This window comes from Verrucomicrobiota bacterium (genome assembly GCA_039192515.1).
In the GTDB taxonomy this organism is placed as follows: Bacteria; Verrucomicrobiota; Verrucomicrobiia; order Methylacidiphilales; family JBCCWR01; genus JBCCWR01.
Genome location: JBCCXA010000023.1, coordinates 1 through 51,817, shown reverse-complemented (window position 1 = coordinate 51,817; position 51,817 = coordinate 1). Strand labels below are relative to the sequence as shown.

48 protein-coding genes and 1 pseudogene are annotated in these 51,817 nt (G+C 42.3%); 35 read left to right on the top strand and 14 right to left on the bottom strand.

The features are described from left to right. The first annotated feature begins 505 nt into the window (after positions 1-505). Positions 506-988 carry a DUF2059 domain-containing protein gene (locus tag AAGA18_11080; protein ID MEM9445881.1) on the top strand — a complete coding sequence of 161 codons (483 nt, stop codon included), beginning with the start codon at positions 506-508 and terminating at the stop codon, positions 986-988. Positions 989-1,078: 90 nt separating this feature from the next. After that, positions 1,079-1,939, top strand: coding sequence for a tetratricopeptide repeat protein (locus AAGA18_11075; protein MEM9445880.1), 861 nt, complete (start codon positions 1,079-1,081; stop codon positions 1,937-1,939). Between the two features lie 157 nt (positions 1,940-2,096). Here AAGA18_11075 and AAGA18_11070 read toward each other — a convergent pair whose 3' ends face one another. Together AAGA18_11070 and purM are read right to left on the bottom strand one after the other, a co-directional pair. Continuing rightward, complete coding sequence (locus AAGA18_11070) at positions 2,097-2,300, bottom strand: GIY-YIG nuclease family protein (GenBank protein MEM9445879.1); 204 nt, start codon at positions 2,298-2,300, stop codon at positions 2,097-2,099. A 427-nt stretch (positions 2,301-2,727) separates the two neighbouring features. After that, positions 2,728-3,771: a phosphoribosylformylglycinamidine cyclo-ligase gene (gene purM / locus AAGA18_11065; GenBank protein MEM9445878.1), complete on the bottom strand. Its 1,044-nt coding sequence runs from the start codon at positions 3,769-3,771 to the stop codon at positions 2,728-2,730. A gap of 485 nt (positions 3,772-4,256) precedes the next feature. On the opposite strand from purM, the gene AAGA18_11060 reads away from it, so the two are divergent. The 9 genes from AAGA18_11060 (at position 4,257) to AAGA18_11020 (ending at position 13,334) form a co-directional block, all read left to right on the top strand. Then, positions 4,257-4,697 carry a 23S rRNA (pseudouridine(1915)-N(3))-methyltransferase RlmH gene (locus AAGA18_11060; GenBank protein MEM9445877.1) on the top strand — a complete coding sequence of 147 codons (441 nt, stop codon included), beginning with the start codon at positions 4,257-4,259 and terminating at the stop codon, positions 4,695-4,697. A gap of 305 nt (positions 4,698-5,002) precedes the next feature. Next, entirely contained in the window at positions 5,003-5,452 is a 450-nt protein-coding gene (locus tag AAGA18_11055; GenBank protein MEM9445876.1) for a hypothetical protein, read from the top strand. Positions 5,453-5,478: 26 nt separating this feature from the next. Next, complete coding sequence (locus AAGA18_11050) at positions 5,479-6,030, top strand: DnaJ domain-containing protein (protein ID MEM9445875.1); 552 nt, start codon at positions 5,479-5,481, stop codon at positions 6,028-6,030. A 46-nt stretch (positions 6,031-6,076) separates the two neighbouring features. Then, positions 6,077-6,769, top strand: coding sequence for a glycosyltransferase family 2 protein (locus tag AAGA18_11045; protein ID MEM9445874.1), 693 nt, complete (start codon positions 6,077-6,079; stop codon positions 6,767-6,769). Between the two features lie 83 nt (positions 6,770-6,852). Continuing rightward, complete coding sequence (locus AAGA18_11040) at positions 6,853-8,781, top strand: DUF5060 domain-containing protein (GenBank protein ID MEM9445873.1); 1,929 nt, start codon at positions 6,853-6,855, stop codon at positions 8,779-8,781. A 57-nt stretch (positions 8,782-8,838) separates the two neighbouring features. Further along, the gene (purH, locus tag AAGA18_11035; GenBank protein ID MEM9445872.1) at positions 8,839-10,380 is read left to right on the top strand and encodes a bifunctional phosphoribosylaminoimidazolecarboxamide formyltransferase/IMP cyclohydrolase; all 1,542 of its coding nucleotides are present in this window, start codon (positions 8,839-8,841) and stop codon (positions 10,378-10,380) included. A 115-nt stretch (positions 10,381-10,495) separates the two neighbouring features. Then, positions 10,496-11,101, top strand: coding sequence for an MBL fold metallo-hydrolase (locus AAGA18_11030; GenBank protein MEM9445871.1), 606 nt, complete (start codon positions 10,496-10,498; stop codon positions 11,099-11,101). Continuing rightward, on the top strand, positions 11,098-11,970 hold the full coding sequence (locus AAGA18_11025; protein MEM9445870.1) for a hypothetical protein: 873 nt from the start codon (positions 11,098-11,100) through the stop codon (positions 11,968-11,970). The genes AAGA18_11030 and AAGA18_11025 overlap by 4 nt, the downstream gene beginning before the upstream one ends. A gap of 119 nt (positions 11,971-12,089) precedes the next feature. Continuing rightward, on the top strand, positions 12,090-13,334 hold the full coding sequence (locus AAGA18_11020) for an ATP-binding protein (GenBank protein MEM9445869.1): 1,245 nt from the start codon (positions 12,090-12,092) through the stop codon (positions 13,332-13,334). On the opposite strand, the gene AAGA18_11015 is transcribed toward AAGA18_11020, so the two are convergent. Continuing rightward, positions 13,309-14,976, bottom strand: a complete 1,668-nt coding sequence (locus AAGA18_11015) for a putative manganese-dependent inorganic diphosphatase (GenBank protein ID MEM9445868.1) — start codon at positions 14,974-14,976, stop codon at positions 13,309-13,311. The genes AAGA18_11020 and AAGA18_11015 overlap by 26 nt on opposite strands. A gap of 3 nt (positions 14,977-14,979) precedes the next feature. Then, positions 14,980-16,824, bottom strand: coding sequence for a translational GTPase TypA (typA, locus tag AAGA18_11010; GenBank protein ID MEM9445867.1), 1,845 nt, complete (start codon positions 16,822-16,824; stop codon positions 14,980-14,982). Between the two features lie 149 nt (positions 16,825-16,973). On the opposite strand from typA, the gene ispF reads away from it, so the two are divergent. The 8 genes from ispF to AAGA18_10970 all read left to right on the top strand — a co-directional run bounded on the left by ispF (position 16,974) and on the right by AAGA18_10970 (position 22,655). Then, positions 16,974-17,453: a 2-C-methyl-D-erythritol 2,4-cyclodiphosphate synthase gene (ispF, locus tag AAGA18_11005; GenBank protein MEM9445866.1), complete on the top strand. Its 480-nt coding sequence runs from the start codon at positions 16,974-16,976 to the stop codon at positions 17,451-17,453. A gap of 9 nt (positions 17,454-17,462) precedes the next feature. Then, positions 17,463-18,119, top strand: coding sequence for a dTMP kinase (gene tmk, locus AAGA18_11000; protein MEM9445865.1), 657 nt, complete (start codon positions 17,463-17,465; stop codon positions 18,117-18,119). Beyond that, positions 18,094-19,041, top strand: a complete 948-nt coding sequence (locus AAGA18_10995; GenBank protein MEM9445864.1) for a hypothetical protein — start codon at positions 18,094-18,096, stop codon at positions 19,039-19,041. The genes tmk and AAGA18_10995 overlap by 26 nt, the downstream gene beginning before the upstream one ends. A 72-nt stretch (positions 19,042-19,113) precedes the next feature. Continuing rightward, the gene (gene accB / locus AAGA18_10990; protein ID MEM9445863.1) at positions 19,114-19,584 is read left to right on the top strand and encodes an acetyl-CoA carboxylase biotin carboxyl carrier protein; all 471 of its coding nucleotides are present in this window, start codon (positions 19,114-19,116) and stop codon (positions 19,582-19,584) included. A 76-nt stretch (positions 19,585-19,660) separates the two neighbouring features. Continuing rightward, a complete protein-coding gene (accC, locus tag AAGA18_10985) occupies positions 19,661-21,019 on the top strand; it encodes an acetyl-CoA carboxylase biotin carboxylase subunit (protein ID MEM9445862.1) in 1,359 nt (452 codons plus the stop codon). A 15-nt stretch (positions 21,020-21,034) separates the two neighbouring features. Then, the gene (thiE, locus tag AAGA18_10980) at positions 21,035-21,688 is read left to right on the top strand and encodes a thiamine phosphate synthase (GenBank protein ID MEM9445861.1); all 654 of its coding nucleotides are present in this window, start codon (positions 21,035-21,037) and stop codon (positions 21,686-21,688) included. After that, positions 21,685-22,260 carry a DNA-3-methyladenine glycosylase I gene (locus AAGA18_10975; protein ID MEM9445860.1) on the top strand — a complete coding sequence of 192 codons (576 nt, stop codon included), beginning with the start codon at positions 21,685-21,687 and terminating at the stop codon, positions 22,258-22,260. Before thiE ends, AAGA18_10975 begins: the two co-directional genes overlap by 4 nt. Positions 22,261-22,265: 5 nt before the next feature. Continuing rightward, positions 22,266-22,655, top strand: coding sequence for a DUF2237 domain-containing protein (locus tag AAGA18_10970; protein MEM9445859.1), 390 nt, complete (start codon positions 22,266-22,268; stop codon positions 22,653-22,655). Positions 22,656-22,824: 169 nt separating this feature from the next. Here AAGA18_10970 and AAGA18_10965 read toward each other — a convergent pair whose 3' ends face one another. Further along, positions 22,825-23,421 carry a riboflavin synthase gene (locus AAGA18_10965; GenBank protein ID MEM9445858.1) on the bottom strand — a complete coding sequence of 199 codons (597 nt, stop codon included), beginning with the start codon at positions 23,419-23,421 and terminating at the stop codon, positions 22,825-22,827. A gap of 40 nt (positions 23,422-23,461) precedes the next feature. Then, complete coding sequence (locus tag AAGA18_10960; protein MEM9445857.1) at positions 23,462-27,544, bottom strand: hypothetical protein; 4,083 nt, start codon at positions 27,542-27,544, stop codon at positions 23,462-23,464. A gap of 186 nt (positions 27,545-27,730) precedes the next feature. Between AAGA18_10960 and AAGA18_10955 the strand changes: the two genes are divergently transcribed. The 9 genes from AAGA18_10955 to AAGA18_10915 all read left to right on the top strand — a co-directional run bounded on the left by AAGA18_10955 (position 27,731) and on the right by AAGA18_10915 (position 37,649). Then, the gene (locus AAGA18_10955; protein MEM9445856.1) at positions 27,731-29,545 is read left to right on the top strand and encodes an ABC transporter substrate-binding protein; all 1,815 of its coding nucleotides are present in this window, start codon (positions 27,731-27,733) and stop codon (positions 29,543-29,545) included. 22 nt (positions 29,546-29,567) lie between these two features. Further along, a complete protein-coding gene (locus AAGA18_10950; GenBank protein MEM9445855.1) occupies positions 29,568-30,470 on the top strand; it encodes a vWA domain-containing protein in 903 nt (300 codons plus the stop codon). Positions 30,471-30,482: 12 nt separating this feature from the next. Next, the gene (locus AAGA18_10945; protein ID MEM9445854.1) at positions 30,483-32,018 is read left to right on the top strand and encodes a phosphate ABC transporter substrate-binding/OmpA family protein; all 1,536 of its coding nucleotides are present in this window, start codon (positions 30,483-30,485) and stop codon (positions 32,016-32,018) included. Beyond that, positions 32,019-32,801 (top strand): hypothetical protein, encoded by a 783-nt coding sequence (locus tag AAGA18_10940; protein ID MEM9445853.1) that lies wholly within the window; start codon positions 32,019-32,021, stop codon positions 32,799-32,801. It abuts the gene before it with no gap. A 19-nt stretch (positions 32,802-32,820) separates the two neighbouring features. Continuing rightward, on the top strand, positions 32,821-33,597 hold the full coding sequence (locus AAGA18_10935; GenBank protein ID MEM9445852.1) for a PspA/IM30 family protein: 777 nt from the start codon (positions 32,821-32,823) through the stop codon (positions 33,595-33,597). Positions 33,598-33,601: 4 nt separating this feature from the next. Further along, positions 33,602-35,284 carry an ATP-binding protein gene (locus AAGA18_10930; GenBank protein ID MEM9445851.1) on the top strand — a complete coding sequence of 561 codons (1,683 nt, stop codon included), beginning with the start codon at positions 33,602-33,604 and terminating at the stop codon, positions 35,282-35,284. Continuing rightward, positions 35,281-35,877, top strand: a complete 597-nt coding sequence (locus tag AAGA18_10925) for a hypothetical protein (protein MEM9445850.1) — start codon at positions 35,281-35,283, stop codon at positions 35,875-35,877. The genes AAGA18_10930 and AAGA18_10925 overlap by 4 nt, the downstream gene beginning before the upstream one ends. A gap of 127 nt (positions 35,878-36,004) precedes the next feature. Then, on the top strand, positions 36,005-36,850 hold the full coding sequence (gene yaeI, locus AAGA18_10920; GenBank protein ID MEM9445849.1) for a phosphodiesterase YaeI: 846 nt from the start codon (positions 36,005-36,007) through the stop codon (positions 36,848-36,850). A 394-nt stretch (positions 36,851-37,244) separates the two neighbouring features. Further along, a complete protein-coding gene (locus tag AAGA18_10915; protein ID MEM9445848.1) occupies positions 37,245-37,649 on the top strand; it encodes a hypothetical protein in 405 nt (134 codons plus the stop codon). Positions 37,650-37,700: 51 nt separating this feature from the next. Here the strand turns inward: AAGA18_10915 and AAGA18_10910 are convergent, their stop codons facing one another. Continuing rightward, the gene (locus AAGA18_10910; protein MEM9445847.1) at positions 37,701-37,952 is read right to left on the bottom strand and encodes a hypothetical protein; all 252 of its coding nucleotides are present in this window, start codon (positions 37,950-37,952) and stop codon (positions 37,701-37,703) included. Positions 37,953-38,014: 62 nt separating this feature from the next. Then, a complete protein-coding gene (locus AAGA18_10905) occupies positions 38,015-38,713 on the bottom strand; it encodes a M50 family metallopeptidase (protein ID MEM9445846.1) in 699 nt (232 codons plus the stop codon). Positions 38,714-38,865: 152 nt separating this feature from the next. Here AAGA18_10905 and AAGA18_10900 point away from each other — a divergent pair. Beyond that, positions 38,866-39,711, top strand: a pseudogene (locus AAGA18_10900) (peroxidase family protein). A gap of 95 nt (positions 39,712-39,806) precedes the next feature. On the opposite strand, the gene AAGA18_10895 reads toward AAGA18_10900, so the two are convergent. Next, positions 39,807-41,228 (bottom strand): DUF2851 family protein, encoded by a 1,422-nt coding sequence (locus AAGA18_10895; GenBank protein ID MEM9445845.1) that lies wholly within the window; start codon positions 41,226-41,228, stop codon positions 39,807-39,809. A 161-nt stretch (positions 41,229-41,389) separates the two neighbouring features. On the opposite strand from AAGA18_10895, the gene cysC reads away from it, so the two are divergent. The 3 genes from cysC to cysN are packed head-to-tail and all read left to right on the top strand — an operon-like array spanning position 41,390 to position 44,269. Beyond that, positions 41,390-42,016 carry an adenylyl-sulfate kinase gene (gene cysC / locus AAGA18_10890; protein MEM9445844.1) on the top strand — a complete coding sequence of 209 codons (627 nt, stop codon included), beginning with the start codon at positions 41,390-41,392 and terminating at the stop codon, positions 42,014-42,016. A 29-nt stretch (positions 42,017-42,045) separates the two neighbouring features. After that, on the top strand, positions 42,046-42,951 hold the full coding sequence (gene cysD / locus AAGA18_10885) for a sulfate adenylyltransferase subunit CysD (protein MEM9445843.1): 906 nt from the start codon (positions 42,046-42,048) through the stop codon (positions 42,949-42,951). Positions 42,952-42,994: 43 nt separating this feature from the next. Continuing rightward, entirely contained in the window at positions 42,995-44,269 is a 1,275-nt protein-coding gene (cysN, locus tag AAGA18_10880; protein ID MEM9445842.1) for a sulfate adenylyltransferase subunit CysN, read from the top strand. A gap of 327 nt (positions 44,270-44,596) precedes the next feature. Here the strand turns inward: cysN and AAGA18_10875 are convergent, their stop codons facing one another. Next, on the bottom strand, positions 44,597-45,178 hold the full coding sequence (locus tag AAGA18_10875; protein MEM9445841.1) for an ATP-dependent Clp protease proteolytic subunit: 582 nt from the start codon (positions 45,176-45,178) through the stop codon (positions 44,597-44,599). Between the two features lie 62 nt (positions 45,179-45,240). After that, positions 45,241-46,683 (bottom strand): UTP--glucose-1-phosphate uridylyltransferase, encoded by a 1,443-nt coding sequence (locus AAGA18_10870; protein ID MEM9445840.1) that lies wholly within the window; start codon positions 46,681-46,683, stop codon positions 45,241-45,243. A gap of 163 nt (positions 46,684-46,846) precedes the next feature. On the opposite strand from AAGA18_10870, the gene AAGA18_10865 reads away from it, so the two are divergent. After that, positions 46,847-47,227, top strand: a complete 381-nt coding sequence (locus AAGA18_10865) for an Hpt domain-containing protein (GenBank protein ID MEM9445839.1) — start codon at positions 46,847-46,849, stop codon at positions 47,225-47,227. A gap of 6 nt (positions 47,228-47,233) precedes the next feature. Then, complete coding sequence (locus AAGA18_10860) at positions 47,234-47,836, top strand: response regulator (GenBank protein ID MEM9445838.1); 603 nt, start codon at positions 47,234-47,236, stop codon at positions 47,834-47,836. Between the two features lie 25 nt (positions 47,837-47,861). Here AAGA18_10860 and AAGA18_10855 read toward each other — a convergent pair whose 3' ends face one another. The 3 genes from AAGA18_10855 to AAGA18_10845 are packed head-to-tail and all read right to left on the bottom strand — an operon-like array spanning position 47,862 to position 50,793. Next, entirely contained in the window at positions 47,862-48,920 is a 1,059-nt protein-coding gene (locus AAGA18_10855; protein ID MEM9445837.1) for a glycosyltransferase family 9 protein, read from the bottom strand. Further along, positions 48,917-49,921, bottom strand: coding sequence for a glycosyltransferase family 9 protein (locus AAGA18_10850; GenBank protein ID MEM9445836.1), 1,005 nt, complete (start codon positions 49,919-49,921; stop codon positions 48,917-48,919). Before AAGA18_10850 ends, AAGA18_10855 begins: the two co-directional genes overlap by 4 nt. Next, positions 49,921-50,793, bottom strand: coding sequence for a glycosyltransferase (locus AAGA18_10845; protein MEM9445835.1), 873 nt, complete (start codon positions 50,791-50,793; stop codon positions 49,921-49,923). Before AAGA18_10845 ends, AAGA18_10850 begins: the two co-directional genes overlap by 1 nt. Before the next feature lie 311 nt (positions 50,794-51,104). On the opposite strand from AAGA18_10845, the gene AAGA18_10840 reads away from it, so the two are divergent. Beyond that, positions 51,105-51,817 (top strand): glycosyltransferase family 2 protein (locus AAGA18_10840; GenBank protein MEM9445834.1); only part of this gene is annotated, 713 nt, incomplete at its 3' end.

Genomic DNA, 51,817 nt, shown 5'->3' with positions numbered 1-51,817 from the left:
CCTTGTTATAACCTACTACCGTAGCAGATGCGATTGAGGACATTAGCCCAAGCGCAGCAACTGCAACAGTGATTGCTTTACTTAACTTCATATCTAATATGAACTCCTAGGTTAGTTGTTTCATTTCGATCGATCAATTTCACTTGCCCAAACATATGTTTCTTTTTTGAAATAACAAGCTTATTTATAATTACTGCTACTAAATAAGACTTGCCTCTAGACAAAGTAAAATACTGGCTAGCCATATGGCCTTCAAATCTTGATTATTTTGAATTTTGAATGCAAATATTTATCAGTGCTGCAGTCAATTTGGGTATAAATGCTTATATAACATGACTAATTTATAAAATCGTGTTTATACTTTATTACACTTATGAGACCAAAAACTAAAAATCCTTAAGGTATGGTTACCATGTGCTACTCTTGATACACACGCTAAAATTAACTTGGATTTTTTATTGAGAGCGGATATCTGTTTGTGGAAATGAGGATTATTATACTATGCATGGTAGTAGCTTCTACCAGTTTCTTAGAGATAAAAGCCCAAGATGGATATGATAAGATAAATGTAGATAAATTAGATTTAATAAACAAATATTTTAAAGCGTCTGGACTAGAATACACTCTGAGAAAACAATGGGAAAAATCATTCCAGAGATTAGATGATTACAAACCTGAAGTGGATGAACTCAAGAATCTTAAAGAGCAATTTTCTCTAAACTCACTAACTCAAGAGCTAGCCCCAATTTTTGATAAAAGCTTTACCAGCAGCGAGCTTAAATCTATTATAATTTTCTATGAGAGCGAAGCAGGTCAAAAACTTGCTTTAGAGCGTCAAAGCATTTCCCTTAAGCTTAATGAGGTCGCTAACAAATGGGAAATGAATATGTCCAACAGCTTTCTCAAGAACCGACTAGAAAAAGCAGCCGAAAACAATCCAAGCTTAAGAAAAATGATCGAAAACATGGAAAATAAAAAACAAAAATAAACTCTTTCTTCTATCTAAATTTTTTATAAATTTCCGATAGCTTTAACTCAATAATTACCATCGATAGAAGTCATTTCTTATTAGAATAATATGAAAACTATAACAAGAAAAAGCCTGATAGCATTAGTGCTATTTTGGCTATTTCAGCAACACTTTCTGCCTTGTGCTCATGCTAAACAAAAAATTTCCGAGGAGTACATCAATTTGCTAAAAGAAGCTCAAGAGGCGTTCGATATTAAGGATTACGAAAAGACTGCAGCATTAGCAGATCAGGCTATATCTATAGAGCCCGAAGTTATAGATGCCTATGATTTATTAGGTTCCACCTACCTCCGCTTAGGCAAAGAGGATCCTGAGAATTATGGCAAGGCACTTGAAGCTTACGAAAAGGTTATATCCCTTGATAGAACAAAGGAGTTACTAACCGCATTCAACATTGGAGAATGTTATTTTCTTATGGGTGAATATGACCAAGCAATCAACTACTTTCAAAAGTTTCGCACTTCTCCGGTGGCAGGTCAGTTTAGTGATATTGTGGAACTCAAGCTGTTCCTTTGTCACCTTATGAATGGTAATAGCTCTTACGTGGAACAAGCGCTGAAAGGGGTTACTCCCAGTCCCAATAGCTCACTCTACTACTATGCTCATGCAGCACAGGAGTATAAAAATGGAGATCCTAGCAAAGGCAAAGAATACTTGGATTCTGCGGCGAGAATTTACCCAAGAAAGACTCATAATACCATGGCTGACGCCTTTGTCGAGCTCGGCTGGATTGCCGAAGAAAAACTAAAAGCCAAAGATCTACTGACATCTCCTGAAACCAAGGAAGCTCAGGAAACTGTTCTCACAAGAGAAAACGATGCTGAAGAGAAAAAGAAGGAACTCGAGTCTCTCAACCTGGGTGGAATGGAAGGATTATTGGGAACTGAAGAGGAAAAGGAAGAAGAGTAGGTTTTTTATAAACACTAATGAACGCAAATAGACGCTAAGGAGTAGGAGGTCTTGGACAGGATCATAAGATCTATAGGATCATTAACGAACCACAGATTTAGCTGAGGAGTTGAGCCTCCTCTCCCGTCATCCTATAACTTGATCATAGGATCTATTGCTAAATAATCTTAGCGTATAAATCTTGCCAATCGGGGTTATCTTTTTCGATGAGCTCTATTTTCCATTGTCTTCGCCAAAGCTTCAGGCGTTTTTCCCTCCTAATGGCTGTTTCTGCATTTTGGTGCAACTCATAATAGACTAGTTGGTCCACATTATATCTATCAGTAAACCCAGGCACCTCGTGATTTTTATGCTGCCAAATTCATTGCAACAGATTCGATGTCATTCCTATGTATAGAGTGCCTTTTCTCTGGTTGGCCATTATATAGACATAAAAGGTTTTCTCCATCAATTTGTTATAGTCTAATGGAGTGGCTCCCCCGATCAAGTCGTAGGATGACAGGGTTGGAGGTCGTAGGATGACAGGGTTGGAGGTCGTAGGATGACAGGGTTGGAGGTCGTAGGATGACAGGGTTAGAAGTCGGAGGATGACGATTTTAGAAAGTCGAAGGGTCATGATTTAACACAGTCCGGCGATGATTCTTTAGAAGCCCGAGGATAACATCGAGAACTAGGAGTTTTAACCACTAATCAACGCTAAAATTGATTTAACGCTATCATCTGTGAAAATCTGTGGTTCCTCTTACCCAACGCGATCACTAGCCTCTCTGCCTCTCTGCGTCAAAATCTTACTCTGATACCATTTTGACTTGCTGCCTGCCTTTGACCACTTCGCCCATGGCATAACAATTGGTTTCATTGAGAAGAGCCTCAGCATCTTTAGCGCTAACGATAGCCACCATACCTATGCCCATATTGAAGACTTGGTAAATTTCATCCTGATTTACCAAATTGGTTCCTTGCAGAAGATTGAAGATAGGGAGTTGTGGCCAGGAGCCTATTTGTATTTCAACGGCGGTCCCCGTTGGAAGTATACGAGGGATATTATCGAGAAAGCCTCCGCCAGTAATATGAGATAAGCCTTTGAAAGTAACCTTAGCACTTAGCTTTTTCAGCAAAGGTTGGTAGTTGATATGAGTTCGAAGAAGCTCTTCTCCCAGTGTCCGCTTAGCGCCCGGGACCGGCTCATCTAGGGTCATACGAAGTTGATGAAAAAGGATTTTCCGAGCCAGTGAATAGCCATTGGTATGTAGCCCAGATGAAGAAAAGCCTATGAGTTTATCACCAGGTTTGATCTTCGATCCGTCAATGACTTTTGCTTTATCAACTACCCCAACAATGGTTCCTACAAGGTCATAATCCGTCCCATGATAAAGTCCGGGCATTTGAGCTGTTTCCCCACCAATGAGAGCACAGTTTGCTTTTTTACAAGCCCGGGTCAGCCCTGCGATTATATCCGCAAAAATGCTTGTATCCAGTTCACCAGTTCCAAAATAGTCCAGGAAGAAAAGAGGTTCCGCACCGATTACGGCAATGTCATTGATGCAGTGGTTTACCAAATCCTCACCAATGGTATGGTGACTATTCATCATGGAAGCCACTTTGAGTTTGGTGCCCACGCCATCAATACTGGACACCAAAACTGGATGCTTAAAACTTTTAAACCGTCCATCGAAGAGCCCTCCAAAACCACCGATTTTACTGAGCACTTCAGGTCTCATGGTTCCCTTAATTTTACGAGCAATGTTCTTTTTAACCTTATTACCAAGGTCTACATCAACACCAGCAGCAGCGTATGCTTTCTTCTTAACGGCTTGTTTCTTCGGTGGCATAAATTTTGAAAGTTAGAGCAACAGGTTAGATGGGTACCGTTCGCTGACAAGGTCTTTTCCATACAGAAAAGAGAAGATTTTTGAACAGGAGATCGCTGAGATGCGCAGAGAATTAGAGAATTTATTAGTAACCACAAAACACACGAATAAACACCAAAGAAATAGTAAACTATACTTTAGGAGAAATTGACTGTTCTGGCGCTTACTGTCACATTTCGTGTTTATTAGAGTTCATCAGCGGTTTAACTCGAATGATGCCATAGAATCAGGAAAGTCTAGACAAGTTCTTGGCCGCATGGAGCATAATGCCGATTGGAGGTATCACCTTTTGATAGCTCTTCATCTCCTCTCTACTCCCTTCGACTCAAGCTCTTACGTATCTTTTACGCAGTCTATTGCATCATCCGGGTTTAATGAAACAATTCTTTTCGTCTCATTCGTGCTTTTGGTGGTGACCCCTTTCATTTCCTGGTATTTGTACAAGGATGGACTACTTGATATCTTGCATCGGAAAACCCTCATTGGCATATGCACAAAGTGGCATTTCTGAATACCAAAAGCGACTATCTCGCTACAGCAAGTGTTCCATTCAGTATCTTAAAAAGACGACTTCTGATAAAGAAAGTGCCGCCCTGCTCAAGGCATCAGAGGGCACTTTCCGTGTAAGCTTAGATGAACGGGGCGAATGTCTTAAAACGACTGATATTCATAAGCGGTTTACTCAATGGCAATTAAACGGCGTGTCCCGCATCTCGATTCTGATAGGTGGGGCTGACGGCCATCATTCTGAATTAAGAAAAGAAAGTGACTGGCTCTGGGCCCTAAGTCCTATGACATTACAACACGAATTAGCACTCCTAGTCCTTCTTGAGCAACTTTACCGCGTTGAGACCATTTCCACCGGTACGCCCTACCATAGGGAATAGGCAGACACCAGTAGTATTAACCTCTGAGTAACAGAGTGCGCAGAGATTTCAGCAAGATAGATAGTAGCAATGGATCCCCGGATCAAGTCCGAGGATGACAGGGTTGGGATTCCTGGGATCACAGAGGATTTAGAGAGAGCCCATTTAGATCATTATCCCTAACACTTTGAAATGCTAATATAATCTATGACATCAAGAAGAAAGAGTGAACAGCAGCTTAGAAAGCTATTTCTTCAGGAAAAAAATTTGAGTGAAGAGTAAGCCATTCTGTTTGCTCGTAGCTTAGGCGCAACACCTGATCAAAGATGGAAAATGCACGAAAACTTCCTCCGCTCGCACAACTTGTACAGATATTCAGAGAGAAAAAAATACGGTTTCAAATAGCTGGTATGTCAGCAGCAGTGCTTCAAGGTGTTCCAGCAACGACCTTAGATACAAACATCTGGATTGATTTACCCAAACGCCAGTACCTTAAACTATACATGCTCTGCAAGGAACTTGGAAGAAAGCCGTTAGCAAAGACAGTTGTTGCACTATCGGACGATTCTCTTGTTAATTTTCTATTTCATATTGATGGTCTGAACTCATTCGCGACAGAGTTCAAAAGAGCCCAAAAAGTAAAGTGGCAAGACATGTTCATACCGGTCGTTCCTTTAGAACGAATCTTAAAAAGCAAAAAGCATATCCAACGCCCCAAGGACATTGCTGATATTCCATTGATTGAACAAACTATCAAACTTAAGAAAAAATCTTAACTAATGATTAAACTTCGAGGCTAAGAGTGAAAAATTATTATGACATTTTAAAAGTCTCCGGAGATGCCAGTCCCTCAGAAATTAAGAAGTCCTTTCGCGAACTAGCGAGACTCTACCATCCTGACACCAGAGCTAATCAGGAAGTAGAATCAGCGGATGTGGCATTCAAAGAAATCAATGAAGCCTATGAAGTGCTTAGTGATTGCCAACTAAGAGAAAAATACGATGCTGAGCGCTCTCAGTACCTGTTTGAGAAAGAATTGGAACAGTTCCGAACTGCTAAGATGGAGCAAGTCCATCAAGAGCAAGCCAAGGCAGTAGATGTTTTAGAAGAGCTAGACAAATTAAAAAGCCTATGGCACAACATCCGCGGTAGTAAGATTAAATTGGCTGCTTTTGGAATAGGGTTATTCTTACTACTGACTTTTGCATTTCTTTTAATCGGATACATCTGGCAAGTCTTTTCTGAAATACACCAAGCGATTGCTGAGGCCTCTATCTTAACCCGAGCCATTGGTAGTATTTTATTTATTTTCGGATCATTGATGGCCTTTCTGTATTTTTATACGAGAGATTAATTAAATACTTGGCTACCCTGCCACTTAACGTGAAACTAATTGCATGTTGTCTGTCTCCATAGTCATGCCGGTTTACAATGAGGAAAAGACCATTGAAAAAATTGTTCATACGGTGGTAGATCAAGCTTCCGTAGATGAATTGATTATTGTAGATGATTTCTCAACTGACGATACATGGCATAAGATTCAAACTTTAAAAGAAAAGCACCCTAAAATCTCTTGTCACCGCCACAGATACAACAAAGGAAAGGGTGCTGCGCTGCAGACGGGAATTGCACATGCCACCAAGGATATCGTCATCTTCCAAGATGCTGACTTGGAATATGATCCCAGAGAGTACCCTGTGCTGCTAGCACCAATCATCGAAAATAAGGCCGACGTCGTTTTCGGCTCTCGTTTTTTAGGTGGAGGCCCACACCGTGTGCTCTATTTTTGGCATTTTGTCGGCAACACTATGTTAACACTACTATCTAACGCACTCACCAATATCAATCTAACTGATATGGAAACATGCTTTAAAGCTTTCCGAAAAGAAATTATCCAATCTATTCCCTTAAAAGAAAATCGATTCGGAATAGAACCAGAAATCACTGCTAAGGTGGCGAAAAAGAATCTAAAAATCTACGAAGTCGCTATATCCTATCATGGTAGAACCTTTGCTGAGGGGAAAAAAATTAATTGGCGAGACGGCTTTAGTGCCCTGCGTTGTATTCTACAATATAACCTGCTCGATACCTAAAGAAAGCATGAGCAGAGCGCATCTCCAACATTTGCAATAAACAAGGTAACAGTCCATAACTGAATGACGAAAGAAATACTCCAATGGCTCATCTTAAACTGATTGTTTTATTCACTATAGGATCACTGGCAATCGGTTTCCTTATTTACGGCTCCAGCTCGATTGCCGATAAGAAAGCTCAGATAGACGGAGAACTCAAACGATGGCATAAAATCACTCTCTCCTTGCGGGGACCTGATAGCAGTGAAACGGCCACTCCTAACCCCTTTCTGGACTATCGTATGCTTGTTACTTTCAAACATCCAAAAACAGGCCTAACCTATAAAGTTCCCGGATATTTCGCTGCCGATGGCAACGCCGCCCATACTTCCGCAGTTAGTGGAGACATCTGGAGAGCTCATTTATCTCCAGATGAAATCGGTCAATGGGATTATAAGATTAGCTTTCATACTGGCCCCAATATAGCCATTCATGATGACTTATCCTCCGGAGAGGAAGTGATACCTTATCATGGCATAGACGGAACATTTGAGATCTCTGAGACTGATAAATCAGGACGTGATCACCGGGCTAAAGGACGCCTCCAGTATGTGAATAAACATCACTTACGCTTTGCAGGAAATAACGAGTATTTCTTAAAAGCAGGAGCAGATGCACCGGAGAATCTTTTAGCGTATGAAGATTTTGATGACACTCCAGATACTCTGACCAATAATAAGAAATATCGAAAAAGTTGGACCGCCCATCAGAAAGACTATGTAGAAGCTGAAGCCTTAAATTATACATGGGCTGATGGCAAAGGCACAGAGCTATTAGGTGCAATTCATTATCTGGCGAGTGAAGGTTTGAATGTTTTTTCATTCCTCACGTTCAATATTGACGGGGACGATGACAATGTATTCCCTCACCTATTACGTAAAACTGTGCAGGACTACGAAAATATTGAAGATAACAAACGATGGGAAAATACTACAGATGGGATTCACCACGACCGCTTCGATGTTTCCAAGCTAGACCAATGGGAACAAATATTTTCCTACGCGGATAAAAAGGGCATGTATTTACACTTCAAAACTCAGGAAACTGAAAATGATGAGCTGATGGATAACGGCGAATTGGTTGTCATTAGGAAGCTGTATTACCGAGAATTGATCGCCCGCTTTAGCCACCACCTTGCATTAAACTGGAATCTAGGAGAGGAGAATGATATCTGGAAAAAAGATAAAGACCTCCAACAAACTCGCGTGAAGGGTTATGCTCAGTATTTTTATGAGACTGATCCTTACCATCACCATCTAGTCCTACACACTTACCCCAACCAAAAAAATAAAATTTACCCTGCTTTAGTAGGTGACGCTTCCAAATTTACAGGGGCTTCACTACAGACTAACAAGCCTAACTTTTCCATGGTTTTTAGGGACGTCAAAAAGTGGGTAAATCAATCTGCCGCATCTGGTAAACCTTGGGTAGTCGCTTGCGATGAACCCGGCGATGCCAAGCTAGCTTTACGACCGGATGCCGATAAAGCCCATTCACATACAGACGGCCGCAAAAACGCCTTGTGGGGAACGATTATGGCTGGAGGCGCTGGAGTAGAGTTTTATTTTGGCTACCAAGCCGCTCACTCAGACCTAAGTTGTCAGGACTTTCGAAGTCGTGATCGGTTTTGGGACTATTGCCGATACCTGCTGACTTTTTTCAAAGATAACCAGATCCCCTTCCAAGATATGCGTAATCAGGATAGTCTAAGCAGCAACGCAAAAAGCTGGTGTCTTGCAAAACCTGATGACAACTATGTCATCTATCTCAAAGAAGGGGGCACCACTAGTCTAGACTTGAGTGGTTGCCAAGGGACATATGATGTCAAATGGTTTGATCCCCGAAACGGAGGCTCACTTCTCGAAGGATCAGTCCCATCCATTGAAGGTGGTGATAAACGACTTCTTGGCAACCCACCCGACTCTCTGGACCAGGACTGGGCTATTCTTATTCGTAAAGCACCTAATAGCTGAGCTCCTAGATGTTTTCCTCTTCACACCTAGGATTTCTCTCGCTATTTTCTTGGCTTCATGAAAATCAAGAAAGCCCTTCTCTCCGTTTCAGATAAATCAGGCATTGTTAAACTCGCTCAGTTCCTTGTTGATCATCAAGTGCAGCTCATCTCTACAGGAGGCACTGCTCGGGCTATTCAAGAAGCTGGATTACCTGTTACTGAAATATCTGATTACACCGGATTTCCTGAAATGATGGATGGACGAGTCAAAACACTTCATCCCAAAGTTCATGGCGGTCTTCTGCATCTGCGTAATGATTCCAAACACCTTTCCGAGGCAGCCGAGCATGACATTGCTGCTATTGACTTAGTGATTGTAAATCTCTACCCCTTTGAGCAAGCGATTAGCAAGCCAGATTGTCCATTAGAACATGCCATTGAAAATATTGATATAGGAGGACCTTCTATGCTGCGTAGCGCAGCTAAAAATCATGCTTTTGTCACGGTGTTAGTAGATCCCGCTGACTACTCTGGAGTTATTGAAGAATTAGAAACAAATGGGGAAACTTCGCTCACCACACGCCAAAAGCTAGCTGCCAAAGTCTACCGCCACACTGCACACTATGACGGCGTAATCTCACGCTATCTCACACAACGTTATGAGGAGGAAAATCCTGTTCTTCAAGAGACTTGTGGCACTATTCAACGACTTGCCCAACCACTCCGCTATGGAGAAAACCCTTTCCAAAAGGCGGCACTTTATGGTCCATTCCATGAGCATTTCAAACAATTACACGGCAAAGAACTTTCTTATAATAATATCATCGATATCTCAGCGGCAGTCTCTCTGATCCGTGAATTTGACGGGCATGCGCCTACTTTAGCCATCTTAAAACATACCAATCCTTGTGGAGTAGGAACAGCTGACAACCTCAAATCCGCTTGGGAACTTGCCTTTTCCACGGATCAACAAGCTCCCTTTGGCGGAATTATCGTCATGAACACTCAGGCTGATATAGGGGTAGCAGAAAGCATTTCAGATATCTTCAGTGAAGTGATCATTGCCCCAAGCTTTACTGAAGAAGCCCTTACACTCCTACAAAAGAAAAAGAATCTGCGTCTCATCGAAAATCACTATCCTGGAGAAGCCAACCGCTACGATATGAAGACGGTTCTGGGTGGGCTACTGACTCAAGAAAGCGATGATCAATCCGATTCTCCCGCAAGTTGGAAGGTCGTCACCAAACGCCAGCCCAATGAAGAAGAGATGAGGGGCTTAACTTTTGGCTGGCACATTGTAAAACACGTCAAGTCGAATGCTATTGTATACACCAACGCAAAACAAACCTTAGGCATTGGCGCAGGCCAAATGTCGCGAGTCGATTCATCCAGAATTGCTGTTTGGAAAGCGGGCGAAGCCAAACTAAGTTTAGCAGGAAGTTGTATTGCCTCCGACGCCTTTTTCCCTTTCCCGGATGGTATTGAGGCAGCAGCCGAGGCTGGAGCAACAGCCGCCATCCAACCTGGAGGTAGTCTGCGTGATGAACAAGTCATTGAAGCTGCCAATAAAGCAAATATGGCCATGATTTTCACAGGAAAGCGGCATTTCCGGCATTGATGACATCAACCATGAAGGGCCTCGATAGTCAGGTTGGTTTTGAAAGGGATTAAGTTTAACCCGAATTATTTACTTTTAAGATTTTACTCTTCCAAAAAAAGCGGATAATTGGAACATGCTAAAGGAAGTCACCTTCTCCTATCTAAACAAGTACTTTTTTGTTTGGTCCACTTATGACCCTAGCTGCAAAACGGAAGTCTACTCATACGCACTTATTCGGGATAAAAAGCTCATTCTTATTGATCCTATAGAACCTTCAGCAGATTGCGAGGAGGAATTATTAAAGGCCGGACCTCCGGCACTCATCATACTCACCAATTCCAATCATGAACGGGCGAACACTTATTGGAAAAACAAATACAATCTCCCACTCGGCGCAAGCGCCTCTAGCGTCAAAGACCTCTCTCTGATGCCAGAAGTGATTCTAGAGGATTTAAAACAAATTCACACGCTTAAGCCCATCTACCTCCCAGGTGGTGCACCAGGGGAAACCGCTCTTTATCATGAAACCAGCAAAACGATGATTGTTGGAGATGCCTTAATTAATTTAGAGGAAACCTCATTTGATATCCTTCCTGCAAAGTATTGCTCAGACCAACAAGAGTTGATCCAATCGCTCAAAAAGCTTCTTGCGTTTCCTTTCGAAACATTACTCATGGCGCATGGTGCTCCTCTTACCGAGAATCCCATGGGTAAACTCAATAAAATTCTCTCTTCGTGAAATCCTCGCTCCACTGGTCTTGGAAGCGCTTGCTTTATCTCAGTTTGTTTCTCTTATTAACTCCACCGCTTCAAGCACAAAAGGTCCAACCCCGTCCCCCAACTCTGCCATCTGCGCCCCGTATCCAGACTACGGCAGCCCCCCGTATGCCCGAAGTTATCGAGATAAAACTTGAGGCATTGTTTACCGGCATCAGCAATGGGATAGTAGAGGGATCTTTTAGAGAGCTCTTCGCTGGAACGCCTTTCGAAAAGGACTTTGAGCTTTCAAATCGACTCATTGACACCACAAAAAACTCTCTTAAGCATTTTGGGAATATGAGAACTTATACTATTTTTGAAGTTAAAAAGTATTCATCTCATTTGATTCGCGTCACCTATTTGACCCACCATCACCACAAACATATTCGCTGGCAATTTCTATTCACCTCCAATGACTCCGACTGGCAACTCGTTAATTTCGACATCGATGATATGCGAAACTTCTTACCTAAAGACCCCATAAAAATACCTCCTCCTGGACCTACACAACTAAGGGTTGAAAAATTCTTCCTCAAGTTACAAAACGACAAAATTCGCATGGCCTTCAATGATTTCTTGAACGGAACTGGCCTGCTCCAGCAACCTCGCATGATTGAAAATTTCATCAACCAAGTAGAAGTGGCCACAAAAGAGTATGGAAAAATGAGTCGATACGAACTTTTTGATAACCGCTCTCTTAAGCTGGACACCAAGCTGCTCACCTATGTCACTTATTTAGAGAATAAACCTCTTCGCTGGCAATTATTTTATCAAGCCATCGATCACGAGAATTGGGAACTCACCAATCTACGAGTAGATGACCTCTTAGTCGTGTCATTGCTAGAATAACACCCTTTATTTCGAAGGGGTCAAAAGAATAAAAAACCGTAATAACTTTTAACTCAATCGAATCAGAGCATTGATCGTCCCTCATAATTTGAGCTAAGGAGACGATACGCTATATTACGATGCATTCAAAGGTTGACCCCGCTATCCTTGATGAGACTCGTCTCAAAGCTCTTCGCGAAACTCGTCTCCTTGATAGCCTGAATGAGGAGCAATTTGACAGGCTTACAGATCTCATATGTAAATTACTCAAGGTCCCAGTTGCTCTCGTTTCTCTAGTAGACAAAGATCGGCAATTTTTCAAAAGCCAGCAAGGTTTGCCAGAACCCTGGAAATCAAAACGAGAGACTCCATTATCTCACTCCTTTTGCCAGCATGTAGTCAGTCGGAAAAAGCCACTCATCATTTCTAATGCACCAGGGGATCCTCTGGTAAAGAACAACTTGGCCACCACTGAGCTCAATGTAACCGCCTACCTAGGCATGCCCATAAAAAGCCCTAATCATGAGATAATAGGCTCCATTTGTGCCATCAACCGTATTCCTCATGATTGGACTAAAGAGGAAATCGATATCATGATGACCCTGGCTGAGTTTACAATAACTGAGATCAGATTACGCCATGAGCTTAGAACAAAAGAAAAAACAGAGTATAAACTAAGAAAAGCTAATGAAGATCTTAAGGCTTTTAGCTATATGGCATCACATGATTTACGAGCACCTCTCAGTACTGTCATAGGCCTTATTCATATTCTGAAGGACGAGCAGAACAATGGGGTAGCCAGTGATAAAGCCCAAAATCTCATAAAGCGCATTCTTATGGCCTCTAAGCACATGAGCCAACTTATCAGCGACTCAAGTAAATACATCAATATAACAAATGAACCCGAGAGCATTAGTTTTGAGCATATCTCTCTAAAAGATCCCTTAGAAGATGCCATCAATAATCTTGACCAAGTCATTAAAGAAAATAATGCCCGTATCTCAATCCCTGAAGAACTTCCGCTAATTAGGGGAATTAGAAGCCTGATGGCTGAACTCCTACAAAACCTTATGGCCAATGCTATAAAATACTGCAGAGAGAAACCCGAAGTCGTTGTATCTACAACGGAAACAAATGGTCAAATATCAATTTTAATCAAAGATAATGGAATTGGTATTTCAGAAAATTGCAATGGGAGTATCTTCATTCCCTACAAACGACTGCATAGTGCCAAAGAATTTAACGGTAATGGATTAGGGCTGGCTATTTGTAAAAAGATTGTACAGCTTCACAGCGGCGACATTTCCTATCAATCCAGTCCTGGTAAAGGAAGTACCTTTATTGTCAAACTGCCTCAACCTAAAAACCCCGTGGACAACCGCTAAGAATTCTTAATAAGACCGGCATGAGTTGTTTTTTCCTACTCACTATGCCATCTAATTCAAATAAATTAGGCATCAACTCTGGATATTCAATACGTTCAATGACTTGTTCATTCCCGACTGTTAATAAAAGACTGTAGTGTTTAGTAATATCCGTAATCAACAAACATGCAAAATCTCGGCCACGCTGCCTGGCCATTTCTAGAAGAGCCTCTTCTAGTTCCTGTTTCTTAGGCCAAAAGTGATCGAGTTCCAGCTCTTCAACCTGAGCAACAGCAAGCTTCCAACCATCCTCATCATATTCCTTGCAATCAACTTGGACCACTTCTTTGGCAGATGAACCCTTTAAAATGGAGCCTTCCGCAAACATTTCTTCTGCAAAAGCCTTTAAATCTGCTCCACTTACTTCTTCCAACCAGGTAAGAATTTCTTTATCAGCTTCTGTGGTGGTCGGAGAAGTGAGAAATAATGTGTCTGAAATAATGCCTGAAGCCATGCATAAGGCGATTTTAGATGATGGCTCTATTCCAGCTTGTTTGAACATGTTGGCAACAATGGAGCAGGTAGAACCGATAGGTTCGATGATAAATCGAATAGGCTCACGAGAGGATAGACTGCCACCCAACTTATGGTGATCAATGACTTCTACGATATCCGCATCACTTGCTCCTGTAACGGCTTGAGCATACTCGTTGTGATCCACGAGTATTAAACGTGCTGGTTTAGGATTAATCAGGTCGGTCTTAGAAAACACTCCGACCATTTTCTTTTGTTCATTAATGACGGGAAAGAGAACTTGACCCTTTTGCAAAACCTCGTTTCGTATACTCTCTACTAAGGTATTCTCAGGAAAACTGATAAAATCAGTCCAGATTGCATCACCTATGGGCTTTGCGCACTTCATCAAAAGTGTCGTAGAGGCTGTATCGCGCGGAGAGATTAATACGGTAATATTATTTTTCCGTGCCAGCTTGAGCAACTCTTCTGACAATTCATAACCACCCGTAATGACCAACGCTCTTACACCATATTTGATTGATGATTCCTGAATAGTTGGTCTATTCCCTAAAACAACTACATGTTGTTCCGCAGGATATTCTTTCAATTTATCTTTAAAGACCTCCGCACTCATTGCTGCCACCGTTAGAACTAAATCTTCTCGAGACTCATCATCGACTGCGTGTTGAAACCGCCCTCCTAACACATGACAAATTGTGGACAGGGATGTTTTGATCTGCCTGGGTTGAATCTCTTGGTTACTTTCCGGCAAAAGGAGTTCTACCATCTTTTGCATGGAAAGCATGCCTTCCACGGATCCATCCTCTCGCAACACAGGCATACTTCGAAGCCCTTCATTGCGCATCTTATTAAAAGCTTCCTGAAAAGTGTCATCATAATGCGCGCCTACTACATGGCGCCGGGAAACACCCCCTACAGTCAATCGGGTATCGGTCACTAATCGAGGCTGAGAAACACCTGCTTTACGTAAAACAAAATCCGTTCGAGAATTTACTTCTCCACATCTTATGGCCTCAACATTCTTGTTTCCAATCGCCTGCAAATATTCTGCGTAGGCTATCGCCGAGCAGATAGCGTCTGTATCTGGGTTCTTATGACCTACTACTAAGGTCTTAACATCACTCATGGTCTATTGCGCTTTGTTTTTATTTCCTGCTCTCTTGCGAGCTGTATGATCCAGGATTTGCTTACGTATACGAAGTGCATCCGGGGTTGCCTCAACAAATTCATCACCTGCAATGTACTCAATCATACGCTCTAAACTCATTTTAACAGGAGGTTCAAGTTGTATCCCCTTTCCATCACCAGAAGAACGCATATTTGTCAACTGCTTCGTTTTACACGGATTGACTACCATATCATCAGAGCGAGAGTTCTCACCAACAACCATTCCCGAATAGACCTCCTCACTAGCATCTACAAACATCTTTGCCCTAGCTTGCAAAGTATCAAGAGAATAAGCGGCGGTTGTCCCATCCTCCATGGCCACAAGGACACCATTTTTACGACCTGCAATCTCTCCACGAAATTCTCCATACTCCTTAAACATATGACTCATGATTCCCATACCACGGGTTAAATTTTTAATATCTGTTTCCAGACCAATAACTCCGCGCGTCGGGATCTCAGCCTCCACAATAACAGATGTCGCCTGATGGCGCATGTCTTTTACTTCACCTTTTCTTCCCGCTAGATTTTGCAAGACATCACCTAAGGCATCACTCGGAACATCAATATAAAGATTCTCTATAGGCTCAAGTGTCTTACCACTCTCATCCTCCTCTAAAATCACTTGAGGACGAGAAACCATTAGTTCGTAACCTTCGCGACGCATCTGCTCAACAATCACTGCCACTTGCATTTCACCCCTTGCTCTGACATTGAAAGCACCTGCGCGTTTGGAGTCTTCCACTTGTAAACTCACATTCACTCGCGTCTCCCGGACGAGGCGATCCTTAATGTGGCGAGCGGTTAAAAATTTGCCTGCGCGTCCTGCGAATGGAGAATCATTGACGAGGAACTGCATGGCTATTGTAGGAGGATCAATGGCGACAAAAGGTAGAGCTTCACGGTCGGTCTGATCGGTAATAGTCTCTCCTATAAACACGCTTTCCAGACCAGCTAAGCCAACAATGGAACCGGCGCTAACTTCCTGCACTTCTACACGTTGCATCCCCTCATAGGAGAAAAGCTTTGTCACTTTATTTTTTTCTGAGGTGCCATCACTATGCAAACAAACAACAGAATCTCCCACCTTCACTGAACCACTGTATATCTTGCCAAAGGCAATCCTTCCGACGTAATCACTCCAATCAAGATTAGCCACAAGCATCGAGAAAAATGCCTCATCCCTAAGAATCGGTTGGGGGACAAATTTCTCAATTGCTTCATAGATACTGATCATACCCGCATTGCGACATTCATCTGTAACCTCACCCTTCCAATCCCTAACGGCATAGCCATCACGAGCAGAGGCATAAATAGCAGGAAAATCTAACTGTTCGTCTGTTGCATTGAGTGACAAGAATAGCTCAAAGACCATATCCAAGACCTCATGTGGACGAGCGTTGGGACGGTCTATCTTATTCACGACAACGATAGGACGTGCCCCGCACTCTAAAGCTTTTTGTAAAACAAATTTCGTTTGGGCCTGAGGACCTTCGAAGGCATCTACCAATAGTAGAACACCATCAATCATCTTCATCACACGCTCAACTTCACCACCAAAATCGGCATGGCCCGGCGTATCTACAATATTGATGGTGTGATCATTCCATTTGATACATGCATTTTTTGCTTTAATAGTAATGCCCTTTTCTCGCTCTAGATCCATGGAATCCATCACTCTCTCTTCAATATCCTGATTTTCTCGGAATGTTCCAGACTGCTTGAGCAACTGATCAACGAGTGTTGTTTTTCCATGATCTACGTGAGCGACGATGGCGATGTTTCTAATTTTACTGATATCGGACATTTGCTACCTCTTTTCCCTAATTTTACTTCGTTAGAGGCTTTCTCATAGTTTATGATGACCTTTAACAAAAGGGCCAAAATATCTAGCTTGAATATGCGTGTTAAGCAACTAAATCTTGAAACTTCGGAGTCCTTGCGCATCCTCCCCAAATGAACCGAGTCGGAATTGGATACGATGTGCACCAGTTTGCCGAAGATAGAGATTGCTATCTTGGTGGTGTCAAAATTGAATATGAAAAAGGGCTACTAGGCCACTCTGATGCTGATGTGCTCATCCATGCTATTGCCGATGCATTGCTTGGCAGCTTAGGCGAGGGCGATATAGGTTACCACTTTCCCAACACAGACCCCGAGTGGAAAGACGCTCGCTCCACCCTCTTCTTAGAACATATTTCCAGGATGATAGCCGAACGCAGAGCGACAATCAATAATGTGGATGCTACCGTAATCGCGGAAGCCCCTAAGGTACTTCCACACCTAAATGCGATGCGCGAAGTCCTTAGCAAATCTCTAAAGATTAAACCGTCTCAGATCACCATAAAAGCCACGACCAATGAAACCATGGGATTTGTAGGCCGCAAGGAAGGGATCGCAGCGATGGCTGTAGCAAGTATTGAAATCACCTCATAAGGTGGTATTTTGAAGCTCACAGTGCCGAACTCTGGTCAGTTTATTTCATTTGAGGGATCCGAAGGAGCCGGTAAGACCACTCAGATTGCTTTGTTGCAAGATTGGCTCAAAGCAAAAAAGTTGAAAGTCATTACCTTGAGAGAACCGGGAGCCACTAAACTTGGTGAAGCTGTCCGCAATCTTCTCAAACATGATCCAGCAGGTGAAGGCATGTGTCCTGAGTCAGAACTTCTTCTCTTTTGTGCCAGCCGTGCTCAACTTGTAAGAGAAGTCATTCAGCCAGCACTGGCCTCTGGAACCTGGGTCATTGCCGATCGGTTTCATGACTCAACCACTGTCTACCAAGGCTACGCGCGTGGCCTACCCTTAAAGCTAGTCGAGACCATCAACGATTTTGCGCTATCTAGCACGATTCCAGACCTCACTCTCTATTTGGACTTAGATACGCAAACGTCTCTTGCCCGCGCGCAACAACGCACAGGCCCCAAAGACCGTATGGAACAAGAGCCTTCAGAATTTTTCAGCAAAGTCCGGCAGGGTTATCTAAACCTCTTCAAGGAACAGGGAAATAGATTTAGAATGATCCAAGCAGTGGGCTCAAAACAAGAAATTTTCAATCTTATCCTAAAGGAAATCAAAAGTGCCTTTCCAGACATCCGTTATTAAAGAACGTATCCTGAAGGCTCAAGCTGAAGAGCGCCTGGCTCATGCCTATTTACTGACAGGGCCAAGTATGCAGGAGCTTGAGACACTTTTCTACGACCTAGCTCACAGCTTACTCAAAATAAATAAAGCATCCTCTCTACTCATAGAGGAAGAAAAAGACATAAGGCCTTTCTCTCATGCTGATTTGCACGTGATTAAACCTGAATCAAAGTCCCGCCGACTTAAAGTTGAGCAAATCCGCAAGCTAGAACATGCTCTCCAACTTCATGCCCATGATGCGCCTGTGAAAGTTGCGGGCATCTTTGCCGCTGACCGCATGTGCCTCCCTCCTGCTGAAGCAGCAAACGCTTTTCTTAAAACCTTAGAAGAGCCCCCTGACCACACTATTATCTTTCTCCTCACCGACCGTCCCACTGCTCTACTACCGACGATCATTTCACGCTGCCTCAATCTTGCTGTCATAGACACTCATGACCCACAACAGGAAGAGCTTTGGACTCCAGATTTTCTTACCTCTTGGCTACAAAATGAAAGTCATCATCCTGATACAGCTTACCGTTACGCGAGTCAGCTATCCAAACGCTGGCAGCAACTACGTGAAGATATCGCAGCGAAATTAAAACAAGCTTATGCCTCCTCATCAACAAATGACCCACTAGAAAGTGAAGATGTCCAAATCGCTCAAATCGAAAGCGATTTTCTTCTGGCCCGAGACCAAAGTATTGCCAGTCTTATACGCGGCATTTGGAAGCACGCAGAATTACTTGGGGAGTACACTGCTGCCGCACCCATTTGCGAAACTTTAGAGGACCTAAGACTTGCTTTAAACCGCAATATTGACCAAGATTTAGCCCTGGAAAGGGCTTGTTTGGTCATATTTGGGCAAATTCATGCCATTAACGATAAAGCAAAAACCAATTGACCTAACCCCTTTTTGGCTTACTCTGCACGCCTGTTGTCAGAGTTATTAATTTAAAAGTCAGCGAGGAAAATCATGGAGCTAAAAGAAATCAAATCAGTTATCGATCTCATGAACAAAAACAAACTCAGCGAGTTCGAGCTAGAGAAAAATGACTTCAAAATCCGTATCGCTCGCGAAAGTGGCGCTGCAACAGGCACCATATCCCAAGTGACGCCGCAAATTACCTATCAAACGCCAGCCCCATTACCAGCTCCAGCAGCCCCAGCTGCTGCTAGCCCTACGGTTGTTGAGACCTCAGATAGCTTACCCACGATCAACTCTCCGATGGTGGGAACCTTTTATATTTCTCCATCTCCAGAATCCGATGCCTACGTCGAAGTTGGACAAGAAGTTAACGAAAATACAATCGTTTGTATTATAGAGGCCATGAAAGTTATGAATGAAATCAAGGCCGAAATGAAGGGAACGATTGTTGAAATTATTGCTGAGAACGCTAAGCCTGTTGAATTTGGCAAACCCTTATTCAAAATCCGGCCTAAATAATCAGTCTCCCTTTCCTGGCACATTGTCAGGAGCAGTGGTGGAGCACCAGTAACTAGAAAGATAGATTAACAACACGATGTTTGATAAGATTCTCATAGCGAACCGCGGCGAAATTGCCCTGCGCATCATTCGAGCCTGCCGAGAATTCGGCATCAAAACCATGGCAGTCTATTCTGAGGCGGATATAGATTCGCTACACGTTCAACTTGCTGATGAAGCCGTATGTATAGGACCGGGTCCAAGTAGTGAAAGTTACCTCAAGATAGACCGCATTATATCCGCTGCTGAGATAGGCGATGTAGATGCCATCCACCCAGGGTATGGATTCCTTGCGGAAAGCACTCATTTCGCAGAAGTTTGTGCCTCATGTAACATTAAATTTATTGGCCCTAGCCCTGAATGTATTACTAAGATGGGTGACAAGGCCACAGCCCGTGATACAGCCTTAGAAGCGGGAGTGCCCATTACCCCAGGATCCGATGGCATTGTTGAAACTGAAAACGAAGCCCTTAAAATTGCTCAAAAGATTGGTTATCCCGTCATGATCAAAGCTGTCGCTGGCGGCGGCGGCAAAGGCATGCGCCCAGCACACAATGATATTTCGCTCGTGCAAGGTTACCACGCCGCTCAGATGGAAGCGGAAAAATCTTTTGGAAACTCTGCTATATACATCGAAAAACTCATTGAAAACCCTCACCACATTGAGTTTCAAGTGATGGGTGACAGTCATGGGAGAATCGTTCATGTTGGCGAGCGTGACTGTTCTATCCAGCGACGTAACCAAAAACTCATAGAGGAAGCTCCTTCACCTATGCTCAGTGAGGAATTACGTATAAAGATGGGTGAGGCCTCTGTAAAGCTAGCAGAGCATGTTGGTTACCAAAACGCCGGAACGATCGAATACCTCGTCGATGACAACGGGAATTTCTATTTCATGGAAATGAATACCCGCATCCAAGTCGAGCATCCTATTACAGAAGAAGTTTATTCTGTCGACTTAGTTAAGGAACAAATCCGCATTGCCGCCGGAGAACATCTTCATGAGGTTTATGATAATCTTGTTCCCATGCGCCACGCTATGGAGTTCCGAATCAATGCAGAGGATCCATTTAATAATTTCATGCCCTCGCCAGGGAAACTAGACCTATTCTATGGACCTGGCGGCAGAGGCGTCCGCATTGATACCCATGTCTATGGAGGCTATTCCATTCCTCCTTATTACGACTCTATGGTTGCTAAACTGATTGCCTACGGCAGAAACCGTAAAGACGCCATCACTCGCATGGAGAGGGCCATGCAAGAAGTCATTACCCGAGGCATCAAGACTTCTATTCCATTAGGACAGATGATTCTTAGCCATCCTGATTTCCGTCGCGGAAAATACAGCACCCACTTTGTGCAGCACCTGCTCGATCAACAAAACTACCAGAAGTAGTCCAGTGCCATTTGTATGGATCACGCTACCGCAATTAGCCAGCTCCAAAAAGCTAGACTCTATGCCATCCTGGACACCGGATATAGTGCACCCAATGACTGGCCTAAGCTCACCGAGCAACTTATAGCCGGTGGTGTAGGTGTTATTCAAATTCGAGCAAAGAAATCTTCCCATGAAGAAATCATCGCGTGGACCAAGCTTGTTCAACCCATCACCCAAGACCACCATATACCGCTTATTATCAATGATTTTCCTGAGCTTGTTTCCATAACACAGGCGGACGGCGTTCATATAGGACAGGACGACATGGCCGTGAATGCTGCACGCAAGCTCACAGGCCCTGATAAGATTATTGGGAAATCAACCCATTCGCTTCTACAAGTTCGCGAAACCGCTTCAGAAAAGCCTGATTACATAGGCTTTGGCCCATTATTTAGTACCCCTACCAAGCCGACCTACAATCCTGTTGGATTGCAAGAAATTTCTCAAGTGAGGGATCTTATTCATGCCCCAGTATTCTGCATCGGAGGGATTAAAGTAGAAAATATCTCCCAGGTGATCGAGAAGGGAGCACAACGAGTAGTTATTGTATCCGGTTTGTTAACAGCATCTTCTCCCACTCAATATGCCATGGATATCTTCAAGCACTTAAGTAGGATGCAACTATGAAAAAACGCTGCCGTTGGTGCACTTCCTCTGAAATCTACATCAAGTACCATGATGAAGAATGGGGCGTGCCAGTTTATGAAGACCAAGCACTCTTTGCCAAGCTGATGCTGGACGGAGCTCAAGCCGGACTTAGTTGGATTACAATTCTTAAAAAACGCGATAACTACTACCGTGCTTTTGATCAATTCGACCCCTACAAAATGGCTCGCTACACAGATAAAAAATTGGAACAACTACTCCAAGATTCTGGTATTATTCGCAATCGCCTCAAAATTAAATCTGCCCGACTCAATGCGTGCGGCTACCTCAAAATCATGGAAGAACATGGCAGTTTCAGTGATTTTCTTTGGCAGTTCGTTGGCGGTGAACCTATCCAGAACAGTTGGAAAACGATGGAACAAGTACCAACAAAAACTGCTGAATCCGATGCCATGAGCAAAGCTCTCAAGAAAGCTGGATTCAGTTTTGTAGGCTCCACCATCTGTTATGCTTTCATGCAGGCAGTCGGTATGGTGAATGACCATACTACAGATTGCTTTCGCCATCGCGAAGTGCTAGAACTAAGTAAGTAGGAATTATGATAGCTTTCAACGAAGACACTCATCCCAAAGAAAAGAATGTCCTTGGGGGACCACTAGAACCTTGCTGTTTTTCCCCAATGACCGGGTTTTACAGAACGGGATATTGTGAGACCGGACCAGATGATGCAGGCAGACATACTGTATGTGTGACGGCTACAGACGAGTTTCTACAGTTTTCAAAATCCGTTGGTAATGATCTCTCAACTCCCATTCCACAATACAGATTCCCAGGACTAAAAGCTGGAGATCGTTGGTGCTTATGCGCTTTGAGATGGAAAGAAGCCTTTGAAAACAACTCGGCACCCAAAGTTCACTTGGAAGCGACTCATCGCTCCGTTTTAGAGCATATCGATCTAGAAGCTCTCAAGGAATATGCCGCTGAATAGGCTTCATCGGAAGAGAAACCCTCTATGCATGGACTGATCAGAGTATTTTTAGTTCCATACCCTATACAAGCCCAACATATTCTATCTAATTACCATTCCGGTCTTTATCATCCCTAGTGTTCAACCTGAGGCAGCCAACTCAACACTAATAATGACCTGATTCTTACTGTTATTTACTAGACAACAACTTCTCCACGTATTTGGCCAACATATCGTACTCCAAATTAACTAAATCACCCGCTTTTCGCTGGTGCATAGCTGTAACTTCATAGGTGTGGGGAATAATCCATACTGAGAAAGTCCGGTCATTCACCTCACCTACAGTAAGGCTCACTCCATCTATTGCTATAGCTCCCTTTGGAACTAAATAACGCTCATCACCATCTGGAACTTCAACTTCTAAGATATAGTCGCTTCCCGATCTCTCCCACTTGACAATCTCGCCAGTGCCATCCACATGACCGGATACAAAATGACCTCCGATTCGATCTCCTACCGCTAGCGACCGCTCAAGATTAATCAAACTGCCTTGTTCTAATTGCTTTAAATTAGTCGCACGTTGAGTCTCCTCTAATAAATCAAATGTTAGAAAACCTTTTTCTAGGTCAAATGAAACGACCGTCAAACAACAACCATTATTAGAAATAGAGTCGCCAAGCTTAACATCTTTGTGAACCTTTTCTGACTGAATAGTAAATGTGCAGCCTGTTTCGGTTTTCTTTAGCTCAATCACCTGGCCAGCCTCCTCTACAATACCACTAAACATGACTAAAGATTCTCAGCTCAAAGCATTCAAAGCGCAAATATTATTTCGATGATGAGGCTATTTGATCTAACGGTGGAGGTCCAGGCTTCTTCTTATCTTTCTTACACCAAATCTGACCGTCGTTGAATTGAGTCCAAGCCCACTTCATCCATTTTCCCGTCAGGCTCGCTACCCATAATGCCCAAGCCAACATCAGAAAGCGATACCACCATATAGATACGGAAACAACACTAGGAGTTGGAAGTAAAGCATCGGATTGCGCCTGATACCATTTCATCCATGACTTAGAGGAACCATTACCAGAAATATACATTTCTGGATTACCTAAAAGACCATTGTAAACGACTGCCAAAAGGATCCCTACCACCATCACCGTGCTCAGGCCAAGTAAAACCTGAACAACATTGAACGAGCCCCCTTTAAGTTTTTGATAACCTTCACGTCCTCGCCACTCGAAGGCAAATAACCAACCGATGAGCACCACAGAAGAAATGACATGTACCTGCGTCAGTCCAAATAGCAATGGCACCCATTCCCAAGACTTAATGGGCAGAGCTTTAAAACGCATTAATAGCCATGCAATGAATAAAGCACCAATTAGCACAGCCCAAAAACGAATCGCTGGTCCTTGCAATGGTCCTTTAGCCCATAGAACCCATCGATCAAGAGGCAGCTTGATCGATGTATGAATATTAGCACAAGGAACTGGCAGCTTGACTTCCTCTGCAGCTGAAACAATGCCAATGTCTTCTGCTTCTTTCCATTCAATATTTAACATTTGCTCACCAGGGTGCACAGGGATAATCAAATTCTTTCCCTCAGTCCGAACAGGAATCTCTACACCTTTATGCTTTAATGAAGTGATCTCCGCTTGCTCGGGCAACTGCATGACGAAATCACTTCCCAAACTACACTGCAGTGACATAGAGAGTATAGAGCGTTTATGTCGACTACCCAAACGAATTTCATGATTTACGGAAGAAACAGTTGTTGTTTCTCCACTTACTGCCTCAGGTCTACTAATCTGAAATTCAACCTCTTCGCCAGGCCAAGGACTCCATACCGGCAACAAGTCTTTTTGATTCTTCTGAAAAACAGGCTTAATTCCTGAAAGCGTTACATTCCAAACTGGGGAAGTCACCAAAGTCCATTTCTCTACCCACAAATCCGTTTCCTCAGCAGCGAGATTTATTTTACTCATGCGCTCCAGCTCGCTTTTCCAAGTAAATGTTTTCTGATTTGCTCTCATTAAAACTTCCACCATCCCCTCTTTTACCTCGACACCAGAAGTCATCACTTTTTCTCCAGGTAAAAGGGGAATCTTGATAGATATCGCCTTATCTATAGAAGATAATTTGGTGATTTGATTCTGAACTTGCCAAACAAGTCCTAGTTCAAAGGATCGATTTAACGCAACAAGTGGATTGAAATCTTTCTTGTCATAGGAGGCATCTTGCGAGCCCGAGCTATCCAATTGCTGACGAACAAAAAAGACTTGTTGCTCTGGCACTCCATTATCCTTGATTCCAGTAACTGTCCAACCAGAAGCCTCTACCGTCACAAATCTAGGTTTCAAACGAAAAGTCCACTCCCACTCAGAAACATTAGGTAACAAACCTCTCACTTCAATCTGGTGAACTCCCTTGTCTAATACGATCCACAGATACTGGTCCTCTCTTCGCAAAGCCGGGGCTCCCGCATTATTTACCGTAATCTCTACAGGAGACCAGATAGGCAGCCGTCCAGGCAGAGGAAATGCTGATTCCGCAGCTACATGAACTTCCATTTTCATAAGAAGCTCTACACCGACTAACTGCAGATCGACTTTGGCAATATCTGCGGCATTTGGAAAAGCATCTGATTTCTCAGTCAATCTAGTTCGTAACTTTTCTAATGTCTGCTCGTCAGGTATTTCTGACTTTAAATCATGAAGCCCTGATAAAAAGAACGCTCCTATTGCCACCCATGTTCTTAGCCCGCTCTTCCTCACCCCAAGAATAGGAACTTTCCCTAATTGCCTAATTTGTAAGAGCAATAATAGTAACCAGCCAATAAGCACCAACCTAGCCAAGGTGAGTGCACGTTGGCCTTCTAAAGATAGTAAAATCGGGCGAATCGTTTCTTCAGCCGATACCGGCCCATTCCAACGACACGTCACCGTTCGCCACGTCCACTGAGGAACAGCAGGACCTGTTTGAATTCTCGCCTGAGCATCATATTGAAGATTCACTTTCTGTTTACCTTTCCATGTACCTTTTTTGAGGGGTTGCGATTTATTCAAAAGATTCATTCCATAGCCTTCTCTATCTGAGCGATCAACAGCTTCCTCCAACATGAATTCACTTTGCAAGGCCTCACTTGAGGGCACGGCAGAGAGCGATCGAGCCACTGTATTAAAAATTTGATTATTTACGCCTTTCTCTTCCAACTGTGGATAAATAGCAGATTGCACCTGCTTGTAGACAAAGGGAATCAATAGCACTGCCAACAATGCGAGTGCTCCATATTTCCAAACCTTCACTACCAATAAAAGCTTACCCTTCTTGATAACGCGTAAAAGTGCTAGAGGCATGAGTAAGACGAGCCATGACATGTTGGGGAAATTCACCTCATGCCAAGATACCCCCATGGCAGCAAAGGCAATAATCCCGGGTAACACTCCATACATCTTAAAAACCACAAAGGAAAAAATGAGTAACAAGAAGACATCCAGCAATGACCAAGCCGTCAGCCAATCACCTTCTACTTTCTCAGCTCCAAATAAAGCGACCAGGCGCCATCCAGGCGGAAGGTGCATGGTAACATCTAATTTTTCAACATCTGTGAGCCATCCCACTGCGGACAATTCGTTTCTGCCTCCTATCTCTCCCACAGCCGAAACATTTAAATCTCTTTTCCGTAACTCTACCCCTTCTTTATTCGTTTTAGGATTACGCGTAATTAGTTGACCTTTCCCATCAACCTTAACACTGCCTAACTTGACTCCATCTTGAACATCAAGCCGCCAGATCTCTTGCATTTTGCCATTGATCTGGTCCTGATAGACAAAACCCTGTCCATTGTCTGCGAGCCAAAGATTTCGTGAAACCTTCAAACCTTCGGGAATCCGATTTCCCATACCTCTCATCCGTTCATCTATCTTGAAGGGCTTTTTCGTATCCCAAAAATAAACGGGATAAGAGGCCCACTTCTCAGGAAATGTCGTTTGCGAGACATCTATAGAATCAACCCCTAAGATTTCTATCATACGGAAAGAGGGCTTTGCCGCAAAAGCGACTAACTCATCTTTAGCCATAGGTTTCACTTGCTCGTCAAATGCAAATTCATCACCCTTTAAATCATCCGTCCTAAAAGCTCGGCAACGAATAAACCATTTGCCAGCTCTCACCTGAGCTTTCATCTTCCCATCATCATCTATCGCCACAGGAATTGGTGCATCGATACTAGAAAGCTTCCATCCCCTTGGAAGAAACCAGCCCAACTCCTCCTCACGACTTTTCCCCGCGACACTTAATTCAATCTCTGTGTCAAGCCACATCGGAATTCCATCTTGCAATAAGCGATAGATTTTTAGTGCCAGGAAATCTCGATCTTTTGCCTCGGATCGATTTCGCTTCAACCAGACATACCCAGAATTATCCCAGTTGGGAATATCGACTTTCTTTCCATGCAAGCTCAGAGCGAGTATACCCACTTCCTTGGGAATCAATATTCGCTGAGGCATTTCCTCCCATTGAAACGCACCGGCTACCTTGTAACTACCTGTCTTTAACTCAATTGAAGGCTTACCAGAATGAAGAACAACAGGCAGGCTTTTACCATTAGCTCTAACAGCCTTAGGCCACATTTTGTTATCTCCAGGCAAGGCAACCCAGGTTTGATCATATACTTTCACATCAAATGAGAAATTCCCCTGAGATTGCTCAACATCTAGCTTGAGCTCAGAGGGCCATAAGCACATATATTTCTCTTTATTATAGTAGGGAGAAGGACAATTGAGATGATCACTCTCCCAAAGTGCCCAGTCCTTCCACTCCTCCAATACTTTTGGTAGTTCTCTACTTTCTTGAGCCCATCCGCAGCTCATTAATCCTAGCCACAACAAAACGAAGTATTTTCTCATCAAGAGGTCCTTTTGATTGAATTTGAACAAGAAGTGATGATCAATAGACCACTAGTATCTACATATTTCGCTTTTTAAAAAGCTTTTAGAAAATTCGCAGCAAACTAGAAATGCTTACCCTTATAAAAGAAATCACTAATTATAACTGCCAAAAATCCAAATTTGGCCTACATTTTCAGCACGCTTATGAAAGAAAAATTAATCACACTCTTGATTGTCGCCTTAGCACCTTATTCCCTTTTTGCTCAAAAGGTAGATTACGTGGAACCTCAAAAGCCCTACTCAAATTCACCTTTTCTACAAAAAGCAACCAAGAAAAGCGTCTCTTCCTCCTCTCCTCTTCTGGTGCCTATGATCACTTGGGCTCCGGATGGCGTAACGGTTCATGCCAACGCAGGAACTAAACCAAATCCCAACTCGAGTCTTGCACGGGCTATTGGTCGCCCCGTTGAGCTAAAGCTAATCGACGACTTTGATAAGCAGGTAGAAAACTATGTCACCGGTAAGTCAGCATTCCTGAGAGGGACTGCAGACATGATTGCCCTAGTCGCAGACGCTTTAAAACAAAAAGACCCCGGACTCGAGCCCATCGTCTTTCTACAACTTTCAACTTCAACTGGTGCTGACGGCTTCGTCGGCAAAGACATCGACAAGCTCAAAGACCTAAAAGGCAAAACCATTGTCGCGCAACTTAATGGACCGCACTTATCTCTGATAGGTAACATGCTGAGCGATGCAGGGCTTTCCAGCAAAGATGTCACTATCAAATTTGTCCCAGAAATCACTACGCCTCCTAATTGGTCTCCAGGGCAAGCAGCGCTAGACCCCGCCAACGCCTTTCGAAACGACGAATCCTTATCTGGTGCGGCTTGTATCTATCCGGATATTCTAGCACTAACTGCTGGTGGAACTGTGGGAACCGGTCTAGAGGGAACCGTTAAGGGGGCGAAGCCTCTCTTTACCACCAAGACAGCTTCCAATGTCATTTTCGATGTCTATGCCGTGCGTAAAGACTTCCTAGATAATAACAAAGAATTAGTAGAAGCCTTCCGCAGCGAACATCTCAAACAACAAGAATTCTTTTTAAAAGAACTCGCTAACATCGCCAAAAAATCGCAAGCTGACAAGAGCCGCGTCTCCTCTTTCAAAAAACTCAGCAAACCTCTAGCTGGTATTTTTTTACAAGATGAGTCAGCAGTCAGTGACTTTATTTTATGGGTTGGTGTCGATGCACAGCTAGCAGGCGTTACGGGAAATGAACGCTTCTTCGACACAAAGAACCCAGTTAGTTTCACGGCCACAACCAACCGGATCCAAGACTTCTTCTTAGATCTGGGCCTTATTGGTAACAAAAGCATCTTAAGCTATCACCTTCCTTCGAAAGAAACTGCTGTGGCCAGCACTGAACTTGCAAAGCCCAAGCAGGCTTTTGCCAGCACCCAAGCAGTTCGACAAGCAGCTGAAAGTGCTGGCGCCAATACCCTCTACACCTATACCTTTACTTTCCCAGCTCAGATAGCAGAAATCGACTGGCGTGACTATGCTCAGGTCTTTGCCACTATTCATGAAACAGTAAGCCGCTATGGAGGCGCTATCGTTCAGCTAAGAGGTCACGCCGATAACTTCTTCTACAATTTTGTTAGGGCAAAGATGAAACAGAATCAAAGCACTTATGAACGACGCATTCCTGGTACAGATCAATTTCAAAAACTCCCCCTACCTAAAATCGAACAAATACTCAACGATGCTCAGACGCTATCCTACGCCCGAGCTTTTTCAGTTAAAAAAGCTTACGCCGCTTACGTCCGAGAAAACCTTAACCTCAGCCCAGAAGAAGTCGACCTCTCCCGTTTTGACGTGAAAGGAATGAGTGTGAAAGATCCACTAATCACCAGCCCGAAAACACCCCAAGAACGTGCCCAGAATATGCGTGGAGAAATGTTTATCATCTCGGCAGAAAGTGAAATCCCAGCAGAATTTGGAGCTGACGACCTACGCTAAAAACATAAACCATACGAAAGCAATGAGAAAAAATACTTTTATCCGCATCATCACTATTCCAGCCCTTATAGTTTTGAGTCTTTCTACTATACACGCGCAAGATAATGTGACGACTCAGTGGCTTAATGAGCTCGATCAAGAAAGGGTCGAACAAAGCGGCACTGCCATCACTATTATTTTTGACGACTCGGGTTCCATGAATACCGACGACAAAATTGGACAGGCCAAGAAAGCCTTTCTGGAATGGTTATCGGCTGTCCCTGAAAACTATCGTCTATCTCTTATTGGACTTAATGCGGGCTTGATTGTTCCTATGGGGCGAGATAATCGAGAAGTGCTTATGGCTAAGGTAGAATCTATTAAAGCTAGTGGAGGAACACCTTTATTTAGAACTATTGGCGAAGCTTTAAAAAATATCCAAGATCGCCGGCAAACGGTTAGCCCCTTCGAAAGGCATGTGGTGGTGGTTTTTACAGACGGCAAAGAATCTAGCAAACATGGAGCAAAAGGTGTCCAAAGGCAGATTTTGGAATTGCGAAAAAACCAAATTGAAGTGGCAGGCATTGGTTTCCATGGACAAGGAGACTATATGAAAGGTGTTTCAACTCTTTACTTTGCTGCGGAGACAAGCAAAGAGCTTAAACAGGGATTGCTAAAAGTAGATGCTGAAATCGGTGATGTCTCTGATATTAGAATCACAGATAATGACTTTAAAGTCATGGATGAAATAAGCTTGAATCCTATCCCAGAACCGTCATCTGTTATCAAAACCAAAAAGCAGACGAACGATATAGCTAAAACGACCTCAAAATCAGAACCTACAACAAAAGATCAAGGGGTCTCACTAGGCTCCGTATTTTTCCTCCTCATTTTGGGTTTTATTCTCTACAAAATTGTTAGTGCAGCAAAAAAATTCAAGAGCTAATTCAAGACCTAGATGAAAAAATGGACCAGCATTTTAATCATACTCTGCACCTTGGGAATGATCGCCTGGGGACTGTTCCGACCCACTCGCGAAGCAAGTAAGCTTAATCATCTGCTTTCCATAACTAGCGAAGCTATAGATTATGATCGTACCATCAACATTTGGGGTGATGACTGGCTTGGCTACATGGTTTTTAGATCCGCTAAGTTTCAACGATTACTAGATCCTCACAAAATTAAGGTCAACTTTGAAATCGTTGCTGATTTCTCCAAACGAATCCAGGGACTTCATTCCGGTGAATGTGAATTTGCCGTAGCCACTTTGGATAGTTATCTTGCTAATGCCAACGATAGCCACTGGCCAGCAGCGATTATCTTTGTGGTTGATGAAAGCTATGGAGGTGATGCCATTGTAGGACTCTCCCATCTCTCTAATATTGATGACCTCAATAAACCAGAAATTAAGGGCTCATTTGTTGGCTTCTCACCATCAGAATTTTTCCTCCGCTCCGAAGTCTCACACTTTAAACTCGAAAACTTAAGACCTCAGTTGGAAAGATTTCGCAGTAACGATATTAAAGAATCTTACCAGGCCCTTGCAAAAGGGAAAGTCGACTTCGCTGTCTTATGGGAACCACAAGTAACACAAGCACTGAAAAAAATACAAGGTGCAAAAGTATTGATTGATACACGACACGCTCAAGGGCTTATCATCGATATTGCCCTTGCTTCTAGAAAAGTCATCTCAGATGAACCTAAGTTGGCTGAACTCATCACTCATGCTTACTTTAAAGCATTGCATGAGTATTTAAATAATCCTAATGACTTCATTGATGCTGCGGCGCGTGATAGCGGAGAAAAAACTTCCCAAGCCCAAATAATGACAAACGGTATTAAGTTCGCCACTTTTGAAGAGAACCATACGTATTGGTTAAGCAGCGCGTCTCAAAGTGATCCTCCTATTATACAGTCCATTGCACACATTAAATCGATTCTTGATGACCACGAACTCTCTTCACCTATACCGCGAAATGACCCCTATGCTCTTATCTATCGAGGTATTTTAGATCGATTACAAAATTCACCTCACACCATTCCCCCTGCCAGCACGAGTGTTCCTGCTATCAAACGCTTGAAAAAATTCTACGACCCACTTTCCGAAGAAGCATGGAAACAACTCTCTCAAAAGGTAAGAGGCACCCTCATTGACCAACCCATCACTTTTCGTCCAGGCTCTACCGCTATACCAGAAGATTTTCAAATACTTATCCAGGAAGCCACCCCAATACTGAATCACTATCCTGACTATAGAATCATTGTCGAGGCTCATGTCTCGCCTAGCGATCAACCCGATTTAGACCAACAACTTTCAGAGCAACGAGCTCAAGCGGTGAAAAACTACCTCATTGAAGCATGTCAGATTTCTCAAAACCGTATTTATGCCTATGGGAAAGGCTCTAGTGAGTTGCCACAACGCCTTGAAGGTGAGAGTATACGCGCTTATAACAAGAAAGCACGTAGGGCAAAAATTTTACTTGTTGGAGATTAATTGAAGCGGCCGGATTACATTGATTTATCGAGTAAAACACTCGGACGCATAGTCTCTAATCCCTATACTTGGGCTCCTTATCTTCCCATTGCTGCTGCCTATGCGTTTTTCGGTGCCCCCTATTGGATATGCCTATGCTTAGCCGGCCTAGTGGGCTTTGGCACTTACCTCTTTTGGAAAAGACAATGGCCAAGGCTTTATGAGAAAACCAAGGTAGATACCTTGGAATCCTTCCTCGAGAAAGAGAACGATACACTTGAAGAGCTTATTCAAGAACTTAGGACAGCCCCACCTGGTAAAGTGAAGGATTTGCAAAATACCCTCTCATCAGTCCATCAATTGAAGAAATCGATCGAGAATAAAATTTTCAGTGATCGCATCATTACAACCGCTGAGCAAGATGTCAGTAAACTGGTTTCCCAGCTCACCCTTACCATGTGTCATGAAGTGAGACATATTCTCGCTCTGCGTCTACAGGGTAAATCTAGTTTACAACCTCAGATTGATCACGCTCTACAAGCCCTAGAAGAAGCACAATCTACTTTGAATAAAACTTACGAACAGTTAGAAACCATTATTAATCCAGTCATGCCAGAAGCCGCTAACAATTCTCGTAGCCAAATTGAGTCGGTGCAATCTAAACTACAAGATCGAATTGAACACGCCACTGCTATTAGAGATATGGTGCAATCAAGCTTAAACCATCAGCAACTGGATCAACTTGAGCGAAATGTATATGGAAATGACTCGAAAACGGACAACTCTTTAACAGAAACAAACTAAACGAAAGGAAATAACAATCATGGGAAGATTATGGAGACTCATCTACGGTAAGTTTTTAAAACTTATCGGTATCGCAGAAGCAGCCGATCCTCAAGCCATCTTGGAGACAGCTATTGAATCACGCAACAAGCTGGAAGTTCAAGGTCGAGAAGCCTTAAGCCTCAAAGCAGGCGTGCTAGAAAGATTAAAAGGCCAGATGGAGGATGAACACCGTAAATTAAGCGAACTAGAAGACCAAATCACTTCACTAATTGAAGCTGGACACGAGGACTTGGCCAAGGAACTCGCTAGCGAGTATGAGCAGGTCGAGCGCGAATTCACCAACAACCAAGAACAATTTGATTTGCTAGAATCAGATTACAAAGTAGATACCGAACGCCTCAATGAAAGCTTAAAACTTGCGGACAAAGAAATTCAGCAGGCTAAAGATAATATTCGCGACACTAAAATTCACGAATCGATTGCTAAAGCAAATGCCATTGGAGCAGGTATCCGCATGGATACAGATGGAGTAACTGATAGCATGGCACGTATCAAAGAAATTACCGAAGAGCGCAAATCAAAAGCGATGGGTAAATCTCGTGTTGCGCGCGATGCGGTTGACTTCAAACTAGAAGACATCAACCGCATGAAAAAGGTTCGCGAGGCCACTGGTGGGCAAGCTCTTGCGCGTTTTGCCGCTAAACGCAACATGACGTTAAAATCTGCCCCCGCTCCAACAGACGGTCCAGTATCTACGGACAAGCCTTTCGGCACTACCGAAACAGATCAAGATACCACAAAGTCTGAGGCATAAGGAAATGCCTAGCTCTGAAGGAAAGAACTGGTTAGATCATGTCATTGAGGCGTACCGTTCAGGGGCGAATCGGCAATTCGTTCTCTACGGGAACACTCATGACATCTTTCCCGTGCCAAATTCCTCTGAGAATGGTCTAGGTAATTTATCTGACCTATTGAGCAAGGCCTGCTTAAGCGCGTATGACCTTATTTTATCGCTAGACATCGCCACGGGCATCAAGGTCATGAAAGGCCAGGAAATTGCCCCCGAATGGCTTAATGATCGAGCACATAAAGAGCGCTTTGGTAATCCCAGGCAGCAAGTTGCTTTGCTTGATGAATTTATTCTATACTGCGTCAACTATAGTCGAGCTGAGGGCAAAAAAATCCACTTAGGCCTTCTCATTACCAATGCGCAATATGTTCTTCCGAATATTAACACCACATCAATTGATGTCTCAGCTGTTGCGCTAACCATCAAACGTTGGAGTGAGGATCCTGTATTTAAAGAATACCCTCTGGCGACTTTTATCATTTGTCAGAACTTGTCTGAAATTCACCCCATGATTCAGACGAATTCCCATGGTCTTCGCCTAGAAATACCGCTGCCTACTAAGCAGGAAATCCAGAAATTCTTCAAACAGCAGCAGAGCCATTACCCAATTGCATTCAAAGAAATCCAAGAGTCTCAAACATCCGCAGCACAACTTCTAGCAGGGACTTCACTTAACTCATTACAAGCCATGCTTAAGCTCAAAGAATATCAGAAAGAAGCCATTAAGTTAAAAGACCTTGAATCTATCGCACATCGTCTAGTCGAGGAAAGTTGTGACAACCTCATAGAATTCATTCGCCCAAAACACAATCTGTCAGATCTTTATGGCCAAGCAGCTTTAAAGAAACGCATCCAAAATGATCTCAATCTCTGGCAACAAGGTATGACAAAAGTTATCCCTAAAGGATACCTTCTCATGGGCCCAGTAGGAACAGGTAAAAGTTTTTTTGTTGAAGCTCTAGCCGGAGAGGCTCAAGTCCCCGTCGTTAAGCTGAAGAACTTCCGTGGAAAATATCAAGGCGAAACCGAATCTAACTTAGAGCGTATCTTTCGTTTACTGCGAACGTTACCCAGATGTTTTGTTTTTATCGATGAGGCTGATCAGTCCATGGGAAGCCGCGATAGTGGAGCTAGCTCCAGTCCTGTTGATGCTCGTGTTTATTCCATGTTCGCTCAAGAAATGGCCAGCGAGCAAAACCGTGGTCGACTTATTTGGCTACTAGCAACGAGTCGTCCGGATCTCCTTGAAGTTGACCTCAAGAGACCTGGACGTATGGATTTGAAGATTCCTCTACTGCCTTGCGAATCTATTGAATCAGCTTGGGCACTTATCCAAGCTCTATCTAATAAACATAAACTCTCTATTGATGCACACACTTTCGACTCCATAGCTGATCTCATCCCAAAGTGGATGACCCCAGGGTCAACAGATTCTCTCCTGCGCGATCTACAACGTGAAAAACAAATCGACCCTTCGCTAGATGAGCAATCACTACTTATCCAACGTTTACAGGACTATCAGCCTCCTGTCTCACCCTTAGTCATGGAGGAGCAAACACGCATTGCCATCCAAGAAGCATCTGACATTCGTTTTGTTCCTGAGGCTTTCCGTTACTTAAGAACCATTACCCAACCCATCACCCGCTTATGAAGCCAGACTCCAAATCTAAATACAGTCCTAAACTACAAGAGTGGTATATCCCACTCTGGAAAGATAAGATCACCTTAGGTGCAGCCTATGATCAACTCATCTCCTTTGGCAACGACCAAAACGAAGTGCCTCTTATGGTACAAATCGTTGAAAACCCTAAATTTAATCTCAAAGGCCTAGGTTTTTTCAAAGGGCGAGTCACTCTACAACGACACGACTTTATTCACATCATTCTTGGTCGTGGCACTAAAATGATAGACGAAGCCTTTACCATTGGCTTCACTATGGGTTCCACCAATCGAGTCTCTACTACCCAAACTTCCATCTTTAGCTGGGTTTCTGGAACGCTCTACCCCAAAGCTTACCGCTTTAGTAAAAGAAATATGCAAGTTTTTCGAGATGCCGTTTCTCTCGCCTATGTCTCAGATTGTAAGCCACTGGATAAGGTCAATTTCAAATCCATGCGAGACCTTACCATTCGTGAAGCGCGAAAGAAAATCGGCCTAGAAACAGATCTTCTACAAGCCTATTACCATATCGAAGCCAAGCGCTACCCCAATTCATCTGCTAGCCAAAGACTCATTAAGAAGTGATCCACAATAATTGGAACCACGAATTTATACGAATAGGCTGTAGAATTTTCAACTGTATCTGAAACGTATGATTTTTAAATCTGCTTAATCTGTGTTTACCTAAGGATTAAAATTAAATCCCTATGACATGAAACTTTCCCGAAGACTTTTTCTGACTGCACTTGGTGGCACTTCCCTAGCAGGCATAGCGAGTAGCTATCACATGATGTATCTGGAGCCTTCACTTTTTGAGGTAACGGAAAAAGATATCACCCTCGGTCACTTCCAGAAGCCTTTGCGAATTCTCCACCTATCTGACTTTCACGCCTCTGCTGTCGTTCCTTTCAAAGATATAGAAAAAGCTATTGATATATCTCTGGGCTTGGATCCTGACATTGCTTTTTTGACGGGAGACTACATCACTTGGAAAATCCCACAACCCGAGGAGTATCAACGCATCCTCAAAAAACTTTCGGCAAAGATTCCTACTTTTGCCTGCACAGGCAATCACGATGGTGGCAAATGGGCTGGCTCATCACTTGGTTATAAAGACTTTTCCAAAATCCAGAAATTACTAATAGATAGCGACATTACTTTTCTCTTCAATGAGTCTCAGCACATAAAGCTCCATGGCACTTCTATGGCTATCGTTGGATTAGGAGATTATTGGAATGGAGACTGTCATCCTAATAAAATTTTACAAAAAACAAGATCCACTGATGAACCCATCTTTGTCTTAAGTCACAACCCAGACTGTAAAGGAGATCTTAAGCCTTACGATTGGGATCTCATGTGCTGTGGTCATACCCACGGAGGACAACTCGTTATCCCTTTTCTAGGGCTTCGACCTTTTCTCCCTGTCAAAGACCACTCCTTCCCCGAAGGGACATTATCTTGGGGCAATAAACACATTCACATCACTCGCGGCATCGGCAACCTCCACGGCATGCGATTCAACTGCCGACCCGAAATCAGTATCTTGAATGTTTCATGATAACTTATTAAGATATATAAATGGTTACTTTACTTAAAGTATAGGTACAATTGGCACTTCCTTAATGTGGTTAGTGGTCATCCCATTAATCATTGTAGTTGGGTGCATGCTTTTCTATAATCTTTCAATCACTTTGCTCAATATGCTAAGCCAACAAATGCTCTCTGAAGCAGAGCGTTATTCCAATGCAGATTACCAATTGACCACAAATGAAGCCCCCTTGATCTCATGGCGAAAAAAAATAAGAGATTTAGAGGCAGAGTTAAAACCGCTTGGCTTTGGTAGATTTTTGAACTACCAAAATGTAAACAATGTCCGCCTTGGTTATCCAACTTATAACACTTGTTTTTAGTCAACCGAGTACACTATTGAAGTCTTTATTTCATACATAACGATGAAGCGTTTGCTGCCTTTTATAGGACTACATATTCCCTATCCACGTTGGACTGGTGAAACTTTTTGCGTCATACAATGCCAATCATTTTATGATGACAACTACTATCTTATTTCAGAATGGAGCCACTCTGAAGCGGGTGAAGTTTCTGATTGGCCAGAGGGCTTCGAAGTAAACTATTATAGAGATGTTCAGAGTGCCTCAGAGTTACTCGAAAAACATCAAATTTCTATCGAGAAGTATAAGCAAGAGGGTAGAATCCCTCTACGTATTGATACACCAGAGACATCTTTAGAAATGCAAAGAAAGCAACATACTATTCTCTCACCTGATCTTACGAAAAATACGGAAAAAGATGTAGAAAATCTATGGGATGAATTTAATGACTGCGCATCTGATGACTAACGACGGTGCAAACATCTATCTATACTCTCCGCAAACTTCTGTTATTTAATACTATTTTTTCTTCATCCAATACATAACAAACGACCAAAGGCTTGAAAATTTGTAGCTGGGATCGACATATTTTTCGATGACATAGAATGCAAAGTAATAGAAACGACAGAATCCCCAGATGGCAGCTAGGTAAAGAACAATAAATCTTAATTCTAGATTTTCTAAAATCAAAAGCGCCGAAGAGAAAACCCCTATAAATAAAAAGAGAAATCCCTTGCGATAGATAAGACGTTTGTCAGTAAGATCTTTCATATGATACTTCTTTTCTCTCTAGTCAATACAATACAAAACCCAGTGTACTCCTGCACCATTGATTAAAATGATTTGCCTACCATGATTCTCTTGTTAAATGAGAACTTTAGAATGATCACTGCATAAACGATGGCGATCACTAGCCAGAGGATCCCCCAGAACATCGAATTGCCAAAGTATTTTTCACCGAGTCTGCTTGCATCGGATTCCGATATATTCCGAGAGATCAGGTCGTCTTTGATATCAAAGATGACATACAACATGCTAGTCATCCCTATATACTTGAGCACCAGATCGTTAAACGTAGGTCCACCAAAGCGAGCCAAAAGCAAGAGGCCCACTCCGAATAAAATACCAAAGCCCATTCCGTAGAGATTTCGTATGTATAAGAGGGTAATCAGCAGAACAGATAAACCAATCAGACCCATCACCCAGCTATCATATTTGGTTTTAGCTGCTATCAGTAAAATCAAACCACCCCAGAACATACTTCCGAGATATCCAGCCGATGCTACCCAAAAGAATGATCCGCCACGATGCCAACAAATACCGCCCTGATTCTCATTGATTTCTATTTTTAGTATCTCACCGCCAGTGATTAGGGCCATTAAGCCATGAGAGATTTCATGCAAAAGCACCACAAAGAGTTTCACAGGAAAAACAAACCACGAATCCCAGAAGTAGAGGGTAATGGCCATGAAGATTAGTAAGACTCCTAATTGTTTAAAGTCCCATGTCTCGTTTCTAGATTTGGCGCTCATTACATCAACAAACTAAAGCAACCTCATGACACTGCAATTTGAATCAAACAGGAGGTTAATCTGATTTTGACAGTGTTCAGATTTAAAGTTTGTTGTTATGTTTCATGTAAGATTTCTTTTAGCATTCTCTATAAGAGTGGATTGTTTCGTATGGCCCAGAAGTTCCTGAGAAAAGTCTTATCTGGCAAGATCCAATCCCAAGCATAGATCATGAAATCATTGATGAATCAGATATCGCATTACTGAAGGAAAAGGTCCTTGCTACAGGCCTAGCTGTAAGCGAGTTGGTTAGTGTTGCATGTCTTCAGCTTCTACCATTCGTGGTTCTGACATGAGAGGGGAAGCAAATGGCGCTCGCGTTCCGCAAGAACCTTAGAAGAACTGGGATGTGAACAATCCTAAAGAGCTTGAGAAAGTTCTTGGAGAATTTGAAAAATTCAGAGCGATCTTAGCACGATGCAGTCAGAGAGCAAAAAGGTATCACTAGCCGATCTGATTGTTCTAGCTTGATGTGAAACTACAGTTCCATTTACTCCAGGACGAATGGATACGTGTTAAGAATTGACTGATATTGAATCTTTGATCCCTTTAAACCTATAGCAGATGAGTTTAGAAACTACATGAGAGCTAAATATTCTGTCTCTGGTGAAACATTGCTCATCGATCGCACACAACCTCTGACACTAACTGCGCCAGAGATGACAGTTCTGCTAGGTGGTTTACGAGCTCCAAATACAAAACATGGAGTCTTTACAGATAAATCAGAGTCCCTTGGCAATGACTTCTTTGTAAACCTCCTAGACATATCCACTGCTTGGTATCCGGTTACTTCTAAAAGCATCTCTGAGGGGAAAGACCGCTCAACCCGCGAAACTAAGTGGACAGCAACGAGAGTGGATCTCCTTTTTGGATCTTATTATCAACTTCGGGCTATTGCTGAAGTCTATGCAGAATCGGATTCGCAAGAGAAATTCATTCATTACTTTATTGCCGCTTGAAATAAAGTAATGAACCTAGACCGCTTTGATCTGATCTCATTCCGTTAGCCCCTTATCTAACCCGTCACTATAAATAGTGGCGGGTTATTCTCCTTCTAAAGTGATTTCACCCACGTAGAGAACTGACAACTTTCACAGCGGTCCGTATCTGTTAAACAAAAATCTCGATAGATTTGCAGTAACCCTTCTTGCACCAACAGACTTGATTTTAAGCCTCTTATTTTTTTAGCACGGTCACCCAAGAGTCTAACTGCTGCAACTTGTGAGGGATGATTTGTCAGAGTTGATTTAGCTTCTTCCAGCTCCTTGCTCACCAAATTTTTATTTGAGCGATAGACTAAAGGCCAAACAACATTGTAAAGATAAGGCCTTACCCGACCACTAGCCAACAAGCTAATCTGCTTGGAGGTTCGTTTGGACTGCATGGTATAATGCCAGCTCCAGAAAGGATGATCTAAATCACCCAAAAAACTCTCGATCTCTTTGGAGCTCGCTGCTTTACATCGTTTTTCAAATGACCTCCATTGCTTCTTGTCTGATAACAAAGCGAGAACAGCCAAACGTCGCTCGGGCCTATTTGCCGGCCTAATCCCTCTCAAGTTCCACCGACTCTTTGCGAGAGTTTCACTCTCCAGACCTACTCTCATTTTCCACCATTCTTCCCAAAGCTCACGCAACCAATGATTCCCACTACTATCCCCTAATTTGATTGATTTTGTGGGTAAAAAACCTGCCAGGCCAAAAAGTAACGCCTCTCTTTTAACTGCGCTTTTTTCTTTCAAGAGCTGGCTTATTCCACAGCTACTACTTTTTCTCACTAAGCCAACAAAAGCTGAACGGTTTTCTTTACTTCCCGCGTAACCTAAGGCATCTGCGAGTCCCACCCAAAGGGCTTGCGAATAGCCAAAAATTCTTTTTCTCAAACTCCAGAGCCTTACCTTCTTTTCAAAGCGATACCATCCTGCTTCCAATAATAAGTTCTTAATTTGCTCATCCGTGAGAAGTGAAAGCTCACGCTTGCATTTCCCATATTTGATTCCGACATTTCTTTCCTCGGAATCCGAAGTAAAAGCATCTTCTATTTCAGATAAGCAAAGCCCCTCTCTTAATTGGCTCTTTAGTTCGACTAGCCTAATAAATTTCCTTTTGAGGCTACCAGTAAAAAACTCTTTAGGCCCAGTTTCCCAGACAGCATGTAGAATGACTTTCTCATATGCTTGATCACTCTCGTGTCCATGTTCCAACCACCTTTTAGCTGAGAGGTGAATTTCTATATCACCGACTTCTATTTCACCTTTTCCATTACAGATGACAGCTCTTAAAAAATCAGGACCCGCCCCATAATTCCAAAAGCCAGGCTGCTTAATAACAATTTCCTCACCTTCCACCGTTTTCAATGGAGAAGCAAAGACCTCTTCAAACCACATCCTCTGGATCAAAGCTTCATCAGTAGGCTTACTTTTTTCCTCCTGCAAGGAGGATAAAAAAGCTTCATACTTACTTCCATTTTTCATCATTAAGCTTTGATAGCTCAAAAAAACTAGTAAATCTCTATTAATTCATGCTTTTTGGAGATTTTTTTCTCTATTGAGTCAAAAACTCACCAGACAAGAATAAAAAAATCATTGACCAAGAGATAAAGACTACTATCTTGATCAACTTTATAGGAATTAAAGGAATGTCAGATACAGTACAAAGCAGAATTGAGAATCTACACCCGATTACCGATTTGATTCTTAATCGCCAAGCCAAGGAGAAAAAACTCCAACAGCGGGCCAAGGTTATCTGGCTATATGGCATCTCTGGATCTGGTAAAAGCACTTTAGCCAATGCTCTAGAACGCAGACTCTTCAAAGAAGGATTCAGCACAACTCTGCTAGATGGAGATAACATTCGCACCGGAATCAATGCCGGGCTGGGCTTCAGTGATGAGGATCGCATTGAAAACAATCGCCGTGTTGCAGAAGTCTCAAAGCTATTTGCAGATTCGGGTATCATCACCATTAATTCTTTCATCACCCCTCTGAATTCATTGCGTGAGTTAATTAAAGAAATTTTAGGTGCTGACCTCATTCAGGTTCACATTTCTTGTAGTTACAAGAAAAGTGAAGAGCGAGATGTCAAAGGTCTTTATGCCAAAGCAAAATCTGGAAAGATCAAAAATTTCACAGGAAAAGACTCCTCATTCGAAGACCCCAGTTCTGATAAACCCGCTGATTTGGTTATTAACACAGAGAAAGAAACTTTAGAGCAGTCACTTGAGACTCTCTACAACTACGTCATCAAACAAATTTCATACCCCTAAGATTTACAAAAAACTAAATACCCAAACTTATGAGCCAATACAATCTCACTCATCTAAAACAATTAGAGTCCGAGTCCATTTTCATTATGCGTGAAGTGGCTGCTCAATTTGAGAAACCTGTTCTCATGTTCTCCGGAGGAAAGGACTCTATCATTATGGTCCATTTAGCACGCAAAGCATTTCATCCCGCTAAAATACCCTTTCCATTACTTCATATAGATACTGGACATAATTTTGATGAAACAATTAGGTTCCGCGATGATTTAGCAAAAGAAGCCGAAGCTAACCTCGAAGTTCGCTACGTTGAGGATTCCATCAAGGCAGGTCGCTGTGTCGAGGAAAAAGGGCTTAATGCATCACGCAATGCACTCCAAACAGTCACACTACTCGATGCCCTAGAGGAACTAAAAGTTGATGCCGCTCTTGGTGGCGCAAGACGTGATGAGGAAAAGGCCCGAGCCAAAGAGCGCTTTTTCTCTCATAGAGATGAATTTGGTCAATGGGACCCTAAAAATCAACGTCCAGAGCTTTGGAATATACTAAACGGCCGCAAGCAGTTTGGTGAACATTTCCGCGTTTTCCCTATCAGTAACTGGACAGAGATGGATGTATGGCAATACATCAAACAGGAGAACATTAAGCTACCCAGTGTCTATTTCAGTCACGAACGAGAAGTTATTCAACGAGGCAATATACTTTTGGCCCATTCACCTTATCTTAATTTAGCAAATAACGAAAAACCTGAAAAACGAGTTGTGCGTTGCCGAACTGTAGGCGACATGACTTGCACCGGAGTTGTTGAATCCCCTGCCTCAAACATCGATGACATTATTGAAGAAGTTGCTGCTGCTAGAGTAACGGAGCGTGGAGGCCGCGCCGACGACAAGCGTTCAGAGACAGCCATGGAAGACCGCAAGAAAGCCGGATATTTTTAATTCATAATAACAAACCAACACAAAATTTAGATCATTCAGAATTATGAGTATACAAAACACAGGCTACCTGGACATGGACCTTCTCCGTTTCACAACGGCAGGGAGCGTTGATGATGGAAAGTCCACACTAATTGGAAGATTACTTTACGACTCAAAAGGTATCTTTGAAGATCAACTCGAAGCTATTGAAAAAAGTTCTAAAGCCCGCGGTGATGAGAATGTCAACTTAGCACTGCTCACAGATGGATTAAAGGCAGAGCGTGAACAAGGCATTACCATTGATGTAGCATACCGCTACTTTGCAACACCTCGCCGTAAATTTATTATAGCTGATACGCCGGGACACATCCAATACACCCGCAACATGGTTACAGGCGCATCTACTGCTGACCTGGCTATCATTTTGATCGATGCTCGTAACGGTGTAGTTGAACAAACCTGCCGTCACTCCTTTATTGCCTCTCTATTGCGTATCAAGCACCTAGTCGTTTGTGTCAATAAGATGGACCTTGTGGATTACAGTGAAGAGCGCTTTGAAGAAATCATCGCGACTTATAAGCAATTTGCTTCACGTCTACAAATACCCGACATCCAATTCATTCCCATCTCTGCATTACACGGAGATAATGTTGTTACAACTTCAGCAAAGATGGAATGGTATCAGGGCACTTCACTACTTTACCACCTAGAAACAGTCTTTATCGGTAGCGACCATAATCACGTAGATCCTCGATTCCCAATACAGGGAGTCATTCGCCCACATAGTGATAAGCACCATGACTTTCGCGGTTTCTCGGGAAGAGTAGCCTCAGGTGTATTCAGGCCCGGTGATGAAGTGATTGCTTTACCATCTGGATTCTCTTCCAAAGTCAAAGAGATTCATACCTTTGAAGGTAATATTAAGGAAGCGTTTTCGCCTATGTCTGTAGCCATCACGCTTGAGGATAACATAGATATTTCACGTGGAGATATGTTAGCAAAGCCAAACAATCAGCCAGAATCTGATCAAGATTTAGACCTGATGATTTGTTGGTTCGATGATAAGAAGAAGCTCATTCCAAGAAATAAATATGTTTTAAGGCATACTACCAAAGAGACCAAGTGTTTGGTGCAAGGTCTGCTCTATAAAGTAAATATCAACACATTACATAAAATTGAGGATGTAGAGGATTTCAACCTCAATGAAATCGGTCGTATTCAAATACGCACCCAAACACCCCTATTCTATGACTCCTATAAAAAGAACCGTTCAACCGGTAGCGTGATTCTCATAGATGAACACACAAATAATACCGTTGCAGCAGGGATGATCATTTAATCCGAATTTTGTCATGGAAGTTGAACAGGATGCATAAAAGCTTGAGCCACAAGGAAGAGAGTCGACCAGGAATTATCTAATCACATGGTCATTTCAGTCAGAGTGCACCTTTTATAAACAAGCGAAGGGGAAACTATCAAGCGCACTATACTGCGCCAATCCACATAGGTTAGAGGCATAGGCCTCAATAGGCGAGCTCTCTGGTGGTGTTTCTTTGGGTCAAGATCTTTAAGTCTCTATTGAATCACTCAGGTGTAAGCTTTTGCATGAAAAAACCCGCAGGAAAACTCCTACAGGCTTTTCTATAAATCCAACTTCTTTTGGGGATCAAGAATCTAGCTCACTAGCACCCTTGATAATATGACTGACAAGGCCATACTCTTTGGCTTCGTCAGCTGACATCCAAAAATTCCGGTCCGTATCTTTTTCAATCTTATCCATCGGTTGCCCAGTTTGCTCTGCAAAGGTTTTATTTAGGCGATCACGCATTTTTAAGATTTCCTGTGCTTCAATGCTAATATCACTCGCCTGACCGCCAACTCCTCCCATAGGTTGGTGTAACATGTATCTGGTATTTGGAAGAGAATAGCGAAGCCCTTTGTCAGTAGCGGCATAAATCAGTGCACCAGCACTAGCTACCCAACCTGTTCCAATAATCTTAACTTTAGGTTCAACAAAACGGATCATATCAAAAATAGTATCGCCAGACTCAACATGACCACCCTGTGAGTTAATGAAAATTTTGATATCTTCCTTAGAATCTGTGGAAAGAATCAGAAGCTTCTCCGTTACTTCTCTAGCTAACTTTTGATTAATTTCACCATAGATCGTGATAACTCGAGTTTTAAAAAGTTTTTCATCGAGCTTAACTTTGCTTTCTTCTGCTGATTTCTCTTTTCCTTCTTTCATAAATCAATATACCCTCTCTGGTAAGTTTATAGACATTTACCCTATTATCTGGCTTGCTGTGTTCATGACAAGGTAATTTCCTGATCCCTATATAGGCCGGCAGCTAAAGTCTTAACTTCGTCAGTTTCATTTATAATCTTAACATTGCCCTTGATCACCACACCTGTCGCAAAGTTTACTTTCCCGATTACCCATAGATTTTTACAAAATTTTAACGAAGGTACACCCTTAGAGAAATATGATTCGAAGTCTGCTATAAGCTTATAGCAACTATCCAACTCTACCTTGGGAGGAACACCTTTACAAGACTCAGCTAGGTTTAAGCAATTATCCGTTGTAATCTCATAAGCATCTGAGCGTACAACTAGGAGATCAGAAGTAGTTTTAACAGGCGCAAATCTCCTTCTAGGGACAAGCAATGCAGCAGATCGATCAAAACATTCAATTGCAGCACCCATTGCACCTTCCAGCTGCCATACTTTCTCAGATTGTTTATCAGTTGGGTCCACTGTCTTGGAGTTACATATCAGAGGAAGAGGTAAAATTCCACCGTTGGCTTCCATTGTCTCTTTTAGTTTTTCTAGACGCACCCATAGGTTATTAGTATTAAAATAAGAATGCTTCTCAATGTCTTGAAAAGCTTCTTCGTCTTCAGGTAGACATTGTGCAGTTTCCCTCAATAGCAATCCTGCTTTTTTTCTTTTTGCTAAATGTCCTCCCTTACGATCGGATGAAGTTCTTTGACAAACCTCCATCATAAAATCAAGACCTTGTTTAGCAAAATAAGTGAGAATTCTTCCATCTAATGTTGCGCCTAGGTTATCTGAATTGGATACAAACATATACTTCACTCCACTGTCTAATAATTCATCCAGAAGTCCTGACTCCTTCAAGGAAATATAAATATCCCCGTGCCCAGGCGGACACCACTCCAATGCAGGGTTATTTTTAAACCGAGCTGGAAGTAAGTTTTTTTGCGATAATTTCGGAATTTTACTTTGCAAAAATTCCATTTTTTCTTTCTGAGATAAACTCTGATATCTCCCTAGATACTGCATTGTCGCTTCACTTGTGGAAAAGCTATTCATTAAGAGGAATTTTATGCCGACTTTGCTTTCCATCCGAAGGCTTAGAATCTGCAGGGTTATAAAATCAAGGAATGTATTTCCTTCCTTTACCTGCAATAGCGATTTCGCAGAATCAAGCCCCATTCCTGTTCCAAGCCCTCCATTCAGCTTCACCACAACAACTTCTTTTAACAAGCTGCTATTTTCTGGATACTCTAGTGAATCTAAAGATTCTAATTGATCGATTGAATCTAGATGATCTTCTGGTATGCAGCCCTTCTCACCCTTTCCTAGCTTAAAAAAATTCAGTTTGAATGCTTCCATCAAAGATGCAGAACATCCCTGATCTTGCATCTTTTTTTCGGACTGCTTGTAAAGAGTCTCTAATTCTTCTTTATCCATTCCGGTTGATTCTTCCTTAATTTCATTTTTGGACAAAAGAAATACTTTTTCTTTTATTCCAACTAACTCCTACCGATTTAAATAATGTGACAAGTTGAGCTATGAAGATATAGATATAGCTCATTCACGGCGAGGCTTTTCTCCTAGATAAGCTAAAAGTCAGTTTGTCATAGACTAAGGGAAAACGAAGGACGGAATTATGGATATTGAACAGAATGCTACAGCGGAGCAAACTCTTGCGGAACTAGACGAAGAACAACTCAATAATCTTAAAGAAATACTTAGTGATGATGATGAAATGTCGCTGAATGACCTAGTAGAGACTTTCTTAGAAAATGCTGAGGAGCAATTATCTACGCTTAAAGAGGCAGTTCTATCAGGAGACCGTAAGTGCATCGTTGAAACCGCTCATTCTATTAAGGGAAGCTCAAGTAATTTTGGTGCCACCAAGATGGTTCGTATAAGTCGTGAAATTCAAACGACAGGAGATTCAGCTCCTGAAGATCATTTAGGCACTTTGACGACAGACCTTCGACTCGAATTTAATAGAGTGCGCTCAGCACTTAAAGAGATTGGTTAAAGCTCTTTGAGAATTCTAATTGCAGACGATTCGCCCACGGACCTGGCAATTTTAAAGAAGATGCTACAAAAGGATGGTCACGATGTAGTGGCTTGCACTGATGGAGAAGAGGCATGGCTACAATATAAGCTTTTCAAACCCCCGGTTATTATTAGTGACTGGATCATGCCTGTCATGGACGGCCTAGAACTATGCACAAAAATCAGAAGTAGAAAATCAAAGGAATACACTTATCTCATTCTTCTTACGGAACTTAATTCGGATGAAAGTCATAGACTTGCAATAGATAAAGGTGTTGATGACTTCTTAACAAAACCCATGAATATTCATTCTTTGAGAATGAGGCTTCATGTCGCTCAAAGAATCATAGGCTTTCACGAAGAACTCGAAACGCTTCGCACATTAATTCCCATTTGCATGTATTGCCATAAAGTGCGAGACGATAGTGATTTCTGGATCCAAATAGAAACTTACTTTCATGAAAAACAAGGAGCCGACTTTAGTCATGGTATTTGCCCGGAATGCTATGAAAAATATGTTAGTAAGAAAAGCCCTGAAGAGAGTTTAAGGCCCGAACATCCCCACCCAACAAATGAGAGCACTATATAGTCAGTTTCGAAAAGGCATCTATGTATTAGCGTCTGCTCTTCAGGCCGTTCTCCTCTAAAATCTCTTTTGTGGCCTGTTTCACCTGCGCTACAGAAATAGATTTCATAGTTCTTTGCCAATACCTTTTCGAGCTTTCAAGCCACTTTCTTTTACCTCTGGCCTGCAGCACTTTCATATTATCAGATAACGGGGCCCATCTTGCAGAAGCGTATATAGATTCAACTCTTCCGTGTAAATCTACTAAAGGACACCCTATTGCCGCAGCTAAATGGCTAGTTCCGGTGTTGCGTGAAAGATGAAGCTTACTCGACTTAAGTAAGCAAGAAAGCTCAGCTAAATCTAACTGACCTGATAAATCAAAAATACTGTTTTCATAAGCTTTAAGGAGCCTTCTTAAAGCAAGACTAGCTTCATCCTCTCTATCCCCTCCTATAATAACTACTTGAAAACCATACTCATCGATAATCCAAGAAGCCACTTTGGCAAACCATTCAACAGGCCATCTCAAAAAAGAAGAAAATGCTGTTGGATTTATGACAACAAAATTTTTTTCTAATTTATTTGTTACTTTGCGGTTCAAACGCTCTTGATCGTTTTCTGACAATGCAATCTGACCCTTCAACTTATTTGGTTGCTGGACATCAATAAACTTTAACAAGTCAAAATGATATTCGGACTCATGCTTTGATCCTTCGTATTTATTATACTCTAAGAAATCAGTAAGCCATGAAGCTTGAAAAAGCTTACTTTTATGATTAAGATACCCAATTCTCTTTGAGATTTTTGCCTTTGCCGATGCTTCGTATAGATCGTCTTCAGGCTGAAGGTGAATAATAATATCGGGTTCAACACCTTTCAATACCTCACAAAGTTTATCCACTCGCTGTCTATAATCTCCCACTCCTGGGCCCGGATAGACTAAAACACTCTTCAAATAATCTAAATGCTTAAAAAGGGGCTGCATGACACCCCTTACCATATAATACAATTCTGCGTGAGAATACCTGTCTGCAATAGCAGGCAAACAAGAAGAGCCAATCACTGCATCACCTATCCTGTCTGGTCGGGCTACTACTATCTTCATGACTGAATGGGCTTCATAAATCTCCCGAGCTCTTCAAGCACATCATCAACTGATATGTCATTGAGTGAAGGGTAATATTCATCCAAATTCATTTTTGGCTTTATCAAACTCTCAATAGGCATACATTTCATTATAATGCCTCCAGAAATCGGCGCCCATCTCTCAGCTAATGCTGTTCCAGAAAATAGCTGTATAAAAGGTGTTCCTGTTAACCAAGCATAATGTGCTGCAGCCGTATCTAGAACAATGGCACATCTAACTGATTTTAATAAATTTAGAGTTTCCAGAATACTAGATACTAATACTAAACTTTCATGAGGAAAATGAGATAAAAACTCATTTTCCTTTTCTCTATCAAGTTCTGGAACCATCATTTTAACTATATTGTTTCTACTTAATTCAGCGAAAAGTTTTATCCAGTTCTCATAGGGCCAGGCCTTGATCGGATCCCCAACGAATGGCGCAAGAAGAATCACTTCAGAATCATTAGAGTTCCAACGCAACTCATCAGGCATAAAATCTTCTGGTCTAGCTTTACCTTGAATATTCCATTCTTTGGGAAAACGATCTGCTAATAATTTCGTCTGATGAACTTCTGCCTGAGGATAAGCTCGACTGAGCATCCAGCTATGTGCTCCATCGGGGCCGGAAGTCTTATGACATCCAGCTGCTATAAGCAACCATTTACCCAACAAATCATTGCACGTCGAAACCAGGTCTATACCCCAATCGTATCGATTATCTCGTAATGCTATTGCTTGCCATAAAGCGAGAAATGAAAGTTTTAGTTTAGGGACATGTGTATAGCGCTCATATCTTGGATGATTAAGAGGATGCAAGGTTCCTAGCCAAGGTAAGATTTGTTGCCATTCTAAGTTTGGCTTTCTAACTAATTGGTGAATATCACTTGTATGACTTAAACTTTGACGCAGCTCCCATAGTGCAGGTAATGCAAGGACAAAATCGCCTAAGTGATCAGCTTTATGAATAAGCACTTTCATCAAGTTATTTGCGTAGCCGATATAAAAGCCTCACCATATTCCTCCCAAGATCGAAAATGGCGATTTCTGGCCTCATGAGTAAGACGCAACCTCTCTTGGTCATCTCTAAGTAATTTACCTATCCCATCTTTGAGAATTGAAACATCACTTGTGTCTATCATGAGACAACCCTTTGCTCCATCCATCATCGCTACTTCAGAGATAGCACCATGGTCATTACAGATGCAAGGAACTCCAGCACTAAGACTCTCCAAAATTGGCAGCCCGAAACCCTCCACTTTAGAAGCGTAAACAGTAAATGTTGTGGTTCCATATGCTCTAATTAAGTCATCCTCTGTAACTGTTTCACGCCAGTAGATATCACGCCCTTTTTTGATCAATGACTCGATTAGCTTATAAGTTTCTCTTCCACTTCCTTCTATCCTACGGCCAATTAGTGTTAATTGAAATTCAGCACCCTCACGCCAAAGAGCCTCACAAGCATTGAGTAAAGATAGGTGGTTTTTACGAGGTTCAAGCGTGCTAACATACAATACCGAAAGTTTAGAACCCTTAGTGTTTTGTTGTGACCCCTTATAAGCTGAAACATCGCACCCAAGTAAAACCGCATCCACATTAGAAGGCTCGATACTGAGCTCTCTCCAAAAACTTAATAGGTCATTTTTTGATGCTTCAGATATAGAGATAATTTGGTCAAAATAACTAAGGGAATACATATAATCCTCAAAACAATGTGATCTTCCGTCGGCTGACAATTCGGGATGAGTCCAATTAATAGCATCATAGAATAAAGCAATCTTCCTTGCTTCAACTTCAGGAAATGTTTGCTCATTAAATTCAATACGATTATCTTGAAAAATTTCTGCTATCAATAAGACATCACTTCTATTGCAAACATTTTTTATATCAACTTTGCAACAAGAATTTAATAGAAACTGTACATGTTTACTACACAGTATTGAATGAATTAAAGACTTTTCATTTTTATCGAATGGGTTTTCCAAAAATGACTTTTGTGCACTAGTAAGACAACAATAGGAATTCAATTTAGGATGCCAAATCAATGGCTCGACCTCATATTTTTTATTTAAAAATGAAAATAATTCTCTTACCACTCTTTGTACACCAGTATTTGTAGAGGATTTACAAGTGCTTGTTACATCCATATAAATCATATCAGTTTATGCTCAAAGATAAAAAAATTGCCGTAGTGATGCCTGCTTATAATGCAGCTGAAACACTCCTAAAAACTCACCAAGAAGTCCTGGAGCAAGAAATCGTTGACCTTGTCATTGTCGTAGATGACTGCAGTCACGATGACACACTCAAAATTGCTTCTGAACTGCCTCAAACCATTACACATAGACATGCAAAAAATCTTGGCTATGGAGGTAATCAAAAAACATGTTATCAGCTAGCTTTGGAAAATAATGCAGATATTATTATTATGGTTCATCCTGACTACCAATATACTCCACTACTTATCCCAGCGATGGCTCACCTTATTGCAAATAATTTATACCACTGCGTATTAGGTTCGCGCATACTAGGTGGGTATGCACTCAAAGGAGGTATGCCCTGGTGGAAATATATTGCTAATCGCCTTTTAACATTGAGCGAGAACATGCTCATCAACGCCAAACTTTCAGAATACCATACAGGCTACCGAGCTTTCTCAAGAGAATTATTGGAGAGAATCGACTTATCTCATAACTCAAATGACTTTGTCTTCGACAATCAAATGTTAGCTCAAATATGGTGGTATGAATATCAAATTGCCGAAATCAGTTGTCCTACGAAATACTTCAAAGAAGCCTCTTCCATCAATTTCCGGCGCTCTTGCGTATACGGTTTTGGCTGTCTTGGCACAGGACTAGAATTTTATTTCACAAAACT

Excerpts from the sequence above, each read along its gene's own strand:
- AAGA18_11080 (MEM9445881.1), top strand. The coding sequence starts at position 506 with ATGGTAGTAGCTTCTACCAGTTTCTTAGAGATAAAAGCCCAAGATGGA.
- AAGA18_11075 (MEM9445880.1), top strand. The coding sequence starts at position 1,079 with ATGAAAACTATAACAAGAAAAAGCCTGATAGCATTAGTGCTATTTTGG.
- purM (MEM9445878.1), bottom strand. The coding sequence starts at position 3,771 with ATGCCACCGAAGAAACAAGCCGTTAAGAAGAAAGCATACGCTGCTGCT.
- AAGA18_11060 (MEM9445877.1), top strand. The coding sequence starts at position 4,257 with ATGGACTACTTGATATCTTGCATCGGAAAACCCTCATTGGCATATGCA.
- AAGA18_11055 (MEM9445876.1), top strand. The coding sequence starts at position 5,003 with ATGGAAAATGCACGAAAACTTCCTCCGCTCGCACAACTTGTACAGATA.
- AAGA18_11040 (MEM9445873.1), top strand. The coding sequence starts at position 6,853 with ATGGCTCATCTTAAACTGATTGTTTTATTCACTATAGGATCACTGGCA.
- purH (MEM9445872.1), top strand. The coding sequence starts at position 8,839 with ATGAAAATCAAGAAAGCCCTTCTCTCCGTTTCAGATAAATCAGGCATT.
- AAGA18_11030 (MEM9445871.1), top strand. The coding sequence starts at position 10,496 with ATGCTAAAGGAAGTCACCTTCTCCTATCTAAACAAGTACTTTTTTGTT.
- AAGA18_11020 (MEM9445869.1), top strand. The coding sequence starts at position 12,090 with ATGCATTCAAAGGTTGACCCCGCTATCCTTGATGAGACTCGTCTCAAA.
- AAGA18_11015 (MEM9445868.1), bottom strand. The coding sequence starts at position 14,976 with ATGAGTGATGTTAAGACCTTAGTAGTAGGTCATAAGAACCCAGATACA.
- typA (MEM9445867.1), bottom strand. The coding sequence starts at position 16,824 with ATGTCCGATATCAGTAAAATTAGAAACATCGCCATCGTCGCTCACGTA.
- ispF (MEM9445866.1), top strand. The coding sequence starts at position 16,974 with ATGAACCGAGTCGGAATTGGATACGATGTGCACCAGTTTGCCGAAGAT.
- accB (MEM9445863.1), top strand. The coding sequence starts at position 19,114 with ATGGAGCTAAAAGAAATCAAATCAGTTATCGATCTCATGAACAAAAAC.
- accC (MEM9445862.1), top strand. The coding sequence starts at position 19,661 with ATGTTTGATAAGATTCTCATAGCGAACCGCGGCGAAATTGCCCTGCGC.
- thiE (MEM9445861.1), top strand. The coding sequence starts at position 21,035 with ATGGATCACGCTACCGCAATTAGCCAGCTCCAAAAAGCTAGACTCTAT.
- AAGA18_10975 (MEM9445860.1), top strand. The coding sequence starts at position 21,685 with ATGAAAAAACGCTGCCGTTGGTGCACTTCCTCTGAAATCTACATCAAG.
- AAGA18_10970 (MEM9445859.1), top strand. The coding sequence starts at position 22,266 with ATGATAGCTTTCAACGAAGACACTCATCCCAAAGAAAAGAATGTCCTT.
- AAGA18_10965 (MEM9445858.1), bottom strand. The coding sequence starts at position 23,421 with ATGTTTAGTGGTATTGTAGAGGAGGCTGGCCAGGTGATTGAGCTAAAG.
- AAGA18_10960 (MEM9445857.1), bottom strand. The coding sequence starts at position 27,544 with ATGAGAAAATACTTCGTTTTGTTGTGGCTAGGATTAATGAGCTGCGGA.
- AAGA18_10955 (MEM9445856.1), top strand. The coding sequence starts at position 27,731 with ATGAAAGAAAAATTAATCACACTCTTGATTGTCGCCTTAGCACCTTAT.
- AAGA18_10950 (MEM9445855.1), top strand. The coding sequence starts at position 29,568 with ATGAGAAAAAATACTTTTATCCGCATCATCACTATTCCAGCCCTTATA.
- AAGA18_10945 (MEM9445854.1), top strand. The coding sequence starts at position 30,483 with ATGAAAAAATGGACCAGCATTTTAATCATACTCTGCACCTTGGGAATG.
- AAGA18_10935 (MEM9445852.1), top strand. The coding sequence starts at position 32,821 with ATGGGAAGATTATGGAGACTCATCTACGGTAAGTTTTTAAAACTTATC.
- AAGA18_10930 (MEM9445851.1), top strand. The coding sequence starts at position 33,602 with ATGCCTAGCTCTGAAGGAAAGAACTGGTTAGATCATGTCATTGAGGCG.
- AAGA18_10925 (MEM9445850.1), top strand. The coding sequence starts at position 35,281 with ATGAAGCCAGACTCCAAATCTAAATACAGTCCTAAACTACAAGAGTGG.
- yaeI (MEM9445849.1), top strand. The coding sequence starts at position 36,005 with ATGAAACTTTCCCGAAGACTTTTTCTGACTGCACTTGGTGGCACTTCC.
- AAGA18_10915 (MEM9445848.1), top strand. The coding sequence starts at position 37,245 with ATGAAGCGTTTGCTGCCTTTTATAGGACTACATATTCCCTATCCACGT.
- AAGA18_10910 (MEM9445847.1), bottom strand. The coding sequence starts at position 37,952 with ATGAAAGATCTTACTGACAAACGTCTTATCTATCGCAAGGGATTTCTC.
- AAGA18_10905 (MEM9445846.1), bottom strand. The coding sequence starts at position 38,713 with ATGAGCGCCAAATCTAGAAACGAGACATGGGACTTTAAACAATTAGGA.
- AAGA18_10895 (MEM9445845.1), bottom strand. The coding sequence starts at position 41,228 with ATGATGAAAAATGGAAGTAAGTATGAAGCTTTTTTATCCTCCTTGCAG.
- cysC (MEM9445844.1), top strand. The coding sequence starts at position 41,390 with ATGTCAGATACAGTACAAAGCAGAATTGAGAATCTACACCCGATTACC.
- cysD (MEM9445843.1), top strand. The coding sequence starts at position 42,046 with ATGAGCCAATACAATCTCACTCATCTAAAACAATTAGAGTCCGAGTCC.
- cysN (MEM9445842.1), top strand. The coding sequence starts at position 42,995 with ATGAGTATACAAAACACAGGCTACCTGGACATGGACCTTCTCCGTTTC.
- AAGA18_10875 (MEM9445841.1), bottom strand. The coding sequence starts at position 45,178 with ATGAAAGAAGGAAAAGAGAAATCAGCAGAAGAAAGCAAAGTTAAGCTC.
- AAGA18_10865 (MEM9445839.1), top strand. The coding sequence starts at position 46,847 with ATGGATATTGAACAGAATGCTACAGCGGAGCAAACTCTTGCGGAACTA.
- AAGA18_10855 (MEM9445837.1), bottom strand. The coding sequence starts at position 48,920 with ATGAAGATAGTAGTAGCCCGACCAGACAGGATAGGTGATGCAGTGATT.
- AAGA18_10850 (MEM9445836.1), bottom strand. The coding sequence starts at position 49,921 with ATGAAAGTGCTTATTCATAAAGCTGATCACTTAGGCGATTTTGTCCTT.